This window comes from Parabacteroides sp. AF18-52 (assembly GCF_003479145.1).
Lineage (GTDB): Bacteria > Bacteroidota > Bacteroidia > Bacteroidales > Tannerellaceae > Parabacteroides > Parabacteroides faecis.
The window spans coordinates 1-57671 of the sequence record NZ_QUGR01000026.1; the positions used below are offsets into that span (position 1 = coordinate 1).

43 protein-coding genes, 2 tRNA genes and 1 pseudogene (1 of these 46 running past the window's edge) are annotated in these 57671 nt (G+C 43.9%); 30 read left to right on the forward strand and 16 right to left on the reverse strand.

From position 1 onward, the window contains the following. Positions 1-152 precede the first annotated feature (152 nt). Positions 153-254: pseudogene (locus DWX23_RS23405) on the reverse strand (type II toxin-antitoxin system YafQ family toxin); the annotation flags it as partial. A 77-nt stretch (positions 255-331) separates the two neighbouring features. Beyond that, on the reverse strand, positions 332-1408 hold the full coding sequence (gene mnmA, locus DWX23_RS23410) for a tRNA 2-thiouridine(34) synthase MnmA (RefSeq protein ID WP_122376285.1): 1077 nt from the start codon (positions 1406-1408) through the stop codon (positions 332-334). Positions 1409-1568: 160 nt separating this feature from the next. On the opposite strand from mnmA, the gene DWX23_RS23415 reads away from it, so the two are divergent. From DWX23_RS23415 to DWX23_RS23485, 15 genes are all read left to right on the forward strand, one after another. Continuing rightward, entirely contained in the window at positions 1569-3602 is a 2034-nt protein-coding gene (locus tag DWX23_RS23415; protein ID WP_370450118.1) for a dihydrofolate reductase, read from the forward strand. A gap of 3 nt (positions 3603-3605) precedes the next feature. Beyond that, on the forward strand, positions 3606-4289 hold the full coding sequence (locus DWX23_RS23420; RefSeq protein WP_122376287.1) for a DNA alkylation repair protein: 684 nt from the start codon (positions 3606-3608) through the stop codon (positions 4287-4289). Positions 4290-4346: 57 nt separating this feature from the next. Further along, entirely contained in the window at positions 4347-4811 is a 465-nt protein-coding gene (locus DWX23_RS23425; RefSeq protein ID WP_075556218.1) for a Fur family transcriptional regulator, read from the forward strand. A 29-nt stretch (positions 4812-4840) separates the two neighbouring features. Beyond that, positions 4841-6112 carry an adenylosuccinate synthase gene (locus tag DWX23_RS23430; protein WP_122376288.1) on the forward strand — a complete coding sequence of 424 codons (1272 nt, stop codon included), beginning with the start codon at positions 4841-4843 and terminating at the stop codon, positions 6110-6112. Between the two features lie 124 nt (positions 6113-6236). Continuing rightward, on the forward strand, positions 6237-6923 hold the full coding sequence (locus DWX23_RS23435) for a zinc metallopeptidase (RefSeq protein ID WP_122353353.1): 687 nt from the start codon (positions 6237-6239) through the stop codon (positions 6921-6923). A 447-nt stretch (positions 6924-7370) separates the two neighbouring features. Continuing rightward, positions 7371-8726, forward strand: a complete 1356-nt coding sequence (gene hisS, locus DWX23_RS23440; RefSeq protein ID WP_122376289.1) for a histidine--tRNA ligase — start codon at positions 7371-7373, stop codon at positions 8724-8726. A 77-nt stretch (positions 8727-8803) separates the two neighbouring features. Next, positions 8804-10234 (forward strand): glycoside hydrolase family 30 beta sandwich domain-containing protein, encoded by a 1431-nt coding sequence (locus DWX23_RS23445; RefSeq protein WP_122376290.1) that lies wholly within the window; start codon positions 8804-8806, stop codon positions 10232-10234. 393 nt (positions 10235-10627) lie between these two features. Further along, complete coding sequence (locus DWX23_RS23450; protein WP_122376291.1) at positions 10628-10897, forward strand: co-chaperone GroES; 270 nt, start codon at positions 10628-10630, stop codon at positions 10895-10897. A gap of 33 nt (positions 10898-10930) precedes the next feature. Beyond that, a complete protein-coding gene (gene groL, locus DWX23_RS23455; RefSeq protein ID WP_122353358.1) occupies positions 10931-12571 on the forward strand; it encodes a chaperonin GroEL in 1641 nt (546 codons plus the stop codon). A 100-nt stretch (positions 12572-12671) separates the two neighbouring features. Further along, the gene (locus DWX23_RS23460; RefSeq protein ID WP_122376292.1) at positions 12672-13571 is read left to right on the forward strand and encodes an AraC family transcriptional regulator; all 900 of its coding nucleotides are present in this window, start codon (positions 12672-12674) and stop codon (positions 13569-13571) included. 259 nt (positions 13572-13830) lie between these two features. Further along, the gene (locus DWX23_RS23465; RefSeq protein WP_122376293.1) at positions 13831-18393 is read left to right on the forward strand and encodes a DUF6383 domain-containing protein; all 4563 of its coding nucleotides are present in this window, start codon (positions 13831-13833) and stop codon (positions 18391-18393) included. Positions 18394-18626: 233 nt separating this feature from the next. Further along, a tRNA-Leu gene (locus DWX23_RS23470) sits at positions 18627-18708 on the forward strand. A gap of 82 nt (positions 18709-18790) precedes the next feature. Then, on the forward strand, positions 18791-19342 hold the full coding sequence (locus DWX23_RS23475) for an RNA polymerase sigma factor (protein ID WP_122353361.1): 552 nt from the start codon (positions 18791-18793) through the stop codon (positions 19340-19342). Between the two features lie 46 nt (positions 19343-19388). Beyond that, complete coding sequence (locus DWX23_RS23480; protein ID WP_122353362.1) at positions 19389-19775, forward strand: hypothetical protein; 387 nt, start codon at positions 19389-19391, stop codon at positions 19773-19775. A gap of 48 nt (positions 19776-19823) precedes the next feature. Next, on the forward strand, positions 19824-20294 hold the full coding sequence (locus DWX23_RS23485; RefSeq protein ID WP_122353363.1) for a hypothetical protein: 471 nt from the start codon (positions 19824-19826) through the stop codon (positions 20292-20294). Between the two features lie 95 nt (positions 20295-20389). Here DWX23_RS23485 and mazG read toward each other — a convergent pair whose 3' ends face one another. The 4 genes from mazG to DWX23_RS23510 form a co-directional block, all read right to left on the reverse strand. Next, entirely contained in the window at positions 20390-21175 is a 786-nt protein-coding gene (gene mazG, locus DWX23_RS23490; protein WP_122376324.1) for a nucleoside triphosphate pyrophosphohydrolase, read from the reverse strand. 100 nt (positions 21176-21275) lie between these two features. Next, positions 21276-23354 carry a cytochrome c biogenesis protein CcdA gene (locus DWX23_RS23495; RefSeq protein WP_122376294.1) on the reverse strand — a complete coding sequence of 693 codons (2079 nt, stop codon included), beginning with the start codon at positions 23352-23354 and terminating at the stop codon, positions 21276-21278. A gap of 26 nt (positions 23355-23380) precedes the next feature. After that, a complete protein-coding gene (locus tag DWX23_RS23500; RefSeq protein ID WP_122353365.1) occupies positions 23381-24292 on the reverse strand; it encodes an RluA family pseudouridine synthase in 912 nt (303 codons plus the stop codon). A gap of 417 nt (positions 24293-24709) precedes the next feature. Beyond that, positions 24710-26434 carry a VWA domain-containing protein gene (locus tag DWX23_RS23510; RefSeq protein WP_122376296.1) on the reverse strand — a complete coding sequence of 575 codons (1725 nt, stop codon included), beginning with the start codon at positions 26432-26434 and terminating at the stop codon, positions 24710-24712. Between the two features lie 138 nt (positions 26435-26572). On the opposite strand from DWX23_RS23510, the gene DWX23_RS23515 reads away from it, so the two are divergent. The 8 genes from DWX23_RS23515 to DWX23_RS23550 all read left to right on the forward strand — a co-directional run bounded on the left by DWX23_RS23515 (position 26573) and on the right by DWX23_RS23550 (position 35533). Beyond that, on the forward strand, positions 26573-27151 hold the full coding sequence (locus DWX23_RS23515; RefSeq protein ID WP_075556863.1) for an RNA polymerase sigma factor: 579 nt from the start codon (positions 26573-26575) through the stop codon (positions 27149-27151). Further along, the gene (locus tag DWX23_RS23520) at positions 27148-28011 is read left to right on the forward strand and encodes an energy transducer TonB (protein WP_122376297.1); all 864 of its coding nucleotides are present in this window, start codon (positions 27148-27150) and stop codon (positions 28009-28011) included. Before DWX23_RS23515 ends, DWX23_RS23520 begins: the two co-directional genes overlap by 4 nt. A gap of 175 nt (positions 28012-28186) precedes the next feature. Next, on the forward strand, positions 28187-30802 hold the full coding sequence (locus tag DWX23_RS23525) for a valine--tRNA ligase (RefSeq protein WP_122376298.1): 2616 nt from the start codon (positions 28187-28189) through the stop codon (positions 30800-30802). A gap of 152 nt (positions 30803-30954) precedes the next feature. Beyond that, a complete protein-coding gene (locus DWX23_RS23530) occupies positions 30955-32922 on the forward strand; it encodes a HAMP domain-containing sensor histidine kinase (protein WP_122376299.1) in 1968 nt (655 codons plus the stop codon). A 25-nt stretch (positions 32923-32947) separates the two neighbouring features. Then, the gene (locus DWX23_RS23535; protein ID WP_122353378.1) at positions 32948-33799 is read left to right on the forward strand and encodes a sugar phosphate isomerase/epimerase; all 852 of its coding nucleotides are present in this window, start codon (positions 32948-32950) and stop codon (positions 33797-33799) included. Positions 33800-33842: 43 nt separating this feature from the next. Next, positions 33843-34874, forward strand: a complete 1032-nt coding sequence (locus tag DWX23_RS23540; RefSeq protein ID WP_122353379.1) for a DUF6340 family protein — start codon at positions 33843-33845, stop codon at positions 34872-34874. Positions 34875-34941: 67 nt separating this feature from the next. Further along, entirely contained in the window at positions 34942-35403 is a 462-nt protein-coding gene (locus DWX23_RS23545; protein ID WP_122353380.1) for a hypothetical protein, read from the forward strand. Positions 35404-35460: 57 nt separating this feature from the next. Then, positions 35461-35533: transfer RNA gene (locus DWX23_RS23550), tRNA-Thr, on the forward strand. Between the two features lie 100 nt (positions 35534-35633). Here DWX23_RS23550 and DWX23_RS23555 read toward each other — a convergent pair. Further along, a complete protein-coding gene (locus DWX23_RS23555; protein WP_122376300.1) occupies positions 35634-36818 on the reverse strand; it encodes a 6-bladed beta-propeller in 1185 nt (394 codons plus the stop codon). 199 nt (positions 36819-37017) lie between these two features. On the opposite strand from DWX23_RS23555, the gene DWX23_RS23560 reads away from it, so the two are divergent. Then, the gene (locus DWX23_RS23560; RefSeq protein ID WP_122376301.1) at positions 37018-39930 is read left to right on the forward strand and encodes an ATP-binding cassette domain-containing protein; all 2913 of its coding nucleotides are present in this window, start codon (positions 37018-37020) and stop codon (positions 39928-39930) included. Positions 39931-39962: 32 nt separating this feature from the next. Next, on the forward strand, positions 39963-40793 hold the full coding sequence (locus DWX23_RS23565) for a hypothetical protein (protein WP_122376302.1): 831 nt from the start codon (positions 39963-39965) through the stop codon (positions 40791-40793). A gap of 56 nt (positions 40794-40849) precedes the next feature. On the opposite strand, the gene DWX23_RS23570 is transcribed toward DWX23_RS23565, so the two are convergent. The 6 genes from DWX23_RS23570 to DWX23_RS23595 form a co-directional block, all read right to left on the reverse strand. Beyond that, on the reverse strand, positions 40850-42013 hold the full coding sequence (locus DWX23_RS23570) for a PP2C family protein-serine/threonine phosphatase (protein ID WP_122376303.1): 1164 nt from the start codon (positions 42011-42013) through the stop codon (positions 40850-40852). 19 nt (positions 42014-42032) lie between these two features. Further along, positions 42033-42866, reverse strand: coding sequence for a sensor histidine kinase (locus DWX23_RS23575; RefSeq protein WP_122353385.1), 834 nt, complete (start codon positions 42864-42866; stop codon positions 42033-42035). Then, on the reverse strand, positions 42859-43977 hold the full coding sequence (locus DWX23_RS23580) for a sensor histidine kinase (RefSeq protein WP_122353386.1): 1119 nt from the start codon (positions 43975-43977) through the stop codon (positions 42859-42861). Before DWX23_RS23580 ends, DWX23_RS23575 begins: the two co-directional genes overlap by 8 nt. 1 nt (position 43978) lies before the next feature. Beyond that, positions 43979-44389 carry an ATP-binding protein gene (locus DWX23_RS23585; protein ID WP_122376304.1) on the reverse strand — a complete coding sequence of 137 codons (411 nt, stop codon included), beginning with the start codon at positions 44387-44389 and terminating at the stop codon, positions 43979-43981. Positions 44390-44406: 17 nt separating this feature from the next. After that, positions 44407-44709: an STAS domain-containing protein gene (locus DWX23_RS23590; RefSeq protein WP_122353388.1), complete on the reverse strand. Its 303-nt coding sequence runs from the start codon at positions 44707-44709 to the stop codon at positions 44407-44409. Between the two features lie 357 nt (positions 44710-45066). Beyond that, complete coding sequence (locus DWX23_RS23595) at positions 45067-47751, reverse strand: calcium-translocating P-type ATPase, PMCA-type (RefSeq protein WP_122376305.1); 2685 nt, start codon at positions 47749-47751, stop codon at positions 45067-45069. Positions 47752-47996: 245 nt separating this feature from the next. Between DWX23_RS23595 and DWX23_RS23600 the strand changes: the two genes are divergently transcribed. Next, complete coding sequence (locus DWX23_RS23600; RefSeq protein ID WP_122353390.1) at positions 47997-48494, forward strand: DUF4251 domain-containing protein; 498 nt, start codon at positions 47997-47999, stop codon at positions 48492-48494. On the opposite strand, the gene DWX23_RS23605 is transcribed toward DWX23_RS23600, so the two are convergent. After that, the gene (locus DWX23_RS23605; RefSeq protein ID WP_122376306.1) at positions 48454-49410 is read right to left on the reverse strand and encodes a TIGR01212 family radical SAM protein; all 957 of its coding nucleotides are present in this window, start codon (positions 49408-49410) and stop codon (positions 48454-48456) included. The two genes, DWX23_RS23600 and DWX23_RS23605, sit on opposite strands and share 41 nt — an antisense overlap. A gap of 166 nt (positions 49411-49576) precedes the next feature. Here DWX23_RS23605 and DWX23_RS23610 point away from each other — a divergent pair, with 166 nt between their 5' ends. From DWX23_RS23610 to DWX23_RS23620, 3 genes are all read left to right on the forward strand, one after another. Continuing rightward, positions 49577-51751 carry a S9 family peptidase gene (locus DWX23_RS23610; RefSeq protein WP_122376307.1) on the forward strand — a complete coding sequence of 725 codons (2175 nt, stop codon included), beginning with the start codon at positions 49577-49579 and terminating at the stop codon, positions 51749-51751. After that, positions 51751-52596, forward strand: coding sequence for a lipoyl synthase (gene lipA, locus DWX23_RS23615; protein ID WP_122376308.1), 846 nt, complete (start codon positions 51751-51753; stop codon positions 52594-52596). The genes DWX23_RS23610 and lipA overlap by 1 nt, the downstream gene beginning before the upstream one ends. A 64-nt stretch (positions 52597-52660) precedes the next feature. After that, complete coding sequence (locus DWX23_RS23620; RefSeq protein WP_122353394.1) at positions 52661-53779, forward strand: hypothetical protein; 1119 nt, start codon at positions 52661-52663, stop codon at positions 53777-53779. 11 nt (positions 53780-53790) lie between these two features. On the opposite strand, the gene DWX23_RS23625 is transcribed toward DWX23_RS23620, so the two are convergent. Both DWX23_RS23625 and DWX23_RS23630 read right to left on the reverse strand, forming a co-directional pair. Then, on the reverse strand, positions 53791-54285 hold the full coding sequence (locus DWX23_RS23625; RefSeq protein ID WP_122353395.1) for a metallophosphoesterase: 495 nt from the start codon (positions 54283-54285) through the stop codon (positions 53791-53793). Positions 54286-54309: 24 nt separating this feature from the next. Beyond that, positions 54310-55263, reverse strand: coding sequence for an Rpn family recombination-promoting nuclease/putative transposase (locus tag DWX23_RS23630; protein WP_122376309.1), 954 nt, complete (start codon positions 55261-55263; stop codon positions 54310-54312). Positions 55264-55951: 688 nt separating this feature from the next. Here DWX23_RS23630 and DWX23_RS23635 point away from each other — a divergent pair. Further along, a protein-coding gene (locus DWX23_RS23635) for a TonB-dependent receptor (protein WP_122376310.1) crosses the window boundary here: on the forward strand, positions 55952-57671 show its 5' portion. The gene runs 1319 nt beyond the window's last position; 1720 of the gene's 3039 nt are visible here — the first part of the coding sequence; it begins with the start codon at positions 55952-55954; its stop codon lies beyond the right edge, outside the window.

Below are 57671 nucleotides of genomic sequence, written 5' to 3' on the forward strand. Positions count from 1 at the left end.
AGTCCTTTTTGAAACTTATTTTTTTTCAAGACTGTCAACTTATTTCAGGACAGGACATGGGAAAAATGAGGATAGTTAAGGTGGAATTGGTTGTTAGTTAGTGTTTTAGATGAAAAAAGAGTACGTTCTCAAACAACGTGCTCTTTTTTATATTAAAATAGATCGGCATGAGAACCGGTATCTGTGAATAGAAGTATTAATTCCGTATCATTTTGGTCCCATACCATCAACCAGTCCGATTGTATATGGCATTCTGTTTTTAAAGTTGTTGTTTCCATAGTTGTTTATATTATAGTCTGATACAAAGATGAGTATAATTATTGACAAAGGTTTATTTTTCTTCGTCGATTATCATACCGCTACCCAGGCAGAGATGATGGTCTTTGTCGTAGACAACACCGTACTGGCCGGGGGCAATTCCCTGTATTTTGTTCTCGGACTCGATGCGATATAAATCTCCGATACGGCGGATACGTCCCGGGGTAAAGTCCGGTGTATGGCGGATTTTGAAGGTGATCTCCTTCTCGTCGGTGAATTCTCCCCACGGGTCTTCGGTGATGAAGTCGAAACCGTGCAGGTTGATCGTTTTGCCGTATTGTGTTTCCGGGTCGTAGCCGTTGGAGACGTAGATGATATTGCGTTTGATATCTTTCTTGATAACGAACCAGGGGCCGCCGCTCAATCCAAGACCTTTGCGCTGTCCGATCGTGTGAAACCAGTAACCGTTGTGTTTACCTAAGACTTTACCTGTTTCCAGTTCGACGATCTTGCCGACACGTTTTCCCAGGTAACGTTCGATAAAGTCGTTGTAGTTGATCTTGCCGAGGAAACAGATGCCCTGGCTGTCCTTACGCATGGCACTGGGTAGCTTCTGTTCGGCGGCGATGGCGCGTACTTCGGCTTTCATCAGGTGCCCGATCGGGAACATCAGCTTCTGGATTTGCAGACGGGTAATCTGTCCGAGGAAGTCGGTCTGGTCCTTTACCGGGTCTTTAGCGGTAGAAAGCCATACTTTGCCGTCTATCTCGGTCGTTGTGGCGTAATGGCCGGTTGCGATCTTGTCGAAGTCTTTTCCCCATTTCTCTTCGAAGCAGCCGAACTTGATGAATTTGTTGCACATCATGTCCGGGTTGGGAGTGAGGCCGCGCTTCACCGAGTCGATCGTGTAGCTGACAACCTTGTCCCAATATTCGTCATGCAGGGATACCACTTCGAAGCGGCAACCGTATTTACGTGCTATATAAGATGTTATTTCTATGTCTTCTTCGGCAGGACAGTCGATATATCCGTCTTTATCTTCCATACCGATACGGATATAGAAGATGGTAGGATCGTATCCTGCCTCCTTCAACTGATGGACAACTACAGAGCTGTCCACACCTCCTGATACTAATGCTGCTATTTCCATTCTTTCTAAATATATCGGCTACAAAGGTACAAAATATTAGGGTGATATTCCTATGGCTTCGATTTATTCGTTACCTTTGCAGGAGAGCCTTTCGTTGTAATACTTCAGAAAAAACAAAAGAGTTATTATAAATAATATGAGAAATACAATAGTATCGCTTATGACAGCAATGGCATTGACTGCTTGTGCTGGTCCGAAAGAAAATAAAGGACAGGCACCGCAGGGGGATTTTAATTATGTGGTAGACCAGTTCGCCGACCTGCAGATTCTTCGTTATCAGGTTCCCGGATTCGAGTCTCTTTCATTGAAACAAAAACAGTTATTATATCATTTGTCGCAGGCTGCGCTGATGGGCCGCGATATATTCTTTGATCAGAATTGTCGCTATAACCTGCCGATCCGTCGCACACTGGAGACGATTTATACAACGTATAAAGGAAACCGGGAAGATGCGCAGTTCAAGGCGCTGGAGACTTACCTGAAACGGGTGTGGTTTTCAAGCGGCATCCATCATCATTATGCAGAGGATAAGTTTGTTCCCGGATTTACACCTGAGTTTTTTAAGAGTTGTCTGGAACAGGTAGACGTGACCAACCTCCCTTTACGTGAAGGGCAGACACTGGAGCAGTTTGTCGCTGAGATATTTCCGGTGATCTTTGATCCGTCCGTATTGGCGAAACGTACCGTGCAGAGCGGTGATCAGGATCTGATTCTGGCATCCGCCAATAATTACTATGGCGGAGGTGTTACCGAGAAAGAGGTGGAAGGCTTTTATACAGCCATGAAAGCGGGAAAAGATACTATCACCCCGATTTCTTACGGTCTGAACAGCCGTTTGGTAAAAGAGAACGGAAAGATCGTTGAGAAGGTATGGAAAGTCGGCGGCCTTTATTCGGCAGCCATCGAACAGATAGTCGGCGAGTTGCAGAAAGCCGTGGTTTTTGCCGAGAACGATACACAGAAAGCGATCATTGAAAAACTGATCGAATACTATCAGACGGGCGATCTGAAAACGTTCGATGCTTATTCCATCCTTTGGGTAGAAGATACGACATCCGATGTGGACTTTGTAAACGGTTTTATCGAAACCTACGGCGATCCGCTGGGAATGAAGGCTAGTTGGGAATCTACCGTGAACTTTATCAACAAGGAAGCGACAAAGCGTACAAAGATTATCAGCGATAACGCACAATGGTTTGAAGACCATTCCCCGGTAGACAAACGTTTCAAAAAAGAAAAGGTGAAAGGGGTAAGTGCCAAGGTGATTACCATCGCTATGCTGGGAGGCGATTGTTATCCGGCAACTCCGATCGGCATCAATCTGCCGAATGCAGACTGGATACGCCGCGACCACGGTTCGAAATCAGTTACTATCGAGAATATAACGGAAGCCTACGATAAGGCTTCGCAAGGCAATGGTTTTAGCGAAGAGTTCGTTTGGAGTGACGTTGAACGTGAGGCGTTGAAGAAATACGGATTTATCACGGATAATTTACATACGGATTTACACGAATGTCTGGGACATGGTTCCGGTAAACTGTTGCCGGATACGGAATCCGGAGCCTTGAAAGCGTACGATTCTACACTCGAAGAAGCTCGTGCCGACCTGTTCGGACTGTATTATCTGGGTGATCCGAAATTAGTGGAATTAGGTTTGGTGCCGGATGCAGAAGCATATAAGGCAGAGTATTATAAGTATATTATGAATGGCCTGATGACACAACTTGTCCGTATCGAAGCCGGTAAGAATGTGGAAGAAGCCCACATGCGTAACCGTCAGTTGATTGCCCAATGGGCCTACGAGAACGGTAAAGCCGATAATGTGATCGAATATAAGAAACGTGACGGTAAAACATACGTAGTTGTAAACGATTACGAAAAACTCCGTAATCTCTTCGGTACGTTACTGGCTGAAGTACAGCGAATCAAGAGCGAAGGCGATTTTGCAGCCGGAAAGAAACTGGTGGAAGATTATGGCGTAAAAGTAGACCAGATATTACACGACGAGGTGCTTGCCCGTTATGCCAAACTGAACCTGGCTCCTTACAAAGGTTTTGTGAACCCGGTTATGAAAGAGGTGAAGAACGATAACGGAGAAGTGACCGATATCGTCCTCGATTATACCGAAGGCTACACGGACCAGATGCTCCGTTACAGTAACGATTATTCATTCCTCCCATCTTACAACGACTAAGCTATGTTGCAGGACCAATTAAAAGAAATAAGAACCCAGCTCCGCATGGCGATGAATGGCGTTACATCCACCAGCATGCGCGAGAAGGGGATAATTTATAAACTGAACTTCGGCGTACCTCTGCCCGAAATAAAGCAGATTGCCGCTACGCACGAACCCGGTTCGGAGCTGGCAGCTGCTCTGTGGAAAGAAGACATCCGTGAGTTCAAGATACTGGCATCCATGTTACAGCCTGCGGATGATTTTCCTTTCGATCAGGCAAAGCAATGGGTGAAAGAAATACCCTATCTGGAAATCGCGGAACAATGCAGCCGTAATCTGTTTTGCAAGTTGTCTTATGTCGATAACCTTCTTCTGGGATTAATCTTCAATGTGGAAGACGAGTATGCCCGTACGGTAGCCTACCTGATTTGGGCGGAACTGTTCAAGGAGGGGAAAACTGTGGTTGCGCCGGTAAGAGCTGCATTCATTGTGGAATGTATGCGTTCGATTGCCTGGCCCGACTTCGGCGCTACCTGGAAAGAGAAGCAGGCAGCTGTAAAAGCAATGAAATTTTACGGTCGCCAGTCTGCCGATCATGCCCGGCAAATGTTAAGTGGTTTCGATGAGTTTCCGGAGTTCATGGAGACGCCGGAAGGACAGGAAATATATAATGATTTAAAATTTGAATTTGAATATTATAGCTAAGGCTTTGCGTTTAAAATAAATGCGCTAACTTTGTCGGTCGCGTAGAGTCGCAACGAAATGGATGAAAAGAAGTACATAGAGATGAAGCAGTCGTTTACGGAGTATCTGACTGAGAAAAAACTACGAAAGACGGAGGAAAGATATGCTATATTTGAATGCATATGTCGTTTCTCGGGTCATTTCGACATGTACTCACTCCAGGAAAAACTGGAAGAGACGAACTTCCATGTGAGCAAGGCAACGCTTTACAATACGCTGGACGTGCTGGAAGACGGTGGCCTGATCGTGCGGCATCAACTCAACGCCCAATCGGTTCAATACGAACTCCGGGCTTTGGCGGAAACGCATCTTCATCTGATCTGTATGAAGTGCGGGGCGATTCGGGAAATGAAAGACAGTATGCTGAAAAAGGATGTCAACAATCTGAAGATATCCCGTTTCACACCTGAGTTTCATGCGTTGTATATTTATGGGATATGCAGTAAATGCAAGTTCAAACTTCAGCAGAAGAATGGTAAATAAGAATATTAATAGTCTATTATAAAGATAACATGAAAGTAGATGTTTTATTAGGATTGCAATGGGGTGACGAGGGCAAAGGTAAAGTTGTCGACGTGCTGACTCCGAATTACGATGTAATCACTCGTTTTCAGGGAGGTCCCAATGCAGGACACACATTGGAGTTTAACGGAGAAAAGTATATCCTTCGTTCTATTCCGTCAGGTATTTTCCAGGGTGGAAAAGTGAATGTAATCGGTAATGGCGTCGTTCTCGACCCGTTATTGTTTAAGCAGGAAGCCGAAGCGCTTGCTGCCAGTGGTCACGACCTGACCAAACAACTTTGTATTTCCAAGAAGGCACACCTGATCCTGCCTACCCACCGTATGCTGGATGCTGCTTACGAAGCGGCTAAAGGTTCCGGTAAGATCGGTACGACCGGTAAAGGTATCGGCCCGACATATACAGACAAGATCAGCCGTAACGGTCTCCGCGTAGGTGACTTGCTGCATAACTTCGATGAAAAATATGCTGCTGCCAAGGCACGTCACGAAGCAATCCTGAAATCACTGAACTATTCTTATGATATCAAGGAGCTGGAAGCTCAATGGTTTGAAGCATTGGAATATCTGAAACAATTCAACCTGATCGACAGCGAGCATGTGGTAAACAACTACCTGAAAGACGGTAAGTCTGTTTTGGCAGAAGGTGCACAGGGAACTATGCTGGATATCGACTTCGGTTCTTATCCGTTCGTGACTTCTTCGAATACGATCTGTGCCGGTTGTTGTACAGGTTTGGGCGTATCTCCGCGCAATATCGGTGAAGTATACGGTATCTTCAAGGCGTATTGTACACGTGTCGGCAGCGGTCCGTTCCCGACAGAGTTGTTCGATGAAACAGGCGATCAGCTTTGTACGTTAGGACATGAGTTCGGTTCTGTAACAGGACGTAAACGTCGTTGCGGCTGGATCGACCTGGTAGCTTTGAAATATGCCGTTATGATTAACGGCGTAAGCCAGCTTATCATGATGAAGAGCGACGTACTCGATAGCTTCGAAACGATCAAGGCTTGTGTGGCTTACAAGATCAATGGCGAAGAAGTAACGGAATTTCCGTTCGAGATCGACGATACGATCGAACCGGTATACGTTGAACTGCCGGGTTGGAAGACTGACATGACAAAGATGCAGAGCGAAGACGAATTCCCTGAAGAATTCAACGCTTACCTTTCCTTCTTGGAAGAAGAGTTGGGTGTTCCCGTTAAAATCGTGTCAGTAGGACCTGACCGTGAACAGACAATTATCCGGTATACGGAAGAATAAACCTCATATACTATTACAAAATGGCAGAAGACCACCTCTCAGCAGGCCCATCTTCTGCCATTTTTGTTTTTGGCAGACTTTTTGTAAGACATTTCTTGTATAACACTTAATTAATTAGAGCATTATGAGCATGTATTGGATTATATTTATTGGTTTTGCCTTGTTAAGCTGGCTGGTATCTTCCCGACTGAAAAACAAGTTTGAGAAGTATTCTAAGATCCCTATGCCTAACGGTATGACCGGAAAGGATGTGGCTGAGAAGATGTTGCATGATAACGGCATCTACGACGTGAAGGTGATTTCTACTCCCGGACATTTGACAGACCATTACAATCCTGCAAATCAAACGGTGAATCTTAGTGAATCGGTATATTACAGTAATAGTATTGCTGCGGCAGCCGTTGCAGCCCATGAATGCGGTCATGCGGTACAGCATGCCACTTCGTATGCTCCGCTGAAGATGCGGTCGGCATTGGTTCCGGTGGTCAGCTTCGCTTCGAATATCATGACATGGGTGTTGCTGGGCGGTATGTTGCTGATCCATCAGTTTCCGCAGTTGTTGTTGTTCGGTATCATTCTGTTCGCATCGACGACATTGTTCAGCTTTATCACGTTGCCGGTCGAGATCAATGCCAGCCAGCGTGCGTTGGTATGGTTGAGCAGGGCCGGTATAACGAATGTCAGTACGCATGGTATGGCTGAAGATGCGCTGCGCTCTGCCGCTTATACCTATGTGGTGGCTGCTTTAGGGTCGTTGGCTACATTATTATATTATATAATGATCTTCCTGGGCGGAAGAAGCCGTGACTAAACGGAAATGACTGCGGCAGCGGATAAAACTGTCTGGTGCAGTGAATATAGCTGACTGCCGCACTTGATAAAAATAGCAGCCGCACTCAATTCAATTGGGTGCGGCTGCTATTTTTATTTCCTTTTCTTCTTTGTTCTGCTGAACTTACCTTCCATATAAAGTGCCCAGATTAGAAATCCGAGTGCCATTCCCATAAAGAGTAAACCTACAAATATAAAATCGGGCATGACTAATCCTCCTTTAGTTTAATGAATAATAAACCAATTCTTTTTCATAGTCTCGTTATCTTTTGATTATGATGCAAACATAATAAAAAGAAACCGGTAAAACAATCAACTTAACCGGAAAACTACGAAATTGAAACAAAATACCTACCTTTGCATTCCGAATAATAATTTAATAGCTAAAAGTCGGTTAGCTCCGACGATAAACAAGAGCAAACGATATATGCAGAAGCCGTCTATACCAAAAGGTACCAGAGATTTTTCGCCTGAAGAAATGGCGAAACGTAATTATATATTCAATACGATTCGTGAAGTATATCATCTGTACGGATTTCAGCAAATAGAAACCCCAGCCATGGAAAACCTGTCGACCCTGATGGGCAAGTATGGTGAGGAAGGTGATAAACTGCTTTTCAAGATATTAAACTCAGGAGATTGCTTTTCGGGCATCACCGATGAGGAGTTGCTGGAACGTAATGCCGTACGGTTCGGGGTGAAAGCCTGCGAGAAAGGTCTGCGTTACGACCTGACCGTTCCTTTCGCCCGTTACGTGGTGCAGCATCGCAATGATATAACATTCCCCTTCAAACGTTATCAGATACAACCCGTATGGCGTGCCGACCGTCCGCAGAAAGGCCGTTACCGCGAGTTTTACCAGTGCGACGGCGATGTGGTAGGTTCCGATTCGCTGATCAATGAAGTGGAACTGATCCAGATCATGGATGAGGTATTCTACCGTTTCGGCATCCGTGTCTGCATCAAGATGAACAACCGTAAGATCTTATCTGGTATTGCAGAGATCATCGGCGAAGCGGACAAGATCGTAGATATTACCGTGGCTATCGATAAGCTGGATAAGATCGGACTGGACAATGTGAATGAAGAACTTCGCTCGAAAGGGCTTTCCGAAGAAGCCATTGCCCGCCTGCAACCGATCATCATGCTGTCGGGAACCAACCGTGAGAAACTGGCTGTCCTGAAAGAACAGCTGGCTACCTCCGAGATCGCCATGAAGGGTATTGAAGAAATGACCTTCATCCTCGACCGTATCGACCAGTTGCCTATGCGTGCCGAACTGGAACTCGACTTGACCTTGGCCCGCGGATTGAACTATTATACAGGAGCTATCTTTGAAGTAAAAGCCCTGGATGTACAGATCGGAAGTATCACCGGTGGCGGACGATATGACAACTTGACCGGTGTATTTGGCATGGACGGTGTGTCAGGTGTCGGTATCTCTTTCGGTGCAGACCGTATCTTCGACGTATTGAACCAGCTGGATCTCTATCCTGCTGATTCGTTAATGACAACACAGCTGTTGTTTGTCAACTTCGGAGCGACGGAAGAAAGTTATCTGTTGCCCATTATCTCTCAGGTGCGTGCTGCCGGAATTCGTACCGAACTATTCCCGGAAGCAGCCAAGATGAAGAAGCAGATGGGATATGCCGATACAAAGAAAATCCCGTTTGTCGCTATCGTCGGCGAAACGGAAATGAACGAAGGAAAGATCAACCTGAAGAATATGATCACAGGCGAGCAAAAGCCTGTTACTGTGGAAGAGCTGATTGCACAGTTCTGATCAGATCAGAGATATTTTAATATGCAACGAATTCTCTTTTTACAGGAGAAGTCGTTGTTCCTTATACCTACCGTGAAATGAAAGCATATCAATTAATTCTCACTTTCGCATTATGCCTTTCGGCCTGCTCTTTCCAACCGCGTGCATCGTGGGTGACGACGACCGAAGGTGAACAATGGGTTGAACAAGACGATCTCGTCTCTGCATCTTCTGATACCATTCCTGATATCGATGCGGTTGTTCACACCGGTAAGAAACTCCAGAAGATAGACGGTTTCGGTGCCTGTTTCAACGAACTGGGCTGGATATCCCTGAGCAAACTCGACCCGACAGTCCGCGAAGAGATCCTCGAAGAGCTTTTCTTCCCGGAGATAGGAGCGAACTTTACCATCTGCCGTATGCCGGTAGGAGCCAACGACTTCTCCCGTGACTGGTACTCATATAACGAAACCGACGGGGATTTCGATATGCAATACTTCACTATCGCCAACGATCAACAGACATTGATCCCTTTCATCAAAGGTGCACAGAAATACAATCCTGACCTGAGTATCTGGGCTTCCCCCTGGTGTCCCCCTTCCTGGATGAAATACAATAAGCACTACGCCTCTGCTTATACCGGCGAAACCTATAGCGAGAAATACCGCAACGGTCTGCCCGCCGATAAAGTCGGCTACGAAGGCACAGACATGTTTATCCAGGATTCGCTTTATCTCCGGGCGTATGCCCTTTACTTTTCCAAATTCATCGAAGCCTACCGCGGACAAGGCATCGACATTTTTGCCGTCATGCCTCAGAACGAATTTAATTCGGCACAGATATTCCCCAGTTGTTGCTGGACTGCCGCCTCTTTGGCCGACTTTATCGGTAACTACCTCGGCCCGGCTATGAAGGAACTGGATGTCAAAGTTATGTTCGGAACGATGGAACGTGCCAACGAAACCCTTGTCGATACCATTCTGACCGATCCGGCAAGTGGAAAGTATATCAGCGGTGTCGGTTTCCAATGGGCGGGAAAAGGAGCGATCAAAGGAATCCACGAGCGTTATCCGGCTATGAAGCTCTATCAGACAGAGCAGGAATGCGGCGACGGCAGGAACGACTGGAGGGGTGCCGTTTATTCCTGGAACCTGATGCGTCATTACCTGGAGAACGGTGCATCCGCCTATATGTACTGGAATATCTCGCTCGACAAAGGTGGCATCAGCCGATGGGGATGGGCGCAAAATTCCTTAGTCGTAGTTGATCCCGATGCGAAAACTTTCCGTTATACACCTGAATATTACGTAATGAAGCATCTGAGCCATTATGTCCAGCCCGGTGCCCGCAAGCTCGAAACCTCCGGGCAGTACAGCAACCTGATGGCTTTCGTCAATCCTGACAAAAGTATTGTTGTCGCTTTGGCAAACGAAGGCAATGAAGAACGTCAGGTCTCTGTTGAAATCGACGGTAGTGTCTACCAGCCTGTACTGCCGGCTCATTCCATCGCTACGCTACTGATAGACTAATCTGGAATATATTATATATTAATGTAAGGGACGTAAGGTTTTAATCTTTTCGTCCCTTATTCTTTTTTCTTTTGGCAAGCCTGAAAATCAAATTTTAGCTAGCTCGAAATTAAATTTAAGTATACTCAAAAGAAAAGAATATTACTGGTTTTAGGTTAAAAGACAGCAACCTATGAACTACTTTCCTGCAACTTTTGTTCTAGTCGGGAAGCATGAGAGGCGGAATGTATAGTCATCCTGTCAGTCATGTCGGCGTATCTACCGGTTCGTTTATGCAAAATTGTCAGTCTTTTCCCTGTCAATTAATTTGGCACAGATTTCGCATAGGAGTTAACGTGAATTAGAAAATCACGTATAAACATAATATTATTAACATTAAAAATATATCAAAAGATGAACATTAGACCATTAGCAGACAGAGTGCTTATCAAGCCCGCTGCAGCAGAAGAAAAGACACTTGGCGGAATCATTATCCCGGATTCAGCAAAAGAAAAACCTTTAAAAGGTGAAGTTGTTGCCGTAGGTAACGGAACAAAGGATGAAGAAATGGTTGTAAAAGCTGGTGATACTGTATTGTACGGAAAGTATGCAGGAACAGAGATCGAACTGGAAGGTGAAAAGTTTCTGATCATGCGTCAATCTGATATCCTGGCTATTATCTAATTCATTAACGGACAATAAAAAAATAATATAATCATGGCAAAAGAAATTAAGTACGATATGGATGCCCGCGACCTTTTGAAGAAAGGTGTGGACGAATTGGCAAATGCAGTAAAAGTAACATTAGGCCCGAAAGGCCGTAACGTGATCATCGAAAAGAAATTCGGTGCTCCTCACATTACAAAAGACGGTGTAACGGTTGCAAAAGAAGTTGAATTGGCTTGCCCGTTCGAAAACATGGGTGCACAGTTGGTAAAAGAAGTTGCTTCGAAGACTAACGACAATGCAGGTGACGGTACGACTACTGCTACTGTATTGGCACAATCTATCATCGGTGTCGGTTTGAAGAACGTTACAGCAGGTGCTAACCCAATGGACCTGAAACGCGGTATCGACAAAGCCGTTGCCAAAGTGGTTGAAAAGATCGCTGACCAGGCTGAAGAAGTAGGTGACCAGTTCGAAAAGATCGAACACGTAGCTAAAATCTCTGCCAACGGTGACGAAACGATCGGTAAACTGATTGCTGAAGCTATGCAGAAAGTGAAGAAAGAAGGCGTTATCACAGTAGAAGAAGCGAAAGGTACTGAAACTACAGTAGACGTAGTGGAAGGTATGCAGTTCGACCGTGGTTACATCTCTCCGTACTTCGTAACAAATACAGAAAAGATGGAATGCGAGATGGAAAATCCGTATATCCTGATCTACGACAAGAAGATCTCTGTATTGAAAGACCTGCTTCCTATCCTTGAACCGGCTGTTCAGAGCGGACGTCCTCTGTTGATCATCGCTGAAGATATCGACAGTGAAGCATTGGCTACATTGGTAGTGAACCGTCTGCGTGGTTCTCTGAAGATCTGTGCAGTGAAGGCTCCGGGCTTCGGCGATCGTCGTAAAGCGATGTTGGAAGATATCGCAGTGCTGACTGGTGGTGTTGTTATCTCTGAAGAAAAAGGTTTGAAACTGGAAGGTGCTACAATGGATATGTTGGGTACTGCCGAAAAGATCACTGTAGACAAAGATACTACGATCATTGTGAACGGTGCAGGCGACAAAGCAGCTATCCAGGCTCGTATCGGTCAGATCAAGACTCAGATCGAAAACACTACTTCCGATTACGATAAAGAAAAACTGCAGGAACGTCTGGCTAAGATGGCAGGTGGTGTAGCTGTTCTTTACGTAGGTGCTCCTTCTGAAGTGGAAATGAAAGAAAAGAAAGACCGTGTTGACGATGCTTTGCATGCAACCCGCGCTGCTATCGAAGAAGGTACAGTTCCTGGTGGTGGTGTAGCTTACATCCGTGCTATTGAAGCATTGGAAGGAATGAAGGGCGAAAACGAAGACGAAACAACAGGTATCGAAATCGTTAAACGTGCGATCGAAGAACCGTTGCGTCAGATCGTTGAAAACGCAGGTAAAGAAGGTGCCGTTATCGTTCAGAAAGTAAAAGAAGGTAAGGGTGACTTCGGTTACAATGCTCGTACAGACAAATACGAAAACCTGTGTGCAGCAGGTGTGATCGACCCGGCTAAGGTAACTCGTGTTGCTTTGGAAAATGCAGCTTCTATCGCTGGTATGTTCCTGACAACAGAGTGTGTGATCGCTGAAAAGAAAGAAGAAGGTCCTGCTATGCCTCCGATGAACCCGGGTATGGGTGGCGGTATGGGTGGTATGATGTAATTCTTCCCATCAAGATAAAACCGGAAACGGCTGCTTCCCGAAAAGGAAGTGGCCGTTTTTTTATTATATTTGTCGTGGTTTACATATATAATAATGTATAGTGATAAAGATTAAAGAAGGATTCAAAGGAGAACGATTCGTTTTCTTGCCGGACGAGTTGCTTGAAACGTATAGCCATGAGCCGCTTGTCGGCAATCTGTACGTTCGTAAGATCGGCTTCTTCCCGAAAGTCAAGTACCATTACGTACAAAAAGACCAGGGTTGCAGCTATGCTATGCTTATCTACTGTACGGAAGGAGAGGGGTGGTACACCATTCACGGCAAGACGTATCCGGTGAAACAGAATCAATACATTATTATACCTCCGAACGTTCCCTATTCGTTCGGAGCCTCCGAGGACGATCCCTGGACTATCTACTGGGTACATTTTATGGGGAAGCTGAGTGGCGAGTTCCTTCCGCCGACGCCCATACCCGGAACGATCCTTCCCGGCGAATATTCACGTCTGCAGGACAGAATACAATTATTCGAGGAAATCTACAGTTGTTTTTCGATGGGGTATATAAAGGAATATATGGTTTATTCCTCCATGTGCCTTTACATGTTTCTTACCTCTTTTTTATATCTGGAGCAGTACCGTTATATTAATTTACCTAACCATAAAGAGTATTCGTTCTCTTCGAGGGTGATCCATTATATGAATGAAAACCTGGAGCGGAATCTTACTTTAGACCAGTTGGCAGCCTACTTCAAATATTCCCCGTCGCACTTCTCCATGCTTTTCCAGCGGGAGACAGGCGTTTCGCCGATCAGTTATTTTATCCGGCTGAAGATACAGAAGGCATGCCAGTATATAGAGCTGACTGCGCTGAAACTGAATGAGATATCTACAAAGCTTGGTTTTGAAGAACCGGCATACTTTTCGCGTACTTTTACGAAGATAATGGGTATATCTCCCTCCGAATATCGCCGTCGGGAGTCCGAACATGGGATGGTCTGACAGGAATAACGTAGGTTGTACGTGAAAACGTGTAATTTGTCCTTTTTAAACTTGGAATAGGATAAGAAAGCATGGTTAAAGGGAAAAAAATATATCAAAAAAATAGTCTAACTAAAAAAGATATGTATCTTTGCGTTATGTTTTTGGTGCGAGGTATGCACTGTTAGGATTGAAAGAGATCCGTTGTTGAGCTTTATTTTTTATTACAAGATAGATTTATTAGAACTTTATATTTTATTACTAATTAAATTATTTGATTATGAACAAAAAGTTTTCTACTTTGTTCGCCGCGTTCCTTGTGGCAAGCAGTAGTTTTTCAATTTTTGCTCAAAATGCGGTACCAGCCTGGTATAAGACAGGTGATACTTACAAGGCTGCATTTGAAGATCCTACTGAAGCACAATTGAAAGCCGCTGCGAAATTTAACCTTCTCGATGGAGATGCGTTAGTAAATAAAACTCATCCGGTTAATATTTGGAAGTATACTTTACCTTTGAATAAGGTGGCTGATGCTACTCTTCTTCCTGGTATGTTTGTTTCTTTCGATTCTGAGGCCAGCCCTGTTGCAGGAGGTGACTATCTGTCAACTGGCGAGTTTTATGACAATGTTAATAAACCTCATTACGGTATTACAACAGTAAAGGATTTTAATTATCTGGGTGTTAGACCAACCAGAGAAGTTAAGAGCCGTGTTGAATTCGTATTTGATACAAGAGGTTTGACAGATGCAACAAGTTTCCATTTCTGGATTAGCCGTTTAGAAAACGCTAATGTAAACCGTAATCTGTTATGGAAGATTGAAAAAGCTGAAGTTTTAGAGCTGGATGGAACTACTCGTGGTGATCTTCCTTATGACGAAGTTTATGACGATGGTTTTAAAATTGACAAGAATGGTGTAACTGTAGGTGATAATACAACACCGGAGGCTTACCAGGTTATGTTCAATGCAACTGGCGCAGGTAAAATTAACATAGATAATGCTATTATCCGTGTTGTTCTTGAATCAGAATATTCTGTAGCTGATGAAAGTGAAACTTCTGATACTTTGGAACCTGTAACATTGTTCGGTGACATTAATCTTGATTTCATTCGTCCTCACGTAGAAATAGATTATGAAACAGAAAAAGAATTCCGTGTAGGTGTTAACCGTTCTACTGAATGCGATGCTTCTGAAATGGATGTTAAGATCTGGAAGTTCAATGATAAGATGGCTGGTGCTGAAACTCCTCACCATGTTCAGGCTACTTATTTGAAACTGAATGTGAAAGCTCCTATCGTTCTTGAAAAGATTGGTAATGTTGCTATTACTGAAGGTAACTTCTCTCAGGCAACAGAAGCTGACGGAAGTAGAAGTTTCTATGTACGTGCAGGTTTGTTCAATGAATATAATCCGGTTGACTGGTCAAACGTAAAGGTTGTTTATCATGTTGAACCAGGAACAAAGGTTGATCAATGGAAATTGGCTGACTATGTATTTGCAACAACAACTGCATCCAGTACAGATACAGCGTTTGTAAGACATAGCGTAGATGCTCGCGGTACTTTCAAATTCGGTGACGACCTGGTATTTACAAAATACGAAGAAGTGCTCGAAACAACTATCGACTTTACTTATCTGCCTATGTTTGTCAGTGACTGCGCGGCAGGTGGACCAGTTGCTAATATGTTGGTTGCTGAGTCAGGTAATTGCGATGGTGGTGTATTGGATCTTGAATTGTTGACTCCTGCTGATCCGGGTTCTACCGACAGATGGGAAGATAAGATTGAATTCTTAGGATTCAACTGGTACTTCGAAGGTAACTTGGTAGAAGCACATAAGCATACAAAATGTATTCCTGGAGAAGCTATTACTTGCCAGGGTAATCTGGCTGAAGGTTGGACAGTGAAAGCTGCTTTCCACTTTGCTTCAGAAAACATGAACATCGATCAGGATGAAGCTTATAATATAGAAGAAAAATGGGGCTTATTGGCAACATTGAATGCTCAGAATGATTGCGAAGGTTATTCAGGACAGGATTTGATCAATCTGGGTGAAGTTTATTATCCGGGTGTTCTGACTACATCTGCTCGTACTCAGCACGTATGGACTAACTGGAAAGGTGTTGAAACAGAAGATGGTACTGTTGCTACTGTATCAAGTACATTAGCTAATGTAATGAACATTACAGACGGTTTGCTTGCTGCTGCAGACAGAAATTCAGGAGGAGAAGGTCTTATCGGTTCTATAAGTGAAGCTGTTAAGGGTGGTGCTGAAGTATTTGCTGCTCCTTACTTTACTAATAAAGATTCTTATGTATGGGGTATCGGTGGTTCTTCTCGTAACCATGTCGTTCATGTATATGCTACAGGTTTGAAACCGGATGCTGACGATCCTAACTTTACAACTATCCGTCTGTACAAACAGGCTATGGAAATTGGTGAAAGAGAAGTATTACAGGATAGGAACTTCTATTTCTCAACAGAATATGCGAATGCTGTTTGGAATCGTGGTGATGTTGGTGGTCTTGAACCGCAACCAGGATCTGTTTGGCGTGGTGAAAGTGCTGGTGACACATTGTATATCCGTGTTCCGTACAAACAAGCAAATCTGGATGCCCTGAAAAATAACGGTATTGCTGTTAAGGTTAGATATACTCCTCAGTCTAGAACTGATTGGGTTCCGACAGAAGAAATCCTGACAGATATGGCTCAGTTCGGTCTGTTGACGAATGATGCAGGCGACGGTAAAGCTAATCATCCGGGATGGGAAAAAGAATTGACAGGTTTCAATCAGTTCAATGTAGTTGGTTCTGTATTTAAAGGTCTTGTTTCTACTATGACAGGTGACAAACCGGTAGGTGCTTATACTAGCTTGTTAGGAAATATCCAGGATCTTGATGAGTTTGAACATGGTGAATATGATTCTAATGTATTCCGTGATCTTTATACTAAGAACTATGCTACTTATTACCTGGGTCAGGAACAGTGCTACGAAGTGAAAGACGGTACTTTCGTTATCGCAGGTTTGAACCTTGTTGCTCCGGTAACAGTGGAAACAAGCATGTCTAATAAGATTGGTGCATTCGATCACGATACAACTGTTATCATTGGTACTTTGGATGCTGGCAAATTGATTCCTAACAAATATGGTGAATTACTTGCTTACGTTAAGTCTACATTCAAACCGTCTGACAAGGCTGGTATCGTTCCTGATACAATCCATTCAGCAATTGATAACAAAGACTTCATCTATAATTATGTAAATGACACAGTTCGTCTGTATCCGATGCAGATCAAAGACCAGATCAGCTGGACTTATGTATATGGTTTGGATGAAAAGTATGCTGATAAAAATGTAGAAAACAATAAGGGACAAACTAACAGTTATACTAACTTGTTCTATATCTACGGAGCTTATCGTAACGATACTGTAGCTACTCGTATCTATGGTGATGTTAAACAACCTGAACTGTATTTCGCTGCAACAGCTGATACAAAGGCTGCAAAGTTGGCTAAGTTAGACTTCGGTGCTGTTACATTTATTGATGATGACATTGCTGCAACTAAACAAATCTATCTGATTGGTAAAGACCTGCCGGCAATCGATCCTACTGAAGAAGTATCTAAAGTAATCGCTATCTCTCCTGCTGGTGCATTGATCGCTTCTACAGAAGGTAAGAACCAGGCTGAATATGTAAGCGAAGCTATTATTCCGGTTGCTATCGACCTGTTGGCTGATAAGAACGACCATGACTTGGTTGCAGACGTATTAGCAGCAAGCACATTGTGCAACTGTACAGTAGATCTTCCGGTTAATTATTCTCCGGTTCTGAGTGCTCCTGTAGTTGATACTAAATATTTGTCTGACAACATTAACGGTAGCAAGGCTGAATTCAGATGGTCTGCAGTTCCGGGTGTTCATTACTACAAAGTAGAACTTGGTCAGTACGAAAAACAGAACACTTCTAAGAATATCTTTATCTCTGAAGTGAAAGCTGAAGAAGGTACAATCATGGTTGAATTGTTCAACGGAACAGGTGAAGTAATCAATCCGTTGTTGCACCACAACTATAAGCTGACTATCATGAAGAATGGCGCTGAATATAAGACAATGGATGTTATTTCAACAAATACTCATTTGAATGAAGCTTATAAGGCTGAAGCATTTGGCGTTGACGCTGATTTGAGCCCGGCTAACACTTATACAGTTCTGTTGAAAGAAGGTGGCAAGCAGATCGATATCTTCGAATTCACTAACACAACTCGTTTGTCTCGTGACGAAAAAGATGGTCTTGAAGAAAACACTGGCGCATTCAATAAGAATGACTGGAATCCTGACTTCGGTTCTCTGCCGGTAGCTAGTTATATGGAAGAATCACCTAAGTGGGATTTCATCTTTGTACAAGGTATTGAATCTGAAGAAGTAGGTCCTACGTCAACTTCAATCAGAGCAATCAACTTGAAACCGCAGACTGAATATGCAGTACGCGTAACTGCTTACAGCTATTCTCCTTCAGTAGTGAAAGCTGCAGCTTCTGAAATCGCTAAGTTTGGTACTTCAATCTTCACAGAAGGTTCTGGTGATATGAAGTTCGACGAAGATTCTTACAACCCGCCGACAGATAACGAAAATATCTCGACAGATGCTGTTAAGGTAATCGGTGGAGTAGGTGCTGTAACGATCCAGGGTGCTGCTAACAAGACTGTAGTTGTTACAAATGTATTAGGACAGACAGTTGCAAGAACAGTTGTTTCTTCTGATAACGTTAAGATTTCTGCTCCTGCAGGTATCGTAGTAGTAGCTGTGGAAGGCGAAAGCGCAGTGAAAGCTGTTGTTAAGTAAATAATATACCGGAAAGACTGAACAGTCTGAAAGTATTCCAACATAGAAACTCCGTCGGGAAACCGGCGGAGTTTTTTTATGATGGAATGTTGTTAGGGCAAATTGTATGCTTCTTTTCTTGAAAATTCAGAAGAAATAATATAAAAAGAACGTCTGAATATTTTGCAGTATGAAAAAAAACACTACCTTTGCACCGCAATCACGAGAGATTGCTTACCTGAAAGTAATGAAATGCCCAGGTGGCGGAATTGGTAGACGCGCACGTTTCAGGTGCGTGTGTCGCGAGGCGTGCAGGTTCGAGTCCTGTTCTGGGCACTTCCGAAAGCGGACAACTGATAAAGTTGCCCGCTTTTTTTATGTCCGTATTTTTTTATATATTTGAGCCAAAATGGAGAGGATGCAGCAATATACGGAAGATGAAATAGTAGAACAACTGCGGGATCCGGCCCGGCAAAGGGATGCTTTTGCCAGAGTCGTGAGCCTTTACGGGGAAAAGTTATACTGGCAGATACGAAAGATGGTATTGAGCCATGACGATGCAAATGACCTTTTGCAGAATACTTTTCTGAAAGCCTGGACAAATATCGATTATTTCCGGGGCGAGGCGAAGTTGTCTACCTGGCTGTATAAAATTGCCATCAACGAATGTATTACCTTCCTGAACCGCCAGCGGAATATGAACAATGTATCGATCGACGATACCGACATCTTTTTGCTGGAACGTCTGAAAGGAGACGAATACTTTGACGGTGACGAAGCTCAGATGAAGTTGCAGAAAGCGATTCTCACCTTACCGGAGAAACAACGTTTAGTGTTTACCATGAAATACTTTGACGAGATGAAATATGAAGATATGTCAGAGGTTCTCGGAACTTCTGTCGGTGCCTTGAAGGCCTCTTATCATCATGCAGTCAAAAAAGTCGAGGAGTTTTTAACAAAAGACATTTAAACCTTTTGGGGCGAAGCTCGTCAAAGGTGTATTAAAACGGAAGTGTATGGAAAAAGAACAAAACAATCTGGATCGTTTTAAAGGAAAGAATCCTTTTACTGTGCCCGATGGGTACATGAAGGATCTCACGGCTAATATAATGAGCCAGTTGCCGGAGAAGCCGCGCGTAGAGGCAAAGAAAGTCTCTATGATAGACCGTGTGCGTCCCTGGTTGTATATGGCGGCGGTATTTGCCGGGCTGGGATTGTTCTTTAAAGCAATAGTCGGTTTCGACGGTGAAAAGAGCCAGTCTGATACACTGTTGGTGCAGTCGACAGATGCGTCGGAAACAAAAGCTGCGATACTCGAAGCGGAAAATGAAGAATATCTGGAATATCTGGAAGCCCAGTATACAGATTATCTTTTAGCAGAAGAATTGGGCAATTATGAATAAATTGACGAAAAAAAGAAGTTATTAGCATATTTTTGTAATAATAATTGTATGAGCAAAATATTTTTTATTACATTTGTGGCGATTTCAGTTTTATTCTCTTCGAAAGTGTTGGCGCAGGGAGATAAACAACATCGACATTTTGACAAGGAGGCCTTTCAGGCAAAAAGAAATGCCTTTATTACAGCTGAAGTAGGGTTGACACCGGAAGAAGCTGCAGCTTTCATTCCTTTGTGTAATGAATTGCAGGAGAAGATGTTTGAAGTTGGCCGTGAATGCCGTAGACTGTCAAAGGATCTGAAGCATATGAAATCTCCGACGGAAAGCGATTATTCAAAAGTAAATGATGAATGTATCGGAGTCAAGATGAAGGAGGCAGCTTTAGAGAAAGAATATTACGAAAAATTTAAAAAGATATTATCGCCAGAGAAACTTTATAAATATAGGCGTGCCGAATATAAGTTTGCACGAAGTTTTATGAAGGGACCGGACGATAAGAAAGAAGAAAACAAGAAAAAATAAAATATTATCATTATTTGTGTTTTTTGTTTAGATTTAGTTTTGGCGTTTAAGTTAAGGGAGGGGTGGCGACGTGATGTCGGTTCCCCTTTTGTTTTTTATAAACCTTTCGATTTAGCTTCATCCCATATCTTATCCATTTCTTCCAAAGACATTTCTTTCAGTGAGCGTCCTTCTTTAATGGTATGATCTTCCAGATAGTTGAAACGGCGGATAAACTTCTGGTTCGTACGTTCCAGTGCGTTGTCAGGATTGATCTTATACAAGCGGGCGGCATTGATCAGGCTGAAGAACAGGTCGCCGAATTCAGCTTCCATCTTATCCGTATCCATTTTGTCGATCTCTTCTTTCAGTTCTGTGAATTCCTCATGCACTTTATCCCATACCTGGTCGCGTTGTTCCCAATCGAAACCGACGTTGCGGGCTTTATCCTGGATACGGTGGGCTTTAACGACAGAGGGAAGGGAAGAAGGGACACCTTCCAGTACAGTTTTGTTTCCGCCTTTTTCTTTTAGTTTTATCTGTTCCCAGCTTTGTTCTACCTTCTGGGCTGTATCTGCAGATGCATCGCCGAATACGTGCGGATGACGGAAGATCAGTTTCTGGCAGAGGCTGTCGCATACATCTTTGATATCGAAAGCTTCTTTCTCTTCACCGATCTTTGCATAGAAAACGATATGCAGGAGCAGGTCACCCAGTTCTTTCTTGATGTTGTAGTTATCATTCTTCATGATTGCATCGCACAATTCGTAGGTTTCCTCGATTGTGTTGGTGCGCAGACTCTCGTTTGTCTGTTTTCTGTCCCAGGGACATTTCACCCGGAGTTCATCCAGGATGTCGAGTAGTTGCCCGAAGGCTTCCATTTTTTCTTCTCTTGTTGCCATTGAATAAGATGCCAATTTGATAATGTGCCAAATATGCCAATTGAAATACTCTTTTCGCTTGAGAGTATCCAATTGGCATATTTGCACATTGATTTATTTATTACTTTTTATTTTGCTCTTTGAAAGCTTTCAATCCGTTTTCAAGGAATTGTATATATTTCGATACATCTTCGTTGAAGGCGTAAGACGGGCCGAGCGGTTTACCTTCGTCATTCAGCAGAATGTAGAAAGGTTGCGCATTGGCTCCGAACTTGCTTCTTTGGAGATAACTCCATTTGTCACCGATCGTTTTCAGTTTACGGACTTTACCGTGTTCTTCTATTTCTATCGGTTTGGGCAGTTTGGTTTTGTCGTCTACCATCAGGGTGATCAGTACGTAATCCTTCTCTAGTAATTGTTTTACTTTCGGATCTGTCCATACGGATGCTTCCATCTTACGGCAGTTTACGCAACCGAAACCGGAGAAGTCGATCATAACCGGCTTGTTTACCCGTTTGGCGTAAGCCATACCACTTTCGTAATCATCATAAGGGGCGTGTACCTCGTCGTTGTACAGGCTGAAATCCTGTGTATACAAAGGAGGAGCAAAGGCACTGATCGATTTCAGCGGCGCACCCCAAAGTCCAGGTATCATATAAACGGCGAAACCAAAGGAGATGATTGCCATGAAAAGACGTGGTACGGATACATATTTTACATCGCTGTCATGGCTGAATTTGATCTTGCCCAGCAGGTAGAGTCCTAACAGGAAGAATATTACGATCCATAAAACGATAAATACTTCGCGGTCAAGCAGACGCCAGCCGTAAGCCAGGTCGGCAACAGAAAGGAATTTTAATGCCAATGCCAGTTCCAGGAAGCCTAATACCACTTTGACAGAGTTAAGCCATCCACCGGATTTAGGCATACTTTGCAGCATATTCGGGAAGATAGCGAATAAACTGAACGGAATGGAAAGTGCCAACGCAAATCCGAACATTCCGATAGCCGGACCCACAGCCGTACCCATAGATGCCGCTTGTACCAGCAGTGTACCGATGATTGGACCCGTGCAGGAGAAAGATACCAGTACCAGTGTAAACGACATGAAGAAGATACTTAATATACCGGTCGTAGAATCCGCTTTACTATCCAGTTTTGTAGTCCATGATGCAGGTAATACCATTTCAAATGCCCCGAAGAACGAGATAGCAAATACAACCAGCAACAGGAAGAATATGATATTGAAAATAGCGTTCGTCGACAGGTCGTTCAAGGCGCTTGCCCCGAAAATACCTGTGATGAGTAATCCCATCACCAAATAAATTACGATGATAGACAGGCCATAAGTGACGGCATCACGGATCGCTTTCTTCCGGTCTTTGGTACGTTTCAGGAAGAAACTGACCGTCATCGGGATCATTGGCCATACACATGGAGTCAGCAAGGCGATCAGTCCCCCCAGGAATCCGGCGAAGAAGATGAATAACCAGGAAGTATCTGTTGCAGTAACGGTTGTGTCGCCATACGCTTTCAGGTCATCGATAACAGGTGTCCATAAAGCAGCGTCGTCTGTCAGTGCGTTAGCAATCTTTTCCGGATTAGCGATGACTACCTCTTCTTTGGCTACCGGATCAGGTGTAGTAAGAGTTTTCCCTTCTTCTATGACCAGGTTTGTGTCCGGTAGTTCTTTTGTCACATCGTCTTTTTCCACGACAGGGGCATCGGCAGGCAATGTCAGTTTTGTATTTTTGCTGTCGAAAGCAAAGCTCACACGGTCAGGCGGCAGACAGGTTTCGTCGTTGCAGACCATAAATTCTACTTCACCTTCAATCTTGAACTTTTTAGGATCGAGGATTTTTACCTTTTGGGTAAAAGTAACGGCACCGGGGAACCAGCGGAGGTCCATTGCAAACTGCTCGTCGTAAACGACAGTCGGTTTGATGTTGGACACCGGTTGTCCGATCAGTTCTGCCCCCTGAAGCGTTTCAAAGGTGAACGAGGTCGATACAGGTCCTCCTTCCGGCAGATTCATATCGTATAAATGCCAGCCCTTTTCGATCGTGGCGGCGAATACGATTTCTTTTTCGGCAGATTTGGAGTCCTCCAGTTTTATTTTCCACTTGACAGGCTGATGGATTTGAGCCTGTACGGCCAGTGTTACGAACACCAGCAATAAGATGCTAAAGAGTTTCTTCATTACTATGTATATATTTCTGTCTGTGTTTATTTAGCTAATGACACGAAAGCATCCGGGATACGTGTTTCGAAGCGCATTTCTTCTCCTGTCTCCGGATGAATAAAGTAGAGCCGTCGGGCATGAAGCATCAGCCGTCCGGCGGGATCGGTCTCTGCGCCGTACTTATAATCGCCGGCGATCGGGTGTCCGATGGATTCCATTTGGACACGTATCTGGTTTTTGCGGCCTGTTTCCAGGTCGAGCTCCAGCAAAGAATAATGGCCGTTGCTATGCAACACGCGATAACGGGTGATCGCTTCTTTTCCTTCGCCTTCGGCTGTTACATAAACCTGCATTTTCGTATTTTCAATCAGGTTGGAGACGATCAGGTCGGAGTCTTTTTCCGGGCGACCTTCCACAACGGCAACGTACGTGCGTTCGGTGATTGCCGAGTTCCAGTTCGATTGCAGAGCTTTTTGCACGCGCTGGTTCTTGGCGAACATCATCAGTCCGGACGTATCACGGTCGAGACGGTGCAGGACAAAGATCTTGCTTCGCGGATCATTTTTCTTGACATAATCGCTAAGCAGATGGTAGGCAGTACGTTCTTTTACACGATCGCTGGAAACAGACAGGAGTCCGTTTTTCTTGTTGACAACGATCAGGTCGTCATCTTCCCAGACAATATGCAGCAAGGGGTTACTGAACTCCACCTTCCCTCGTTCGTAACTGATCTCGACTTCGTCTCCCGGCACTAAAGGAGCGTTGAACAGGGAAGTAACTTTCCCGTTTATCAAGATTTGTCCGTGGGCAAGTAATGCCTTAACGGAACTTTTGCTCTGTTCGCTCAACAATTGAAACAGAAAAGCAAGCAATGTATTCTCTTCCTTAACCGAAACTTTGCGTCCGCGAGGGGCTTTTTTTAGATTTGTGTCTTTGTAACCTGAGCGTCTTCTCATTTTATTTCATAAATAATTTACAAAGATACTGGCAATTGCGGAATGTTGCAAGCTGTGTTTCATAATCTTGGGGTCTGTTTAAATTTTATTCAATAAATATTGTATTGACTTTTTCTCGTTTGTGCAAACATTCATCTTTTCAAACATAGGTGTTTTGTCGTTAAATCATATATGTTTTGATGACAAAACACCTATGTTTGGCTTATTAAATACGTAAGTATTTCCTGTAACCGCTCGGCGGCTTTTTTCAAATGGGTAGGCATCGCTTTGTGAATGGATAGGCACTCGTTTTCAGGCTCTGTTGTTTGTTGAATATCAATCTGTATACTCTGCGTTTTAAATAGTGACGCCAAAAATCGATCGGAATACATGAAGCTGGCTGGCTTCTTAATCGTTGGCGATGCTCTTGTTGCTCGGTTAGTGAGTTGCTGCAGTCAGTCCGTTTATTGTTTCAACCAGGCGGATAAATTCCCGTTTGTAACCTTGGCGATCGTTTACCAGTCCGCTTTGTGCCAGAGAGATCACCTGATTATATGACCCTGTTCCTTTGTATTCGGAGTTGCGCAGTAGCTGACCGAACATGGCGACAGCCGATGCAAAATAGAAATCAGGGGAAAGCTTGTTGCTGTTGTTTGCTTTCAATTTAGTCTCTATCAGTTGGCTGACGTCGCTGTTGGGAGCTTTGTAACGCAAGCGTATAGTCAGTAACTCCGGTTCTGCAAACTGCATGGTGCGGGGAGCATTGTTCGGTTTTATTTCGTAAAAAGCCGTAACCGTATGTCCGGCACCCATTTCACCGGCATCTTTGGTGTCGTCGTTGAAGTCTTTGTTATTCAATAAGCGGCTTTCGTAACCGACCAAACGATATTCCTGTACCTGTTCAGGATTGAAAACAATCTGTAACTTCACGTCTTTGGCTACGGCATACATCGTACCTCCAAACTCATGGACGAGCGTTTTGTTTGCTTCCTGAATATTATCGATATAGGCATGATTGCCGTTTCCTTTTTCGGCGAGCACCTGCATCTTGTTGTCCTTGTAATTTCCCATTCCATAACCCAGAACGGTAAGGAATACACCGCTTTTACGTTCTTTTTCGACTAATCGTTCCAATCTTTCGGAAGATGATACTCCCACATTGAAATCACCATCGGTACAGAGTATCACGCGGTTGTTTCCTTCCCGGATATAATTCTTCCGTGCAATATCATAAGCGAGTTGAATACCGGCACCACCGGCTGTTGAACCTCCAGCTGTCAGTTCATCGAGTGCTTCGCGGATCTTTTGCTTATTACTTCCGGAGGTAGATGGAAGTACCACACCTGCTTCTCCGGCATACACCACGATGGCTACGCGATCTTCTTCCCGCAGATTATTGATCAGGAGCTTCAGGGATGACTTAACCAATCCCAGGCGGTCCGGCCCATACATGGAACCTGATACATCAACGAGGAAAACCAGATTGGAAGCCGGTAGATTTTCAGAAGGAATCTCTTTCGCTTTTAGTCCGATACGGACCAGTTGGTTTTCCTTGTTCCAGGGACATGGTCCTATTTCGGTAGTGATTTTTACCGGATCTTTCCCTACTGGCTGTTCATAGCTGTAGGAGAAATAGTTGATCAATTCTTCTACGCGGACCGCATCGGCCGGAGGGTTTTGCCCCTCATTGATATAGCGCCGGATCGTCCCATAAGAAGCGGCATCGACATCGATCGAAAAAGTGGAAAGCGGTTCGTTCTTGACTTTCCTGAATTTGTTTTCTGCCAGTTGGTTATATTCGTTTCTGTTTATTTCCTGATCGTAATAATCGGATGAGGATGTGGTCACCAAAGCTTCGCAACAAACGATTTCTTCTTCTGCAATGATGGGAGCAGCGTCTTCAACGATAGAGAGAACCTCTACCTGTGCCTTCGTCTTTTTCTGTGTTTGTGCCTCAGCCTGCGCCGGATGCGGAACCGGAGGGGGTGTGCAGATTAACGGTTTTTCCTCGACAGGTACTTTAGCCGGACAGATCGCGATAACTGTACTGTCTGTGTTTATTACTTCTTTTGTTTCCGGTATCTGCTTTATTACCAGGAGAAACAGACCGGCAGCCAGGATAGATGCCGTGAGTAAGCTGATGATTGTTGTTTTCGTTTTCATGACTGATCCTGTTTAATGATTAATGAATTGCTTTTACCTGATAGATGCCGCGATAAAGGCGGATTCCATAAATGTTTCGAACTTTTTTGAGAAAGATTTTAATTTAAAGTTTACATTTGTAGAAAAAACGAGAACAACTTGCTGTTTTTCAGACGTAACATATCGACCTATTCAGATAGCGAACTGCTGCAATTATATAAGGAAACCGGGAAAAGCGATTATTTCGGTGAACTGTATAATCGCTATATTCCATTGCTATACGGGTTGTGCCTGAAATATTTGCAGGAAGAAGAGAAAGCACAGGATGCTGTCATGCAATTGTTCGAAGACCTGCTGCCGAAACTTTCGCGTTACGAGATACGGGAGTTCAGAACCTGGATTTACAGTGTGGCAAAGAACCATTGTTTCCAGCTTTTGCGGAAAGAAAATCCCGAAATAGCAACTGATTTTGACCGGCAATTTGTGGAATCGTACGATTTATTGCATCTATTAGATAAAGAAGAGACTAGCGACGATGCTCGTACGGCAGCCCTCAAGCACTGTCTGGAGAAGCTGCCCGAACCGCAGCAACGTTGTATCCTGTCTTTTTTTATGGAAGAAATGTCGTACGTCGATATCGTAGAGCAGACCGGATATCAGCTCAAAAGCGTAAAAAGTTATATTCAGAATGGCAAGCGCAATCTGAAAAGTTGTATTGAAAAGAGAATGGCGCAATGAAAAATCTGTTGCAATACATACAAGGTTCACGAAAAGGCAAGGAAGCCCATCGTCTGGAAAAAGAGGCGATGAGAGATCCTTTCTTGTCCGATGCACTGGATGGTTATCAGACAGTGGAAGGCAACCATGTGGAAAGTATTGAAGCAATGCGCCGCCGTATTTCCCGCCGTACCCGTTCCCAAAGAGATCTGATTGCAAAATGGAGTATTGCAGCCAGCTTGTTGATCTGCCTGGGATTTGGCAGTTACTTCTGGTTCAACAGGGAAGTTGGCCTGCCGAAAGAGTTGCAGTCGATGGTTATACAGGAAGAAGCCGTTACACCGCCACTTCCTCCTGAACCGGTGATAGCCCGGGCTGCTGCTACCGGCGAATTACAGGAAGAAACGGAAGCGATGCAAAAGAAAGCTCTGGCAGCAGCGAAAAAGCCTGAAGCCAAGATGCGGCAGGCAGCACCTCCGCCGGCACCTTTGGCCGCTGCTCCTGCGACAGCCGAAGTCTTGTCTATTGTTGAAGATGACGCCGATGTGGCAGAAATGATCGTGGCAGAAGAAGAAGTAGCGATGGATGTAACTATGGCCCGTGCCCCGATACACCGGCCGGAACCCGTTATCGGTTATAAAGCCTATGAGGAATATTTGCGTAAGGAACTGATTCGTCCGCAAGACTCGATTTGTAAAGGAATAACCGGAATAGTCGTTGTTGAATTTCATATCGATGACAAAGGCCGCCCTGTCAATCTGGAAGTCAAACGAAGCCTGTGTGCATCGGCGGATAAGGAGGCACTTCGTCTGATCGAAAAAGGCCCGGATTGGAAAGTGGATACGGCTCGGGTTATTGTTCCTGTCCTTTTCGCTCCGTAAACAATCTTCGAATATCTTTAATTAGTCCATTTTATTCCATTATTAAAATGTAACTATCCTTATTTAAAAGCTGTACGGAAGTACTCTAATTCCATCTTATTTTGTAATTTTGCACCTTCGTACATAATATATATGTATGGAGAGAGAAATAAGATAACAGATTAATATAAACAATATGGAAATTGCAAGTAAGTACAATCCCGCAGAAGTAGAGGGAAAGTGGTATCAGTATTGGTTGGATAACGGCTTTTTCAAGTCGAAACCGGACGGTCGCGAACCGTACACAATCGTCATTCCGCCCCCTAACGTCACCGGCGTACTTCATATGGGACACATGCTTAACAATACCATTCAGGATATTCTGATCCGCCGTGCCCGTATGTTGGGAAAGAATGCTTGCTGGGTACCGGGTACCGACCATGCTTCTATCGCTACCGAGGCAAAGGTGGTGAACAGACTGGCACAGCAGGGAATCAAGAAAACCGACCTGACCCGTGATGAGTTCCTGAAACATGCCTGGGAATGGAAAGAAGAACACGGAGGTATCATCCTGAAACAGTTACGCAAACTGGGTGCATCCTGTGATTGGGACCGTACTGCTTTTACGATGGACGAAAAACGTTCGGAAAGCGTATTGAAAGTTTTTGTCGATCTGTTCGATAAGGGCTTGATCTATCGTGGTGTACGTATGGTGAACTGGGACCCGCAGGCCTTGACCGCTCTTTCCGATGAAGAAGTAATCTACAAGGAAGAACATAGCAAACTGTTTTACCTCCGTTATAAAATCGAAGGAGAAGACGGTTACGCCGTTGTCGCAACTACCCGTCCGGAAACGATCATGGGCGATACCGCTATGTGTATCAATCCGAACGACCCGAAAAATCAGCACCTGAAAGGTAAGAAGGTAATCGTTCCCCTGGTAAACCGTGTGATCCCGGTCATCGAGGACGATTATGTAGATATCGAATTCGGTACAGGTTGCCTGAAAGTAACTCCGGCGCATGATGTAAATGACTATATGCTAGGCGAGAAATATAACTTGCCTTCCATTGATATCTTCAACGATAACGGAACATTGAGCGAAGCTGCCGGGCTGTATATCGGTATGGATCGCTTCGACGTTCGTACACAGATCGAAAAAGACCTGGAAGCGGCCGGACTGTTGGAAAAGGTGGAAGCATACGAAAATAAGGTAGGTTATTCGGAACGTACCAATGTGCCTATCGAACCGAAGCTGTCTATGCAGTGGTTCTTGAAAATGGAACATTTGGCACAGATCGCTTTGACACCGGTTATGAATGACGACCTGAAATTCTATCCGCCTAAGTTCAAGAATACATACCGCCACTGGATGGAGAACATCAAGGACTGGTGTATCAGCCGTCAGTTGTGGTGGGGACATCGTATCCCGGCTTATTATCTGCCGGAAGGTGGTTATGTGGTAGCCGAAACACCTGAAAAGGCATTGGAACTGGCGAAACAAAAGAATCCGGTACTGACAATGGACGATCTTCGTCAGGACGACGACTGTCTGGATACCTGGTTCTCTTCCTGGTTGTGGCCGATCTCTCTGTTCGACGGTATCAATAACCCGGACAATGAAGAGATCAACTATTACTATCCGACCAGCGACCTGGTAACGGGACCGGATATCATCTTCTTCTGGGTGGCCCGCATGATTATGGCAGGTTACGAATACAGAGGCGACATGCCGTTCAAGAATGTTTACTTTACCGGTATCGTTCGTGATAAACTGGGACGTAAGATGTCGAAATCATTAGGAAACTCTCCCGATCCGTTATTGCTGATCGAACAGTATGGTGCCGATGGTGTCCGTATGGGATTGATGATGGCTGCACCTGCCGGAAATGATATTCCTTTCGATGAGGCATTATGCGAACAGGGACGTAACTTCAACAATAAAATATGGAATGCATTCCGTCTGATCAAAGGTTGGACGGTCGATGATACGATTGCACAACCTGAAGCATCGGCAACTGCCGTTAAATGGTTTAAGATGCAGTTGGATAAAACAATTGCCGAGGTAGACGATTTGTTCAGCAAGTACCGTCTGAGCGAAGCGATGATGGTTATCTATAAATTGTTCTGGGATGAATTCTCTTCCTGGTATCTGGAAATGATCAAGCCTGGTTATCAGCTGCCGATCGATAAGGAAACTTATCAGGCAACACTCGGTTTCTTCGACGCTTTGCTTCGTTTGCTTCACCCGTTCATGCCGTTTATCACAGAAGAATTATGGCAGGCTCTTGAACCACGTAAGGAAGGTGAAAGTCTGATGGTTGCATTAATGCCTGAAGTTGCACCGGTAGATGAAGCCTATCTGGAATCATTCGAGATCGTGAAAGAGATCGTCAGTGGTGTCCGTACGATTCGTTTGCAGAAGAATATTCCGAATAAGGAAGAGTTGGTTTTACAGGTGTTGGGCGGTCACAACGACGCTTTTAACCCGGTGATTGCCAAGATGTGTAACTTGTCTGAAATTACTAAGACAGACGATAAAGCAGCCGGAGCCGTTTCCTTCCTGGTTCGTACCACGGAATATGCTGTTCCTCTGGGCAACATGATCAATGTAGAAGAAGAACTGGCTAAGCTGGAAGAAGAACTGAAGTATCAGCAAGGCTTCCTTAATTCCGTATTAAAGAAACTGAGTAATGAAAGTTTTGTAAGCAAAGCTCCGGCGAAAGTGATCGATATGGAACGTAAGAAACAGGCAGATGCCGAAAGTAAAATCAAGTCGATTGAAGAGAGTATTGCAGCATTGAAAAAATAAGGGATTTCTCTTTATTTTATATACAGGATGCACCCGTATTTGTCAGATAAACGGCAAATATGGGTGTTTTTCTTTTATTTATTGGGACGTAAGATATTATTTGTCTAATTTTTACTAACTTTCGACCCTTGATATATGGAGGATATGCAGAAATGAGGGTTTTGAAAGGAAAGTTGTTAATCATCTTTTGCCTTTTGTGGGTTTATTGTATCCCACAAGCAATATACGGTGCTGAAAGTATCGAAAAAACGTTGTCTCTGGATTCGCTGTTTTTAATTGTGCAGGCGAATAAAGGGAAGCCTCAGGTGTATCAATATACAACTCAACTATTGGAAGAAGCCCGGCATCAGAAAAATCAAACCCAGATAGCAAATGCTTATTTTAGTTATGTGAGGTATTATTATGCAAAGAATCCTGACAGCATGTATTATTGGATGCAGCAGGCATTACCTTTATTTCTGGATCAAAAGCGCTATGAAGAATATTTCCGGATGAAAGCCTGGTATGTGTATATCTTAACCCGTGCCAAAAAGAATGATGAAGTTTTGAAATGCATCAATCAGATAAAAGAACAAGCTGAAGAGTTGGGTTATCTGGATGGTATCGATATGGCTAATCAGGCTTTGGCTGATTTTTATTTATCAAATAATTTGTGTGATGAAGGTGTTGCTCTGTATGAGGAGATATTACGGAGTATGGAAATGCGTAATGCCCCTTTGATCAAGCGTATCAATATTATCCGTCAGTTAATGAATAAACCCAGAGACCTGAATGTGAAAATGAAATATATTCATCGTTTGGAGGAATATGTAAAGATTTGCCACACCCGTAAAATAGAGAAAATAGATGAGGAAAATCCAGTCTACTTTTTGGAATATGTTGTTCACAGGCATTATGCGGTAGAATATATATTGATGGGTAAATTGAAAGAAGCGATGCAACATATTCAGCAAGCGCAGAAACTGTTGAATAAATATGAAATGTTTAATTATCAATCAGATCTGCAGACTATTTTTGCTTCTTATTATCATCAGAGTAAACAATACGATAAGGCAATCGCTTTGTATGATTCCCTGTTGTCTTTATGGAAAACGCGGAATTCCATGTCTGCCTATCTGGAGGTAATGAAGAACAAAGCGGAAATTTTGGATGAAAGTGGGCGGTACAAGCAGGCCGTCCAGGTTTATCAGGAATATGCTGTTTTGAATGATTCTCTGTCCAAAGTACGTTATTATAAGGAATTGGCAGAGATGAAAACGCAACATGAAGTGGATAAACTGGAGCTTCAGAATAAGCAAATGGACCTGGAGGTAACAGAAGCTCATTCCCAGATGTTGAAAATGGGGGGCGGACTTGGTTTTCTGTTTCTTTTATGTTGTTTGTTGGGGTATATTTCTTATAGCCGCCATCGCTATGGGTTGCAACTGAAGCTGGCCAAGGAAAAGGCTGAAGAAGCCGATCATCTGAAATCAGCTTTCCTGGCTAATATGAACCATGAGATACGGACACCGCTGAATGCTATCGTCGGTTTTTCCCAGATTCTGATCGATGAGGAAGATGTCGAGACCCGGCAGGAATATGCTAATATTATTCAAAATAACAATGAGCTGCTTCAGCGTCTGATCACTGACGTACTGGATCTTTCAAAGATTGAATCGAATACTATGACGCTTCATTATGCAGAATATGAGCTTTCTGTCCTGATGAAAGAGATTTATAATGTCATTCTTATGCGCATGCCGGAAGGAGTGGAGTTGCAACTAAATAACTGTCCCCAGCAACTTTTTTATACCGATCGTAACCGTCTTACGCAAATTCTTACTAACTTGCTGACCAATGCAATAAAGCATACGGAAAAAGGTTTTATCCGGCTTGGTTATGAAGTGACGGCAACGGATGTGGTCTTTTCTGTGGAAGATTCGGGTGAAGGTATTCCTGAAGACAAACTGGAGAAGATATTCAGCCGCTTCGTTCAATTGAATGACTGGAGCAAAGGGGTAGGACTGGGGTTAGCAATTTGTAAAGGACTTATTTCTCAGATGGGAGGAACGATCAGTGTTTCTTCGCAGTTTGGTATAGGATCAACCTTTATTGTGACGTTACCCCTGAAAAAACCGTAACATATTTTATATACATTATTATACCATGGAGAATTCTAGAAGAAAATTTTTTAGACAAGGGCTTGCCGGTGCCTTATTGTTAGGATCGGCAGGAGTAGTAAAAGCAGGTTTGCCGGACCGGATCATTCCTAAAGCGGCGAAGTCGATCAATCCCTGGCATCTGGGGATGGCTGGTTATACATTTGTTAATTTTGATTTGGATACTACTCTGAAAACATTGCAGAGACTCGATATTCATTATCTTTGTATCAAGGATTTCCACTTGCCGCTGGATAGTACCGATGAACAGATCAAGGCATTTCATGATAAATGTGCTGCTCATAAAGTAACCGGCTATGCTGTTGGACCTATATATATGAAGAGCGAAGCGGAGATCGATCGTGGTTTCGAGTATGCGAAACGCGTAGGTGTAAAGCTTATTGTGGGCGTTCCCAATTATGAATTGCTCCCTTATGTGGACAAGAAAGTAAAGGAATACGACTTCAATTATGCGATCCATCTGCATGGACCCGATATTAAAACTTATCCGGATGCGACAGATGTTTGGGAGCATACGAAAGATCTGGATCCGCGTATCGGAATGTGTCTGGATATTGGCCACGATCTGCGTAACGGTTGCAATCCGGTAACGGACTTGAAAAAATATCATACCCGTGTGTTTGATATGCATATTAAAGATGTGACGGATTCTTCGAAAGCAGGTGTCGGCATAGAGATCGGACGTGGAAAAATAGACTTCCCGGCATTAATGAAAATGATGCGTGAAGTCAACTATACCGGAATGTGTAGTCTTGAATATGAAAAGGATATGAAAGATCCTTTCCTGGGTATAGCTGAATCGATCGGCTATTTCAAGGCGGTGAGTGATATTGTATAATTAGGGGCGCAAGTCATTGCGCCTCCTCTAATAGTAAAAAGTGATGAGAGTTGCATATTGTTTATTGAGCGTTTGCTTATTAGCCTCCTGTAGTTCTGTGAACTATGTGGGGATCGAGACTTACAACCCGGCCGAGATAACATTTCCCGGTAATGTCGGTAAGATCCTGGTAGTGAACAATGCTATCCCTCAACCGGACGATGTCGGGTGCGAGTTCATGTTGTTTGGCGAAAAGGTGGATACTTGCAGGGTAAAAGCCGATAGTGCCTTGTTTTATGCCTGTAATGGGTTAGGAAAAGCAATGGCTGATATCTCCTTTTTTAAGGATGTGCTTCTCTATCATGATGCTGTCCGTACGGATGATGTCTATTATGAGGACAAGAAACTGACGCCGGATCAGGTAAAGGCGTTGTGTGAGGAAACCGGAACGGATGCGGTGGTTTCCGTCGATCGTATGTTGTTCGAATCAAAGAAAAATATCGTAGCTTATCCGGAAGGTTATGTCGGAGGAGAAATTCAGGTGAAAATCTCCGGGGTTGTGCGTGGCTATCTTCCCGGCAGGCCGAATCCGTTGGCTACGGTCTATGTTGCCGATAGTGTCTTTTTTAATGAGGAGGCTCCCAACCAGATTATTCTTGACAGGTTCCTGCCTTCATCGGAAAACGCGTTGCGTGCTTCCGCGGAATATATAGGAATGAAAACCAGTCCGAACTTTGTTCCTCACTGGAATAGCGAGACACGTTGGTTCTATACCGGTATGGGGTCACGATGGAAGGAAGCTTCGGCTTATGCACAGTCCGAGAAGTGGGATAAGGCCGTTGAGCACTGGAAACATTTATATGAGAATTCAGGTAGTTGGAAGTCGAAAGCGAAAGCTGCATCCAATATCGCTCTGGGGTGTGAGATGAAGACCGAATTGGAGGAAGCCTATGAATGGGCGAATAAATCAGGCGAGTTATTTAAAAAAGGAGAAGGTGAAGACGGTAAGAATGCGAAACTTTTGCAGCTTTATATAGAGGTGTTACGTAACCGGGTCCGTTCAGATAAAAAACTTAACATGCAATTTGGAGAATAATATCATATATTCTCCGAATTATTATTACTTTTGACAGACGATTCGAAAAAAGAATAAAAAAAGAGTTATGAGTGCAAATAATGCAAAGATTCAGTCTGTCCTGGAGACAACATTTACTTCTGCCATCAACAAATTGACTGCTGAAGATTCTACCGGCTATTACAGCGATTTATATGTCCAGGCTGATCCTGAAAGCGGGGAATTGCAAATCTATGACGAAGAAGAACGATTATTGGATAAAGTAATTGTTTTCGATTGGGTAGGTTGTCCCTGTGAAGAAGAACAGTTCAATAAGCAGGTAGCCAACACTGTAAAATCTGTGCTGACTCTTTTAGTTGCGAAAAAAGTTTTTGATAGCCCTCATATAATGAAACCTTTCTCTGTCAGCCTGACGGATGAGGATTTCGTTGTAATAGAGGAACTTCTATTCATTGACGACGAGCTTTTACGGGCAGACGATCCGCTGTTGAAAGATTTAGATGCAGATTTAGATGATTTTTTAGCCAAACTTCTTTCAGATGTCGAATAGACTTTTTACCTTTGTGCCCGGATTGAAAAACAAGTAACAATAACAATATAGTTTGTTGCCGAAATAGCTCAGTTGGTAGAGCAATTCATTCGTAATGAATAGGTCGCCGGTTCGAGTCCGGCTTTCGGCTCTCTTTTCAAGTAAAATAAAAACAGCGGCTCTAAAGTCGCTGTTTTTTTATTGTCAGGTTTCTCCTGAAAAAGAACAATAGCCTTATAGAAGCAATATGTTTATAGCTTGAATTTGATGATCCTGACTACCGGATTGTCGTCTTCGACAAGTTTTTTCGCAATCTTATCTCCATTCCCAGCCAATCTTTTTCCATGATAAGCATCTATTACAGCTGATGCCTGAATCAGTTCGGCTACCATATTCCTGGCAATGGCGGGTGACCCTTCCGGCGACCATCTTCCCTGACTCCACGCTCTTGTGTCATATTCTGCATCCAAAATTGGAACTTTCTTTATTTCACCGGTTTTTAATTCATACATGAACGTGGGGATCGGTCCGCCTTTCAAATTATTAAAATCTAAAAGAAGTGTACCGATCAACATGTATTTATCAGTTGTAACAAGAGGAATCCATATATTCCGGGGCTCGGCAGCATGAGTCGATGGAGTGCGGGTTAATAAAGGTATTAGTCCTTTGCTTGGTGATAATTGGTAGAGTGTGTCGGACGATATATCTGCAATCATCAGATCCGGGCCATAATGTATGTTTTGAGGATAATAAATACCAAAAGCTCTCCACATATTGTTCTCTAATTTTTGAGGAATCTTGTTTGAATATCTTTCTGTAAAATGAATATCCAATACGGAAATCAGGCTGCCGTCTTTCTTGGATACCAGGCGGTAAGGTGATGTTTTTGTCTTTTTCTCACGACCAGGTTCAATGATTACACCTTCGTAAATGAGCAGCGATTCATCATCAAAATCAAATATACTCATCTCATTATCGAATGTGTTTATTTTTAATGTTCGTTTGTAGTCACCCTTCAGGGAATAAACCTGAATGTACTGGGAACACACATAGATTTCCTCTTTCTTTTCATCAAAGATTGTTCCTACATTGATCCATGTGTATTCCTGGCCACTCTGCCCTTTATGGTTAAAGTGAGAATAAAGTTTTCCCGTATTACGATCGAAAACAAAGATGTCACCATGCCGGGTTTCATGTACAAGGATATATTTGTCGGTGACAGCGGAGAGTACAGCCCCATCACTCAATAAAATATCATCAGTCGTCTCGAGCGGCACATATTCAATATCAGCCATCTCTTGAAGACGCATCTTTTTTTGAGGATAGTTCTTTGAAAAATCAAATACCGGTAAGTTACTAGCTTTTGATTGGGCATTGATTATCTGACATCCCATTAAAATGAATGGAATTACTAAGAGGAGCTTTGTTGTTTTCATAGTATTTCTTTTTTATTGATGAATTGAACTTTATTACCTGACACTTTGTAAAGTTGCAAAAAATTATTCTCAATGAGCCGTATTCCTTTATTTTTATTATTTAATCGGAATGTTTTGTTTGGATATTTCGCCAAACCTGTCGATTCTTGTTATATTTGTAATCTGATTGATTATTATACAGATAAATAACAGACAAGCAATGAATGAGACCATACTGAACGGGCTACTGAATCTATTTGCCATTTTTGCCTCTTCCGTACGCATTGAAAGGGAACAGGCCAGCCGCGCTGTTCATTCTTATTTGTCAAGCCATTTCGGAGTACGGTCCCATAAAGAATATATCGAACTGTATAATGCTTTACGCGATATGTATGACGATTCGCTCTTTGCACTAGACAAGGAGCAGATCGTACGTAATATCTGTGAGCAAATGAAAGTGAAGTTACGGGCTGAGGAACAATTGCTTTTGCTGATCCGTTTTGTAGAATTTGCTTATACGAACAGTAAAGAAGCGGATGAGCATATGGCTCTTTTCCGTTTGGTAGCAGATATATTTGCTATTCCCCAGGATGAATTTGATGATGCGCTGGCTTTTATCACAGGCAGACCTTCCGCCTCTTTATTGACGATCAGTGGTGAAGACGAGACCGACGGCAACCACATCTGGCGGAAAGGTATGGAGGGGATTATCCGTGTATTCTTTATACGCCGTTTTGATAAGCAGATATTTACTTATCATGGGTGCGGGCAGGTCTTTATGAACGATATTCCTCTTTCGCCGGATATGTTTTATGCCTGGCAGCATAGCAGCGTGTTGAAGGGGCCGTTGTTCCTTCCTGTTTATTATAGCGATTTACTTCCTGTTTTCAATAAGAATGAAAAAAAGGAGATCGTTCGTCTGGCTGGGCGGGATATTGATTTTACGTTTAAGAACAGTCGTAACGGACTGCATAATTTTTCTTTCAATCTGGAATCCGGACAGTTGGTTGCCATTATGGGGGGAAGCGGAGTAGGTAAGTCTACCTTGCTGGGTATTATGAATGGAAATATTCGTCCTGATCAGGGTACTATTACCGTGAACGGGCATCCGCTCGAATCACCCGAGGCACGCCGGCTGATCGGTTTTGTTCCTCAGGATGATTTACTGATCGAGGAACTGACGGTCTATCAGAATCTTTTATATACTGCCCGACTTTGCTTCGCCTGCCTTTCCGATCAGGAAATAGGAGAACGGGTTGATACCGTATTGAAAGAATTAGGTCTGGAGGAAATAAAAGACCTGGAAGTCGGATCCCCTATCCGTAAAACGATCAGTGGGGGACAACGGAAACGTCTTAATATCGCGCTCGAATTGATCCGCGAACCGGCTATCCTTTATCTGGATGAGCCGACTTCCGGACTTTCATCATCGGATTCGGAGAAAGTAATCATACTTTTGAAGGAACAGACGCATCGGGGTAAGCTCGTGGTGGTGAATATCCATCAGCCTTCATCTGAAATATATAAACTGTTCGATCGTTTATGGCTGTTGGATAAAGGCGGTTATCCTATTTATGACGGGAATCCGATAGAGGCTATTACCTATTTTAAACAGGCGGCAAAATATACCGATCCGGATATCAGCGTATGTAGTGCCTGCGGAAATGTGAACCCTGAGTTGATCCTGAATATCATCGATTCAAAGAAGATCGACGATTCGGGTAACCAAACAGATATCCGTAAGTTCACACCGGAGGAATGGCATGAAGAATATCTACGTTCACGTCCGTCTTTTTCGCAGGTGAGTGAGGAAGAGCTGCCGGAAAATCTGCAGAAGAAGCCTTCCTGGTTCAAACAATTCATGATTTTCCTGGAAAGAAATATCCGGACGAAGTTGGCGAATAAGCAATATCTGGCCATTACCTTGCTGGAGGCTCCTTTGCTGGCGTTGATCGTGGCACTTCTGACACGTTATGTGGACGGGGGCGAATATGCATTGCTAACGAATAAGAATTTTGTTTCCTATATCTTTATGGCTGTGATCGTGGTGACCTTCATGGGGCTAAGTATCAGTGCCGAAGAGATTATAAAGGACCGGACGATCCTGAAACGGGAACATTTTCTCCGGTTGAGTCGCAGCAGTTATCTGACTTCCAAGATGATTTATCTGTTGTTTATTTCCGGTCTTCAATCCTTCTTGTTCATAGCTGTGGGAAATGCCATCATTGGAGTAGGCGGAGAGATGTTCTTTATCTGGTGGAGTGTCCTGTGGGCTACTTCTTTCCTGGCGAACCTTACTGGTCTCATCTTGTCTCAAACGATGAGTTCGGTGGTTGCCATCTATATTACTATTCCGCTTTTGCTGATTCCTCAGATATTACTTTGCGGGTTGGTAATCAAGTTTGACGATCTGAATACCCGTGCTTCCGATGAGAACATTGTCCCGCTGATCGGTGAGATAATCCCTTCGCGCTGGGCTTTCGAGGCGCTGATGGTCGAGCAGTTTTGTGATAATGCCTACAACCGGACCTATTTCCCGATCGAAAAAGAAAAGTATCTGGCGCAATATTATGAGAATGTGCATTTGCCGGAAGTCCGGACATTGGCAGAACAGATCGCAACCGCTGACGATCCGGGAAAACGGAAAACGGTTGAAAATGAACTGGCCGTACTTGCCCGTGCAGCCCGCATCGAACCGCGTACAGAAGGGGAGAACTATCTCTCTTATCTGGATAAGGTTGCAGCCGCATTACATCAACGTGCCCATAATTTTACGGCTTATCTGGATCAGATACAACGTGAACAGAGTAATGAAAAAGGTGCGGAATGGTTGACCGAACAGAAAAAAGCCCATCATAATATGGCTATAGAGGATCTGGTGATGGGAACCGGCAGCCGTCATTTATATAAAGAAACGAACAATCGTATTTACCCGCTTGTCGGTATTGTTTATGTGGAACCGGATAACCATTGGGGGCGTGCGACCTTCTATAGTCATGAGAAAAACTGGGGCGGATTTTATTTTTCTACCTATAAATTTAATTTATTGGTTATAGGTTTCTTTGCATTATTAGCGATTATCGCTATATTCGCAGAGTTTCCCGGGCGTTTCTTTAAACAGGACGAAGGATGAAGTTTGAAATATAAATTATTAAATTATACAATATGAAAAAGAGTGTATTAAGCATGCTCGCCGTAGCAGCATTAGTGTTTGGAATGACTTCCTGCAACGGAGCCAAAAAATCAAACGAACAAGCCAAAGAAACTGAGGAAGCTGCCGTTATAGCAGGTCAGGCACCTAAAGACCTGTTAACCGAGGAGTTGAAACAAGAAACGATCAAATTACTGAAAGACATGCCGGATTCTGAAATCCCTTATCGTCTGACAAGTGGTGAAGTAAAAGTAAATGTAGGTGATGTAAAATATATGTTGCCGACAGCTAAAGCTGCCGAATTGAGCACACCGGCACAGAAAGCCCGTGCATTGGGAATGTATATGGCTGACTATAACGTGCTGAAAGCAATGGGACAGTCTGCTGCTGAAGTAGAAGCTGTAATTGCAAAACTGGCTACCGACCTGAATATCTCTTTCGTTCTGGATATCCTGAAAGAACAGGCTCCGAAAGATGCAACAAAAGAACAGGTGCAGGCATTCCTTCAATCTCAGGAAGATAAAATCATCGAAAAGATGGCTGCAGAAAACAAAATCGACGTTGAAGTTGAAATGTTAGGTGCTGCTTCTGCCGAATATGCTTGTCTGATCGCTAATCCTACATTGGTAGTAAAAGGCGATGCTACATCTGCCGGTCTTTCTGCTAATATGGAAAAACGTGTTAGCATGTTGGAAGAAGTGGTTGCCGACCTGGCTAATTATTATCCCGACCTGAAACAACTGGGTGCAGCTATTTCACCGTTGAAAGAAAAGGTTGCAACTATTCAGGATGCAAGAGCTGCTAATGCAGAGATCACAGGTATCCGCGATTCATTGCTGAAATAAGTTATATATAATATAATGTATAGAAAAAGGCTGTCGGAAGACAGCCTTTTTTGTTTTTATCCTTTGTAAGCGATCGATAGTAATGTTATATCATCCGATTGTACGGCATCTACGACAAATTCGCCAACTGTTTCAGTAATTTTATCTACTACCTCTTTCGGTTTCTTTCCTGCCAGTTCCCGGCAATTATCGAGTAACCGGCGTTCGCTGTATAGTTCGTGTTTCTTGTTCATCGCTTCCGTTACTCCGTCGGTGTAAAGGAACAGATTATCGCCGGGAGCGAGTTTCAACTCTTTCTCGTGATAAGTGGCATCGCTCATGGCTCCCAGTATCATGTCATTGGTTGTCGGGACTTTTGAAACGGAACCATCCTTTTTCATCAGAATCGGTGGATTATGTCCGGCGTTGCAATAAGTAACGATGCCCGTTCGGATATTCAGAATACCGTAGAATACGGTGACGAACATGTCGTTCACACTTTCCTGGCAGAGAATACTATTGGAGCGTTGCATACACAAAGCGGCGGAGTTTTCGGTAAGTGCAATGGCACGTATCACCGTGCGGCTGATTGCCATAAAGATGGCAGCCGGTACCCCTTTGCCCGATACGTCGGCTATGACAAACCCCAACCGGTCTTCTCCGATACGGAAAAAATCATAGAAGTCGCCTCCCACATATTTTGCGGCACTCATATAGGCATACAAGTCGAACGATTTCAAATCCGGGAACGGAGGAAACGTCTTCGGCAGGATCGTTTGTTGTATTTCCTGAGCCACATGCAGATCATTCTGAATGGATTCCAGTTGCGTATGTTCTTGCTGGGCCTGTTTAATAAAGGCGATCTGTTCGGCAGCCTTTTCGATGGTCCGTTCCAGATCTTCCAGGTTGATCGGTTTCGTTGTGAAGTCGAATGCTCCCTGGTTCATGGCGCTTCGGATATTTTCCATATCACCGTAGGCCGATACCATAATACATTTGAGTGCCGGGTTGCGCATCTCGTTGATTTTGGTGAGCAAGGTCAGACCGTCCATTTCAGGCATATTGATATCGCTCAGGATCACATCGAAGTCTGGTTTGGCAAGCAACATCTGGAGTGCTTCCAGTCCGTTGTGGGCAAATGAAAATTCATATTCGCCTTTCTTTATCTTGCGACGAAAATATTGGGTTAACAATATTTCCAGGTCCAGTTCATCGTCTACACTTAATATTTTTATAGCCATAGTAGCGTTGTTTCTGTAATTATTGAATCGGAATGGTGATAGTAAAACGAGTAAACTCGTTGGGTTGGGATTCCAGTTCTATCGTTCCGTTATGTTTTTGTTCGATGATCGATTTAGTGATGGAGAGACCTAAGCCTGTCCCTTCTCCCAGCGGTTTGGTCGTGAAGAACGGGGTATAGAGTTTCTCTTTAACTTCGTCCGTGATACCAGAACCGTTATCTTCGATCGTGAGGCGCACTTTATCACCGTCTTTCTTCAGGCTCACTTTTATGGTCGGTTTGTAAGGTGTTTCAGTAGCACCTTTCGACTTGTTGAATACAGCATAACACGCATTATTCATCAGATTGAGTACTGCGCGGCTGAAATCCTGCGGGATCACCTTGACCAATTGAAGCGTATCGTCGTATTCTTCTTCGATAGCAACGTTGAAGCTCTTATTGTTAGCCCGTACCGCATGGTAGGAAAGCCATACGTATTCTTTGGTCAGTTGACACAGATTGGTAGGAATATATTCATCGTCCTTTCCGCGTGAATAGAGCAGGATGCCCCGGATAACGCTGGATGCCCGGTTGCCGTTCTCTTCAATCTTGTTCATGTTACCTTTCAGATCCTCCATGATTTCCCGGAGTTCTTCATCAGCATCTGCCGGCAGTTTGTCTTTCAGTTCGTCCAGTACTTCTTCCATATCCTGCAACAACTTGCACGATAGTTTGCTGAAGTTGATCACAAAGTTGAGCGGGTTCTGTATCTCGTGTGCAATACCTGCGCTCAACAGTCCGAGTGAAGCCATCTTTTCCTGTTGACTGACTTGTTTTTTCAGACGTTCAATTTCTTGTTTGCTGTTATCACTCATTGTTGCTCTTTTGATAAATGGGAATAGAAATCATGAACTCAGTGAAGTTGTCCTTCTCACTCTTAACGATGATGGAACCATGATGGTTCAGGATAACTTCCCGGCAGAGGTACAAACCGACACCTGCCGCTTCGGCAGTAGGTTTAGTTGTAAAGAACGGTTCGAATATCTTATTCTTGATATTATCTTCGATACCGATACCGTTGTCACGGATGCTGATATAAATCGTTCCGTTTAGTCTCTTCTCCACCTGGATCGTGATGACCGGGGAGAACTCTTCTTTCTGTAACTTTTTCAGCAATGCATAGATACTGTTTTTCAACAAGCTGAGCATTACTTTGTTCATTTGTTCGATATCTATCTCTGCCATGGCAGGTTCTGCCGGGCATAGGATATCGATCTGTATCTGTTTACTTTCGATCTCTTCTTTGAACGCTTTGCGGATCACGTCTACATTCACTTTACAGAGTTCGCAGATGTCGGTAGAAGTGGCATTGCCGTTCCTGTCTTTCAACAGTTCCTCCATCGCTTTTACGATCCGCACGGTGTTGCAGCCATGCTCATTGATTTTTTGCAGGTTGCTGTTGATCATATCGAGTATTTCGATGCTGTCGGCATAGTTCTCTTTCGACATGACCGCCTGTTCTTCCGTGATGTTAGCCTTCAGGTCTTTGATCAGGTTGGCGGAAAGTCCGGCAAAGTTATTGATGTAGTTGATCGGGTTCAGGATACGGTCGACCAGTCCTTGTGTCAATTGGCCGACGGTTGCCAGTTTTTCTTTGCGGACAAGTTCGTCCTGTGCTTTAGCCAGAGCATCCAGGGCATCAGAGAGTTTTTTGGACTCATTCAATACTTGGTCACGTTGGATACGGAGTTCGATGGTCCGCTCTTCCACAATCTTTGCCAGGTATTCTTTTTGCTTCAATTGTTTGCGAAACCGTCCTTTAATGATATAGAGGATGATAATTGTTACAATCGTGAGACCGGGAATCGTATCCCAGTCATAATAAAGACCGAGGATGACTACTATCCATCCCACCAGTGTCGCTTTCTCAATGATCCGTAATTTCAGCTTGAGTGCGCTTATCTCTTTGATGTCGAAGTCTGCCATATCAATGAATATCTTTTGTCATTGTGAGTATATTTTTTCCTGATGAACGGGAATAGGTGACTTCTGTCATCAGTTGTTTGACCAGATAGATCCCGAGACCTCCGATAGGCCGCTCTTCCGGCGGGAGGGTAATGTCGGGTTCTTTCATTTCCAGCGGATTAAAAGGCGTACCTTTATCGGTGATGACGATCGTCAGCTGTTTGTTCCCATAGTTCATATCGATGCGTATATCCTGATCTTTTTTATTCGGGTAGGCATATAATATGACATTGGTCACCACCTCCTCGAGAGCCAGTTTGATTTGCATCGTCAACTGCTCTTCCAGTCCGTAAGCGGAGGTGTGCAGGTCCAGAAACTCATACAAACGGGTGAGCTGCTCCAGTTCGTTCTTTATGTGTAACGTGTTTATCATCTGCCGGTACGGGGCGCTTAGGATTCGATGGTAAGGAAAGAAGAGAAACCGGTGATATTCAGAATATCTATGATGTCCTGTTGCAGGTTTCTCAGACGGAAAGTCCCGTTTTTTGCTTTCATACCTTTCTGCAGGGTCAACAGTAAACGAAGTCCGGCGCTACTGATATAAGTGAGCTCCGTTCCATCGAGTACTACAGTATGTACATCTTCTGCAAGTATTTTAGTGATCTCTTTTTCAAAATCAGCAGAAGTAAGCGTGTCTAACTGACCGGAAAGGTTGATGATTGTTTCGTTTCCGTTTTTTACTGTGATCTTCATATATTGTTTTTGTTCTGATTTCTATTACAACAAAAGTATAGATAATCATTTAGTTGGACAAGTTATTTAGGGCTTTTGTACGGATCATAACGGAAATAGGCGGAAGGTATATAGGTTGGTCGTATCGGTATGCCGATATGTTTCGCTTTTCGTTGTGATAACAGTGTTTTGCCACGATGATGTCATAGCAGTGCCAATACTATGGCACAACACTGCCACAGTAATGGCAGAGTTTTGCCACAGCATTGGCAGAGTTTTGCCACAGCATTGGCAGAGTTTTGCCACAGCATTGGCAGAGTCCTTTCTTCAGGCCGAAAATCCTTATAGGTAAGGAGTCCGACCTGATAACACTATGTACTATTTCCTGATCAACCGACTGATACCTCTCGCTATCTCTCCGATCCAGAGAACCAGGGAGCTTAAACCGATAATGACACCCCAGTCTTTCAGGGATAAAGGCACTACGCTGAACATCTCTCCGCCGAACGTAACGATCAGATACTGGCCGATGATGATCAACAGGGCGACGAACAGGAAGCTCTTGCTTTCTTTCAGGTTTGCAAAAGCGGAACGGCCTTCCATGAATGCTTTCGCATTGAACATATTCCAGAACTGAAGCATCACGAAGAAACTGAAGAACCAGGATAAGTCGTGCGGTGTTAATCCGGTCTGGGCATGGAAGTAATACAATACGCCCATCAGGATCACAACAAAAGCGATACCTACTCCGAAGATGTTGTAAGCCATCGGGCGGGTAATGATAAAGTCGCCGTTTTTACCACTGCGGCGGGGTTTATCTTTCATTACCCGCTCGTTGGGAGGTAATGATGCCAATGCTCCGGCGGCAAATGTATCCATGATCAGGTTTACCCACAACATCTGTGTGATGGTAAGCGGCGATTCGGTTCCGAACAGGGAACCTAGTAATACGATCAGACAAGCGGCCACATTGATGGTAAGCTGGAATAAAAGGAACTTCTGTATGTTACGATATAAAGAGCGTCCCCACATGACGGCACGGGTAATGCTGCCGAATGAATTGTCCAGGATGGTAATGTCGCTGGCTTCTTTGGCAACAGAGGTCCCGTCACCCATAGACAAACCTACCTGGGCGGCTTTTAAAGCCGGGGCATCGTTCGTACCGTCGCCGGTTACGGCAACGACAGCTCCTTTTTTCTGTAATAATTGTACCAGGCGTTGTTTGTCGGTCGGACGGGCACGGCACATGATCTTCAGGTCGAGCACACGGTCGAGTGCTTCTTCGTCCGTCAGTGCTTCGAATCCGGGGCCGGTAATAATGTTGCGGTCGGTGTCTTCCGGTTTCCATGTACCGATCTGACGACCGATCTCACGGGCAGTACCCGGTGTATCGCCTGTGACGATCTTGACGTCGATGCCGGCATTCAGACAGCTTTGTACGGCTGCCGGAACATCTGCACGGACAGGGTCGGAGATGGCTACGATACCTAGATAGGTCAGGTCGGTACCATGCAAACGTCCGTTGACGAAATAAGCATCATCCTTCCCGTCTTCAATGATCTGGTAAGCAAAGCCTAATGTACGCATCGCCTGGTTCTGATAGTCCAGTAATTGTTTTTCGATGTCTGCCTTGCAGGCTTCAACCGTTTTGTAAGTACCGTCGGCTGCCACCCGTTGGCAGTTGGCTAGAACAATTTCGGGGGCACCTTTCACATATAATACTTTTTTACCTGACAGAGGCGACTGTACCACTGTGGCCATATACTTCCGTTCGGTAGAAAACGTAAGCTGTGCTAAAACCGGGGCTTCTTCGCGTAATGTCAGATAGTTCTGATTCTGACTGTTCAGCCAAAGCAGTAAAGCAGCCTCGGTTGGATTACCTAGTGTTTTCACCTTATCTTCCGAGAAGTCGAGATAAGCGGTCGAGTTAACGGAAATGCCTTCTTTGATGAGGTTGCTCAACTCGTCATCTCCCAATTTCTGATCTTTGAGATTGTAGAAGTTCGTTTGGTAAACCTGCATCTGGTTTTGTGTCAACGTACCCGTTTTATCCGTACAGATCACCGTTGTCGCTCCCATGGTCTCACAGGCATGCATCTTGCGGACCAGGTTGTTCGTCTTAAGCATGCGGTTCATGCTCAGGGCAAGACTCAGGGTTACACTCATCGGCAGACCTTCCGGAACGGATACAACGATCAGCGTTACTGCCACCATAAAGATGTTCAGAATATGCGAGATCAAGTCCATCACCGGCATACCGGAGGATGTCATCAATAATTTTGCGAGTAAGGCGATGAAGGTAAGTCCGGCAACCGTGTAGCCACCTTTGCTGATGACACCGGCAAGCCCTTTGAGCTGTATCTGTAGCGGTGTTTCCACGTCGCTTTCTATCTGCGAGCCTTCATATACTTTTCCGTAGCCGGTGGCGTCGCCTACCAGCTCGACTTTCATCACTCCATGTCCGTCGACAACCGTTGTGCCGCGCATCACCATATTGGATGGATAGGTCGCTTCGTGATCGAACTCGGCTTCGTTGGTGGTTTTGCTGATGATCGGTTCGCCTGTTAATGTCGATTCATTGATCTGTAGAGAGATAGCTTCCAACAGATGACCGTCGGCAGGAACTTCCTCTCCGGTTTCCAGTACGACGATGTCGCCGACAACGACTTCTTTTTTAGTTACCTGGCAAATATTCCCTTCACGGATCACTTTGACGAACGTATCGTCGTTTACGGTATTCAATACATCGAACGCTTTGTTCGCTTTCATTTCGAAGAAGAACCCGACACACGATGCCAGCATGATAGCAAAGAAGATACCGATCGGTTCGAGGAAGGCTGTAAAACCTTTCGCTTCCGGTCCCCAGCAATGTACGCCGGCAATGATCATGGATAGCAGCCAGGCTACCAGCAGGATCTTAATGATCGGGTCGTTAAACTTTTCAAGGAACTGGCTCCAGAGAGAGGCTTTCTCCGGAGGTGTGAGGATATTTTCGCCGTGGAGGCGCCTGCTTTCTTCAACTTCTTGTTTGGTTAATCCCTGATACTGATGTTTTTTCTCCATAAATTTGTTTAATCTGATTCAGAAAATGAGTCAGCAAATTACGTAAAGTTGGCGGACATACGCAAGTGCTTTGGTTTTTAATTGATGATGTAATTTATTATTTTATGTGCTAGTATTTTAGGAAAATGGCAGAGTAATGGTTTGTTAACCTCTTGTTGTGTTAAATTAACGGGTTGGATATAAACTTTTGGCTTCTCTAATTGTCTTATATATAAAAGGAGAATTGTGTGTTAGTATTTAAGGTTATGAAGAATGTTAGGTTATTTTGGTTAATAGGGATTGTCCTTCTATTTGCAGGGCAATCCCTTTATGCTCAAAGTAAAAAAGAAAAGAAAGAGCAGAAAGCCAATGAAGTGAAAGAATTAATAGATAGTAAACGGTTTACAGTGAATGTAAATCGTGCGATACCCATGGGAGGACGTTCGGTTAATCTGACTTCTCCCTACTCTTTGGAAATGCGCGGTGACTCGGTTATTTCCTATCTTCCTTATTTCGGAAGGGCATATTCGGCTCCTTATGGTGGCGGTGACGGGTTACGTTTCGAAAAATCAATTACCGATTATCAATGTTCTTTTAATAAGAAAGGAACCGCTCAAATACAGTTTCGTACCCGAAGCGATGACGATACGTTTGCATTCAATGTGCAGGTGTTTTCAAATGGCTCCGCGACAATCAATGTGACGCCTGTCAATAAACAGAACATCACATTCTATGGGGAACTGGCTCCTGAGAAAAAGGAATAAATAATCGTCCTTGCCGTGCATTTCTTTCGGCAATACGCTTATTGACCTTCGCTGTAAATTCGAAGTTCTTAAGTCCCCAGTCGGGAGCGATCAGCAGCTCTTTGGGGGATTGCGATACAAACCTCTCTACTACAATAGAGGGGTTTAATTTTTCTATGAAGTCGATCACCAGGTCGATGTATTCGTCGGCCGTGTACAGATGGAACTCTTCCGGGTGTTCGGCATATTCTTTCGCCATGCGGGTGTTGCGTATCAGTTGCAGTTGATGCAGTTTCAGCGTCGTGACCGGTAAAGCAGATAACCGGTCGGCATGGTGTATTATTTCTTCCCGGCTTTCTCCCGGCAAACCTAGGATCAGGTGGGCCCCCGTATAAATACCTCTTTCCGCTGTCCGCCGGATAGCTGTTTCCGATTCTCCGTAGGTATGTCCGCGGTTGATGCGAAGCAACGTTTTGTCCTGCGTGCTTTCCAGTCCGTATTCTATCATCACGAACTTTTCTTTGGAAAGGTCTGTGAAATAATCCAGTAGGTCATCCGGCATACAGTCCGGACGTGTCCCGACGATCAATCCGACCACGCCGGGGTAGGATAACGCTTCCTCATACTTCGCTTTCAGCGAGCTCAGTTCGTCATATGTATTGGTATAAGCCTGGAAATAGGCGAGATACTTCATTTCCGGATATTTACGGGAAAAGAAACGGATGCCTTCCTCCAATTGTTCGGTCACACTCTTTTCCGTATGACAATATTCCGGGCTGAACGTTTGGTTATTACAATAAGTACAACCTCCCCATCCCTTCGAACCGTCGCGGTTCGGACAGGTAAAGCCTGCGTTTATAGAGATTTTCTGTACTTTATAAGGGAATACTTTCCGTAGGAAATCTCCGAAATCGTTATAAGGTTTTACGTTTTCCATGCGGCAAAGGTAATTTATAATGGTTAATGACCAATGTCCGGTGGTTAATTTAACGATAAAATATCCCGGAAACGCTATCCGGGTACATAATTTACCTTTAACGGCTAAGGGTTTACCATGAGAAAATACTACCTTTGCAGCCTATTCAAAATAAAAAATAGTATTCATGAAACGATTGGGTGTTGGTTTCTTGCTTTCATTGGCGATAATTGGAAGCGTATCTGCTCAGAATGGGAGCAAGCGTGTAGATTTAAAAGAAATTACAGATGGAAAGTTCCGTCAGGTAACCGCTATTGGTGAAATGCGGTCGTTACCGGATGGCGAGCATTATACGGCAATGAATAAAGACCGTAGTATGATCATTAAATACTCCTATCGTACAGGTAATCCGGTAGACACTTTGTTCAATGCCCGGACGGCCCGTGAATGTACGTTTGATGATTTTGACGGCTATGATATCAGTAGTACAGGCCATCATATACTGGTTTGGCGGGACACAGAGCCGATTTACCGCCGTTCTTTCAAAGCGATGGTTTACGATTATGACGTACGGCGTAACTATGTGAAACCGTTGTCCGATTCGAAAAATAAACAGATGATTCCGACTTACTCGCCGGACGGACGTATGTGTGCTTATGTGGTGGATAACAATATATGGGTTCGTAAGTTTGATTTCGATACCGAAGTACAGGTAACTAAAGACGGTGAACTGAATAAGGTGCTGAACGGTATTACCGATTGGGTATATGAAGAAGAATTTGCCGTTACGAACCTGATGGCCTGGTCTCCGGACAGCGAATACCTGACTTATGTCCGTTTCGATGAAAGTGAAGTGCCCGAATATTCCATGCAGATGTACGGCAACGGCCTGTATCCCGGATATTACAATTTCAAATATCCGAAAGCTGGAGAGAGCAACTCGAAAGTAACGGTTCATTCTTACAGCGTAGCAACGAAAGATATCAAAGAACTGAAAATACCGGTAGAAGCGGATAGCTATATTCCCCGGATCACGTTCACAACTAATTCGGATCAGTTGGCTGTCATGACTTTGAACCGCCAGCAGAATCTTTTCAATATGTATTATGTAAATCCGAAGAGCGGCGTATCCCGCCTGATCCTTCGTGATGAAAATAAATGTTATGTCGATTCCGAATGGCTGACTTCTATCCATTTCAACCCGAATGGATTTACGTATGTGAGCGAACAGGATGGTTATTCCCATATCTACTTGTATTCGCCGACAGGAGTTATGCAGCGCCAGGTGACGAAAGGCAATTGGGATGTGACCCGTTTGATCGGATATGACGATGTTGCCAAGGTAGTATATTACGAGTCGGCAGAAGAAAGCCCGTTGCGCCGTTCTGTCTATAAAATAGACCAGAAAGGTGTTAAGACGAAGCTGTCGGAAAGCGAAGGTACGAACAGTGCCGACTTCAGTGCTAACTATGCCTATTTCGTAAATAACTATTCGAATGCCAACACGCCTGCCGTGATCACCGTAAATGAAACGAAGTCGAAGAAAGTGTTGCGCGTGTTGCAGGACAATGCTGCCTTACGCGAAAAACTGGCAAGTACATCATTCTCCAAAAAAGAATTTTTCAAGGTGCATACAGCTTCTGATATAGAGCTGAATGCCTGGATTGTAAAACCGGTGAATTTCGATGAATCGAAGAAATATCCGGTACTGATGGTGCAATATAGCGGACCTAATTCGCAACAAGTACTGGATAAATATGGTTTTGACTGGGAACATTACCTGGCTGCGAACGGAATTATCGTAGTCAGCGTGGATGGCCGGGGAACCGGTGCACGTGGTGAAGCCTTCCGTAAATGTACATACCTGCGGATGGGCGAATTGGAATCCAGAGACCAGGTGGAAGCCGCACAGGCTTTGGGCAAACTGCCGTACGTCGATGCAAAACGCATTGCCATCTGGGGCTGGAGCTTTGGCGGATATAATACATTGATGTCGATGAGCGTGGGTAACGGTACATTCAAGGCCGGTATCGCTGTCGCTCCTCCGACAGACTGGAAATATTATGACTCGGTATATACCGAACGTTTTATGCGTACGCCTAAAGAAAACTTCTCGGGCTATGCTGCAACTTCACCGATCCGGCTGGCAAAAGACTTACAAGGTAAGCTGTTGCTGGTACACGGAACTGCTGATGATAATGTACACTTCCAGCAGACGATGGATTATGCAGAAGCATTGGTACAAGCCGGTAAACAGTTCGATATGCAGGTTTACAAAGACCGTAATCACAGTATTTACGGAGGAAATACCCGATATCATCTGTATACCAGGATGTCTAACTTCTTATTTGATAACTTATAATGTCAGAACATGTGAGAAAGCCGGATTGGTTAAAGATCCGGCTTGGTGGGAACGAGCAGTTTACAAAGACGAAAAGTATTGTTGAGTCGCATTGTCTGCATACCATTTGTACGAGCGGCAAATGCCCGAATATGGGAGAATGCTGGAGCCGGGGAACGGCCACGTTCATGATAGCGGGTGAGATATGTACCCGTTCCTGCCGCTTTTGTAATACGCTAACAGGCAAGCCGTTGCCGCTGGATCCGAAAGAACCGGCCAATGTAGCGGAAAGTATTCGCCTGATGAACTTAAAACACGCAGTGATAACGTCGGTCGATCGTGACGATCTGCCCGACCTGGGAGTCCAGCATTGGGTTGATACGATCCGGACAATCAAAGAAGTAAACCCGGATACGACGGTAGAAGTCCTGATACCTGACTTTCAGGGACGCCTTGATCTGGTCGATCAGGTAGTGGCAGCCGCTCCCGAAATCATATCGCATAATATGGAAACAGTGCGGCGTATCAGTCCGCAGGTTCGTAGTGCCGCCAAATACGATGTCAGCCTGGCTGTCCTGTCACGCATTGCAAAACAGGGTGCTACGGCAAAAACCGGTATCATGGTCGGCCTGGGAGAAACCCCCGGAGAGGTATACGAACTGATGGACGATGTGCTGGCTGCAGGTGTTTCCGTATTAACAATTGGTCAATATTTACAACCATCCAGAAAAAATATTCAAGTAACTGAGTATGTGACCCCCGAACAGTTTAATGTCTATAAATCAATCGCTTTGGATAAAGGATTTCGTATGGTAGAGAGCGCTCCGCTGGTTCGTTCCTCTTATCACGCTGAAAAGCATGTTTAATAGCGAAAACTTTTAACACATTGGGTTGTTATATATTTAAAGTGCGAAGAAAGGGGGAAAGGGTATGAACAAAGTTAAGAAAGGTTTAGACAATCAAGCCATTGGTCTGTTGCCATTGTTGCTTTTTATGTTCTTGGATAATTATTTTTCTTATCTGTTGTCTTTCATTATCGGCGTTACCTTTTGTTTTGTATGTATTTTTCTTTATCAGGTATTGAGTAAGGATAAAGTGTATCAATTTTTATTGTTACCTTCAGCTATTACGCTGGTGTTGTATTCTGTCTTTCTCTGCCTGAAACTGGAACCCGTACTATTCATTTATTCTCCGTTGATTACGGAGGTGTTGTTGGTGGTGGTACTTGCGTTTATCGGTTTTAGCCGGCGCTCTGTACTGAAAAAGATAAGAACATCGACACACCCGACTTACAAACGGACTTTGATGCGTACTACGTTAAATGAGTTTTATTTCATTGCCCAGTTGGTTCAGAATTTGTATACATTACATCTATTTGCCATTTTGGTATACAGTATCCTGCCGGATACGATGCAAAGTGTGCGCGTGGAACGTTTCCTTTACAGGGAACTGGGGGTATTGATCGGAGTACTGGTCATTCTTTATGAACAGATACGCTTATCGTTGATGCAAGGTAGTTTACAGAAAGAAATGTGGTTACCGGTGTTGAATGACGGAGGAAAAGTCATCGGTTGTATTGCGCGTTCGGTCAGCCGTTCGTTACCGAAGAAATACTATCATCCGATCGTCCGCGTAGCAGTTATCCATAATGGAATGCTTTATTTGATGAAAAGGAGTAAAGATGCATTCGTATCGCCGGATACGATCGATTATCCTTTCCATAGTTATGTACTATTCAGGCACAGTATCGAAAGTACGGTGCGTGAATCGGTAGGTGAACTTGCTGGACAGCAGGATGTGAATCCTCGTTTTCTCATTCGTTATACGTTTGAGAACGAGAAGGTGAAACATCTGGTATCGCTTTACGTGATCTGTCTTCGTACGGAAGATCAGCTGAGTCAATGCAAGCGGGCAGGTGGAAAACTCTGGACTGCCAAGCAAATAGAAGAGAATCTGCATACCGGCGTATTCAGCGAATATTTCGAGCAGGAGTTCTCTTATCTTCAGAATACGATCTTGTTGGCAGAAAACTTCTGCTGTGGTAAATAACCGGGTATCCTTTAACGGATACCCAGTTCGATCACTTCGAGGTCTTTCATATTTTTGCCGTCGATGACGAAGCGGACCAGGGTACGAACCTGATGGAAACCGCTTTTACCGGCGGCGCCTGGATTGATATACAGACAATTCAGGTACTTGTCAAATGCAACTTTAAGAATGTGCGAGTGACCCGCTATGAACAAGTTCGGGCGGGTATCGTACAATTCTTTGCGGATAGCCGGGTTGTAACGGCCCGGATAACCGCCTATATGCGTCATCATCACATTTACGTCTTCTACTTTGAAATGAGCTACTTCGGGATATTCCAGCCGGAGTGATTGCCCGTCTATATTTCCATATACTGCCCGGAAAGGTTTCAAAGCAGCCAACCGTGCCGCCAGTCCATCCGAGCCTATATCACCAGCATGCCATATTTCATCGCATTCCGAGAAATATTCTGCATATTTATCATCCCACCAGGCATGAGTATCTGAGAGAAGTCCTATTTTAATCATATTTGTGTTATTACGTTAATGCTGTTATCTAAGGTTCTCTATCTGTCCGACCGGCAATCCTGTGCATCTTGCAATGTCGGCAGCCGCTATGCCCATACGTTTCATATTGGAAGCCGTCTGGAACAGAGCTTCAGCTTTGCCTTTGGCTTCGCCCTCGGCAAGCCCCTCTGCTTTTCCCTCTGCCAGTCCTTCGATGCGACCTTCCCATTTGGCGGTGTCGAGAACATCGTTCTGGATCATAATCACGTTCAGATGCTCGTCATACGCATGTCGCTCGCTTGAAGACATCGAGTAGTACTTCAGTTTCTCACGGGCTTCACGAAGGCCCGGTGTTGTCGTGTCCGGGCGGATCGTTCCGTCTTTCAGATACTTGATCCATTCATCCAAAGGCGTCGAGGCGACCTTGTCGAACTCGTTTACGCGGATCAAAATGTACTCAGGGAAGATTGAAGACGGGAGACGGGTGACGACTGCATCACGGTCGCGGGTGTTGATACGCAGCCGGTCGCCGGTATGCACACCGGTGAAATGGTTCTGACCGTGGTAGATATAGTCTGTCCCCACACCAAGGTCGAAATACAGGATACTGATGGAGTAGACCTTTTTTACTTTCTGATAGCCTTCACCCAGCGAGATATGCTCAGTGATGGCTTTGGCCACGCCGTAGAGAATACGTTCGAGATAATGAACTTCACGGGTGTTCTGGATTTCGACGATGATGATTTCGTCTTTGCTGTTCAGCGCCTTTATATCGACGCGGTTAAACTTGTCGTCGGCACTTTCCTGATTGCCTTCGCTTTCGAGGATCTCAAGTATCCTGACCTCTTCACGCAGCATAACGGTAAGGAAACCGTTAAGCACATCGAAGTTGGCCTTCTGGCGTAACAAACGCTTGATTGCCCAATCAAAACGGATATACCGGTCCTGTAACTCTTTTCTTTCCTCTTCTGCCATGATTTTCAGATCTGACTTTTTCATAGTAAGGTGTTTTATATGTTATGTAATACGCAAATATATGCATAATTATTAATGAACAGGTTATTAAAATGGAAGAAATATATTTTACCGGACACAGATTTCGGGACTGTCGATCTTTTATTCGTTTGTGTCTTTTTTCAAGGGATATAGCGAATATGTGAATTATTGTTCTTATATTTGGGTGTTTGCAAAGAAGTATTCATATAATTTTAAAACAATGCCTATGGTATAAAACTGTCTAAAAGACATATTAAGATATAAAAAACGTAAAGTTTATTTAGAAGGTGCTGAAAAACTACCACTTTTAGATGCCCCCTTCAAAGTACACTGGACGTTCACGTTTAGGCGTGGACTTCATTGTTGTATTATAAGGGGAGCGGGTTGTGGTAGACCTTTCAGGACCGTAATACAAAAAAACAATGAGTCCACGTTTTTTTATTGGTCTTCCCTTCTCTCTACTTTGGACTCCCGGCGGGTAGCCGGATATCAAACCTTGTTTAGTACTATTCCTTTCCTATAGGATTCTGATGTAGCAACGTGAATGTTGCCGAATGAATTATTATGAAAAGCGGACACCGATTTGTAGCAAGAATGTGTGATGAATGTCATTAACCTGTCTCCGGATTGAAATGTTGTCTTGCTTATTTTGTTCCGCAAATAAATCAAATTTATTATTATTTTAAACAAAATGGATCGAGAGAAGAATGTGTCCCATTTACTGGGAATTTTATGCCTTGCCGTAGCGTTGCAGTTTTTTCCTGCACAAGTATGGGCGGAGACCAATGTACTTCCTGTTGTTAGCCAGCAAAAATCGTATGCTCTAACGGGGAATATTGTGGATGGAAAAGGGGAGCCGATAATCGGAGCCAATGTTGTGTTAAAAGGTTCTGCGACTGGTGTCGTGACCGATGTGGATGGGAATTTTTCAATGAATGTATCGGAGAAAGATGTCCTGATGATTTCTTATATAGGATACAATTCACTGGAAATTCCGGTAAAAGGGCAAAAAAGCTTGAATATCGTAATGAAGGAGAATGTAGAATCATTGGATGAAATCGTGGTTATCGGTTATGGTACAATGAAGAAAAAAGATTTGACAGGTTCCGTATCTGCCATAAAAGCCGATGAAATTACGGCCTTTACCGTATCCAATCCTATTCAGGCTTTGCAGGGGAGAGTTCCGGGAGTTGTCCTTTCACAGAATACCGGAGATCCGTCGGGAGATTACTCGATCCGTATTCGAGGGGTTAATTCGATCAAAGGGGATAATTCTCCGCTTTATATCATTGACGGAATACCTGCGAGCACGTCTTCTATCAATACATATGATATCGAATCCATGGAAATCCTGAAAGATGCGTCGGCTACGGCTATTTACGGTTCCCGTGGAGCGAATGGTGTAGTTTTGATAACGACCAAGAAGGGGAAAACCGGGAAAACGACAGTTTCTTACGACTTTGAATATGGCTTCCAGAAGCAGATAAAAAAGTTGGATTTAATGAATGCTCAGGAGTGGGCGCGGTTTTATAATGAATATCTGGTCAATGCAGATATTTTGAGTGAAGCTCCTTTTTCCGAAACGGATATTGCAGCAATGGGGAAAGGGGTAGACTGGCAGAATGAAGTATTTCAGAATGCTCCTATCTCGAATCATAATATTAATGTATCGGGGGGAACGGATAATTTGCGTTATTTCATAAGCGGTTCAGCTATGATGAAAGACGGCTTGATCCATAACAGTTCGTATGATAAATACAATTTACGTTCGAGCCTGGATTTGAAAATGAGCAAGATGGTCAGTGCTTCGTTGAACATGGGATATTCGCTGATAAACCAGATGAACCAGTCTGACGGAGGAGGTAACGGAGGTTCTTCTATGATCGGTGCCACTTATTCTGCCGCACCGGTATTTTATCCGTACGATGAAAGTGGTAATTATAAGGATTTGCGTTCCTGGTATTCCTGGTCGTCGCATGAAATCAAGAACCCCATTTGCATGGCTTATGAGGCAACTTACAAGACTGTTACGAACCTGACGAATATCAATGCCGCTATCAACTTCCAGCCGATCAAAGGCCTTTCTGTGAAAGCGACTTTCGGTCTGGAAGGTTTGGATTCACGGTATGACGCTTATACGACTAAAAAGTATATTTACCAGAATAATTCCGCATCCGTGAACCATAAACGGTCTACTAATGTGATAAATGAGGATATTGTGAATTATGACTTTACCGTGAATAAAATTCACTCATTCAATCTGATGGGTGGTTTTACTTATCAGCAGAATGTTTATAAATCGATAGCCGCATCCGGTAATACATTCCTGAGCGATGTCCAGCAAACAAATAATCTGTCTTCGGCAGGAACGGTCAACACTCCTTCTACCTCTTATTCCAAATGGGCGTTGA

Bases quoted from the DNA above. Each gene is read 5' to 3' on its own strand.
- DWX23_RS23585 (WP_122376304.1), bottom strand. From the start codon at position 44,389: ATGATAAACACGTTACACATAAAGAACGAACTGGAGCAGCTCACCCGT.
- lipA (WP_122376308.1), top strand. From the start codon at position 51,751: ATGTCAGAACATGTGAGAAAGCCGGATTGGTTAAAGATCCGGCTTGGT.
- mazG (WP_122376324.1), bottom strand. From the start codon at position 21,175: ATGGCAACAAGAGAAGAAAAAATGGAAGCCTTCGGGCAACTACTCGAC.
- DWX23_RS23620 (WP_122353394.1), top strand. From the start codon at position 52,661: ATGAACAAAGTTAAGAAAGGTTTAGACAATCAAGCCATTGGTCTGTTG.
- DWX23_RS23520 (WP_122376297.1), top strand. From the start codon at position 27,148: ATGAAAAATCTGTTGCAATACATACAAGGTTCACGAAAAGGCAAGGAA.
- DWX23_RS23560 (WP_122376301.1), top strand. From the start codon at position 37,018: ATGAATGAGACCATACTGAACGGGCTACTGAATCTATTTGCCATTTTT.
- DWX23_RS23600 (WP_122353390.1), top strand. From the start codon at position 47,997: ATGAAGAATGTTAGGTTATTTTGGTTAATAGGGATTGTCCTTCTATTT.
- DWX23_RS23625 (WP_122353395.1), bottom strand. From the start codon at position 54,285: ATGATTAAAATAGGACTTCTCTCAGATACTCATGCCTGGTGGGATGAT.
- DWX23_RS23420 (WP_122376287.1), top strand. From the start codon at position 3,606: ATGTTGCAGGACCAATTAAAAGAAATAAGAACCCAGCTCCGCATGGCG.
- DWX23_RS23450 (WP_122376291.1), top strand. From the start codon at position 10,628: ATGAACATTAGACCATTAGCAGACAGAGTGCTTATCAAGCCCGCTGCA.
- hisS (WP_122376289.1), top strand. From the start codon at position 7,371: ATGCAGAAGCCGTCTATACCAAAAGGTACCAGAGATTTTTCGCCTGAA.
- DWX23_RS23475 (WP_122353361.1), top strand. From the start codon at position 18,791: ATGCAGCAATATACGGAAGATGAAATAGTAGAACAACTGCGGGATCCG.
- DWX23_RS23530 (WP_122376299.1), top strand. From the start codon at position 30,955: ATGAGGGTTTTGAAAGGAAAGTTGTTAATCATCTTTTGCCTTTTGTGG.
- DWX23_RS23540 (WP_122353379.1), top strand. From the start codon at position 33,843: ATGAGAGTTGCATATTGTTTATTGAGCGTTTGCTTATTAGCCTCCTGT.
- DWX23_RS23435 (WP_122353353.1), top strand. From the start codon at position 6,237: ATGAGCATGTATTGGATTATATTTATTGGTTTTGCCTTGTTAAGCTGG.
- DWX23_RS23480 (WP_122353362.1), top strand. From the start codon at position 19,389: ATGGAAAAAGAACAAAACAATCTGGATCGTTTTAAAGGAAAGAATCCT.
- DWX23_RS23570 (WP_122376303.1), bottom strand. From the start codon at position 42,013: ATGGCTATAAAAATATTAAGTGTAGACGATGAACTGGACCTGGAAATA.
- DWX23_RS23535 (WP_122353378.1), top strand. From the start codon at position 32,948: ATGGAGAATTCTAGAAGAAAATTTTTTAGACAAGGGCTTGCCGGTGCC.
- DWX23_RS23610 (WP_122376307.1), top strand. From the start codon at position 49,577: ATGAAACGATTGGGTGTTGGTTTCTTGCTTTCATTGGCGATAATTGGA.
- DWX23_RS23525 (WP_122376298.1), top strand. From the start codon at position 28,187: ATGGAAATTGCAAGTAAGTACAATCCCGCAGAAGTAGAGGGAAAGTGG.
- DWX23_RS23590 (WP_122353388.1), bottom strand. From the start codon at position 44,709: ATGAAGATCACAGTAAAAAACGGAAACGAAACAATCATCAACCTTTCC.
- DWX23_RS23565 (WP_122376302.1), top strand. From the start codon at position 39,963: ATGAAAAAGAGTGTATTAAGCATGCTCGCCGTAGCAGCATTAGTGTTT.
- DWX23_RS23445 (WP_122376290.1), top strand. From the start codon at position 8,804: ATGAAAGCATATCAATTAATTCTCACTTTCGCATTATGCCTTTCGGCC.
- mnmA (WP_122376285.1), bottom strand. From the start codon at position 1,408: ATGGAAATAGCAGCATTAGTATCAGGAGGTGTGGACAGCTCTGTAGTT.
- DWX23_RS23500 (WP_122353365.1), bottom strand. From the start codon at position 24,292: ATGAGAAGACGCTCAGGTTACAAAGACACAAATCTAAAAAAAGCCCCT.
- DWX23_RS23545 (WP_122353380.1), top strand. From the start codon at position 34,942: ATGAGTGCAAATAATGCAAAGATTCAGTCTGTCCTGGAGACAACATTT.
- DWX23_RS23575 (WP_122353385.1), bottom strand. From the start codon at position 42,866: ATGAGTGATAACAGCAAACAAGAAATTGAACGTCTGAAAAAACAAGTC.
- DWX23_RS23580 (WP_122353386.1), bottom strand. From the start codon at position 43,977: ATGGCAGACTTCGACATCAAAGAGATAAGCGCACTCAAGCTGAAATTA.
- groL (WP_122353358.1), top strand. From the start codon at position 10,931: ATGGCAAAAGAAATTAAGTACGATATGGATGCCCGCGACCTTTTGAAG.
- DWX23_RS23465 (WP_122376293.1), top strand. From the start codon at position 13,831: ATGAACAAAAAGTTTTCTACTTTGTTCGCCGCGTTCCTTGTGGCAAGC.
- DWX23_RS23425 (WP_075556218.1), top strand. From the start codon at position 4,347: ATGGATGAAAAGAAGTACATAGAGATGAAGCAGTCGTTTACGGAGTAT.
- DWX23_RS23485 (WP_122353363.1), top strand. From the start codon at position 19,824: ATGAGCAAAATATTTTTTATTACATTTGTGGCGATTTCAGTTTTATTC.
- DWX23_RS23415 (WP_370450118.1), top strand. From the start codon at position 1,569: ATGACAGCAATGGCATTGACTGCTTGTGCTGGTCCGAAAGAAAATAAA.
- DWX23_RS23595 (WP_122376305.1), bottom strand. From the start codon at position 47,751: ATGGAGAAAAAACATCAGTATCAGGGATTAACCAAACAAGAAGTTGAA.
- DWX23_RS23495 (WP_122376294.1), bottom strand. From the start codon at position 23,354: ATGAAGAAACTCTTTAGCATCTTATTGCTGGTGTTCGTAACACTGGCC.
- DWX23_RS23555 (WP_122376300.1), bottom strand. From the start codon at position 36,818: ATGAAAACAACAAAGCTCCTCTTAGTAATTCCATTCATTTTAATGGGA.
- DWX23_RS23630 (WP_122376309.1), bottom strand. From the start codon at position 55,263: ATGAAAAAGTCAGATCTGAAAATCATGGCAGAAGAGGAAAGAAAAGAG.
- DWX23_RS23430 (WP_122376288.1), top strand. From the start codon at position 4,841: ATGAAAGTAGATGTTTTATTAGGATTGCAATGGGGTGACGAGGGCAAA.
- DWX23_RS23605 (WP_122376306.1), bottom strand. From the start codon at position 49,410: ATGGAAAACGTAAAACCTTATAACGATTTCGGAGATTTCCTACGGAAA.
- DWX23_RS23510 (WP_122376296.1), bottom strand. From the start codon at position 26,434: ATGAAAACGAAAACAACAATCATCAGCTTACTCACGGCATCTATCCTG.